This is a genomic window from Candidatus Cryosericum hinesii, assembly GCF_003570985.1.
Classification (GTDB): Bacteria; Caldisericota; Caldisericia; order Cryosericales; family Cryosericaceae; genus Cryosericum; species Cryosericum hinesii.
Map to the genome: position 1 here is coordinate 15,993 of NZ_QXIW01000036.1, position 44,678 is coordinate 60,670.

Here is a 44,678-nt window from a genome sequence, read left to right on the forward strand (position 1 = left end):
GTCACGGCAACGGACATGCGCTTGCGCGTGAAGTCAAACGGGATCTCGTCCACTTTGTGGTACTTTGCCTCCTCGACAAGTTCACGGGCCTTGTCAAGGTGAGCCAGAATGGCAACGTCCATGAGGTTCTTCAGGCCGGTCTGATAGTAGCTGTTGAGAAATCCCATGTCCAGGATATGACCATCCTCGTTTCCCAGGACATTCACATATTTTTCCAGCTCGACGCGACCTTGCGTAATGGTGCCCGTCTTGTCGGTACACAGGACATCCATGGCCCCGAAGTTCTGAATGGCGTTCAGGCGCTTGACGATGACCTTCTTGCGCGACATGTCGACGGCACCCTTGCTCATGTTGACCGTGACGATCATTGGGAGCATTTCGGGGGTCAGCCCCACGGCAACAGCCAGGCCAAACAGAAAGGCGTCCATCCAGTTGTGTCGCATCAAGCCGTTGATGAGAAACACGGTAGGTGCCATGACGAGCATCAGCTTGATCATCAGCCAGGTGAAGTTGTTGATACCCTTGTCAAAGCTGGTCATCTCACGATGACCGACGATGCTGCTGGCGAGGGACCCGAAGTAGGTCTCCTTGCCTGTCTGCACGACAACCGCCGTTGCAGAGCCCGTTTCGACGTTCGTGCCCAGGAAGCACAGATTCGGCATACTCAGCACGTCCGTCTGGGAGGGATCCACAACGTCGACGTTCTTCTCGGCAGGCATGGATTCTCCGGTGAGGGCTGCCTGGCTCACGAACAGGTCCTTGGCGGTGACGAGGCGCACGTCGGCGGGCACCATGTCCCCTGCCGACAGGGAGACCAGGTCGCCGGGGACGATGTCCTTGAGAGGAACTTCTTTCGTGTCGCCGTTCCGGATGACCGTCGCTGTCGTCGTGACCATCTTCTGAAGTTCCGCGGCGGCGTTGTCTGATCGCTGTTCCTGGAAGAAGCGCAGAGCGGCGCCAAGGATGACCATGAGAAGGATCAGATAGACGCCGGGACCGCCACCGGTGACGGCGGTGATGATTGCCAGGACGATCAGCAGGATGGACAGCGGGTTCGACAAAATGGTGATCAGTCGTTTGAGCGGCGAAACGCGCTTTTCGCGCGCGATCTCGTTGGGGCCATGCTGGACCAGACGATCTTCAACCACCCGGTCCGTGAGTCCAGTGGGGCTTGTGCCAAGCTGCTTCATCACGGCGTCTGCATCCATGGAGGCAAAAGACGCGAGAAGCTTCGACATCTGAGCCGGGACCTCGTCGCGCTTGCGTTTTGTGACTTCAGTTGGGGTAATGGGAGTGCTCACGGCACTGACCTCCAGCAAAGGAATGATAGAACAGGAAACATACTTGTTTGGCCGCCGGTCAGGCAAGCAGACCACTGGCAGGCGCGAGGGATGATTGTGTCACGCTATAAAGAAGACCAGCAGAATCAGCTGCTCGGACGTCGCAGGGTACTATGTCGCTCCGATCCACTGTCTGGGTCCACGATCACCTCTGTTGTTCGCTCCGAAGTTGTTGTTCTTTGCGCAGTGTACGCGGGCGCAGCATCTTGTCAAGCGGACGTGTTGCCTCATCTCTTTTCTACTCCAAATATCATCGTTGCCTCAGAAGTAAACCTGCTCTAACCAGATGACTGAGGAGGAACAATGGAAGAAAATGTACGTGTTGTAGCAGGACTGAGGTTCAGCCTGTGCTGGCATCTTAGAAAACAATTGTTACATTCTTGGTGTAGATTCTATTGCAATTTTGCATTTTCCCTGTATATGTACATTGTAAATAGAGTTCAATGCCAGTTGTTTGTTGTAAGAAACGTACGGATTGTTGGTGTTCCACAGCGCTCATGTTCACGGCTCGGCATGCTCCGCAGACTAAGCTGAATGCAAACACCTGTTGGGGTTACAGGGAAAGCAATGTAGTACAATAAGAACAATTATTACATTTTTGGCGCAAATACTATTGCAATTTTTTCCTGTATGGATATACAGTACGAAGAGACGTCAAAGTCAGTTGAGGAGGCATTGATGAGCAAACTCGTGGACAAGAAGCACAGAACTGCCAAGACCGTCTCGATGCAGGCTAGTGCAGGCGTGCCTTGTGATAGAGGCATTCTGAAGGCACTGGAGCCCGTCGTAGATGGTCTGGCACAGTACTTTGGAAAGCACTTCGAAGTTGTCCTTCATACGACCGAGGACTTGTTGCATTCAGTCATCAAGATCGAGAATGGGAGCGTGACCGGAAGAACAGTTGGTGCGCCTATGACGGACTATGGCATCGAGATCCTCAAGCGTGCAGAGACTAGCAATGATAGTGTGTTTGATAGCTATCTGACCACGACCAGCGACGGTCGAACGCTCAGGTCGTTCTCTGCCGTCATCAGAAACGATCTGGGAAAGCCAATCGGCCTTCTATGCTTCAACATGGATATGTCCGCACCACTCATAGATTACCTGGAGACTGCTTCTTCCAAGGATACTCAATCCCGGCCGCTTCCGGGTGAGACGTTTCCCTCCAGTGCCTCAGACCTTGTTCGCGCGAGTCTTAACAGGGCTCTTAGTAGAGTGGAGGGTCAGCACAGTATGTCCTCTACGAAGAGAAACAGGCTCATTGTGGCAGAACTCTATGGGATGGGGGTCTTTGACATTAAGGATGCCACTCATCTTGTTGCACACGAGATGGGAGTCTCTGTCTACACGGTTTACAACTACGTGCGGGAGGCTCGTTTTCTCAGAAACCAGGACGACATGTCACACGTCGGTGAACAGTAAGGACGGATAGACATTGACCCTGAGACGGGCACCACCCGGATTCAAACCTTGATGATGCCAGGATTGCTCTCAATTCTTTACAAGTGGTCCCTGTCGAAAATTTCCCAAGTAATTTGTCAGTGAATTGTACAAAGAGGGAGCAAGAATAATGAGTCACTTTGATTATCTCGGTCTATTGGAAAAAGAACTGGTCATTGCGGTTGGCTGCACAGAACCCATCGCTGTTGCCTATGCAGCAGCTGTGGCCAAAAGTCAGATTCCGGATGAACCCATTAAAGGAATAGTTGTCCGGGCCAGCCAGGGGATTATCAAAAATGCAATGGCAGTCAGTATTCCGGGCGCCGATGATCCCGGCTTGATTTTGGCTGCTACACTGGGTGCTTTGTGCGGGAATGCCGATCTGCATCTGGAGGTTCTGCGAGACGTCAGCCAGGCCTGCATCGACGAAGCAAAACTACATGCCCATGAGTGGACCAAGGTTTATGTCGCTGAAAACACAACGGATTTGTATATCGAAGTGCTGGTCACAACAACAACGCGTTCGGCAAAAGTCATTATCGCCGATCGGCACGATTTGATCATACGGATTGAAGTGGATGATCAGGTTGTTTTTGACCGCGAGCACATTTCTGAAGAAAAGATGCCGGATCTGACGGATGAATTTACCTTGAACGATCTGTTTGACTTTGTTGATCAGGTTCCGATAGACCGATTAGGTTTGATTGAACTCAGTATCAAACTGAACCGGGCTATTTCAATTGAGGGGTTGCAAAAAGGCTATGGGTTGCAGGTCGGCAAGATCATTTATAGTGGCGATATCGACAATCCTGGTAAAGCAATGAGCCAGATCACAAATTATGCTGTGGCGTTGGCTGCCTCGGGTTCAGATGCCCGTATGGCTGGCGTCATGCTTCCGGTCATGAGTAATTCGGGAAGCGGAAATCAGGGTATTTGTTGCACTGTTCCAGTCGTCGCGGTTGCAGAAAAACTGGATCTGCCATACGAACGTCTGGTCAGGGCAGTGTTGCTCAGCAATTTGGTTACCATTTTCATCAAACGCAGTTTCGGCAGGCTCTCGGCCATGTGCGGCGTCATTGCAGCATCAACCGGCGCAAGCTGTGGAGTCGCCTATTTAATGGACGGCAAACCCAGGCAGATTCGTGCCGCAATCCAGAACATGCTCGGCACCGTAACCGGCATGTTGTGCGACGGAGCAAAATCCGGCTGCGCCATGAAAGTTGCCACCGGCGTATTTGCAGCTATGCAGTCAGCCATCCTCGCCATTGAAGGCATGAGCATTTCCCCAATCGAGGGAATCGTGGAAGACGAAGCTGAAAATACCATTATGAATCTGGGGCGGCTTGCCAAAGAAGGCATGCCGAATATGAATGATGTTTTGTTAGATATCATGTTGAATAAACGTTGATCCATGAATCTGTCAAGATCTTGGATCAGGAGCATTTTGAATTCAGCCAGAAATTTATGGAGGAGAACACGATGAATCGAAAAGTAATTCAGACACTGACGGCGCCCGCAGCAATCGGCCCCTATTCACAGGCCATTCAGGCAGGTAACCTGTTGTTTCTATCCGGCCAGTTGCCGATGGATCCGGCAACCGGTGACCTGAATGTCAAATCCATTGGCGATGCAGTTGATCAGTGCTTGCGAAATATCCAGGCCATTCTGAAACAATCTGGCTGTACGCTGGCGAATATTGTCAAGACGACTGTTTTTCTGACTGATATGGCCGATTTTAATGCTTTCAACGAACAATACAGCCGATATTTTCCCGATTCAGCACCAGCACGGTCTTGCATCCAGGTTGCCGCCTTGCCGCGCGAAAGCCCGCTTGAGATTGAGGTGATCGCCATGATATGAATACCAGCCCAGGCACCAGGTTCAGGAGACGAGATATTCTCTCCCGTCTCAAGCAGAAATGGAGGCGTCAACATGGCAAAGACGACATACAAGTCTATTTCGCGTAAGCTCCCCGGGGGTCTTGCTGTCGAAAGCGAGTCCCGCGGTTTCAAGGTGATCATGGATGAGCCCAACTCTCTCGGCGGAACCGACACAGGCATGAACCCGGTCGAGGCTCTGTTGGCCGCTCTCGGTTCGTGTCAGTGTATCGCCGCGGCAGAGTCTGCCAAATCTCAGGGCATCGATCTCAAGGAATTCTGGGTCGAGCTCGAAGGAGATCTGGGCATCGACGGGTTATCCAGGAGTGATCCACGTGTGCGTTCCGGCTACCAGGAAATCCGGTTTACCATGCACATCAAGACGGATGCGTCCCAGGATAAGGTCGAAGCATTTCAAAAGTTGATCGAAAGCTGCTGCCCAGTCGGCGACTCACTTGGAAAAGGCGTTACCATCAAGCCCGCAACCATCGTTATCGAAAGGTAGTCGCCTGTCCTATCACAGATAGCATGTTTGCAGGATATCGTGATCGTTGCACTGACAAGATTTTACTGCGTTTTCCTAGTGTATTGTGTTATTACTTCGGTAGCCACAAGGTGCGACAAATCGTATTTGGAACAGGGAGGTTGGTGTATGAAGAAAGCACTGTCACTTGTCTTGGTAGCTGTATTTCTGATCTCGTTGTTTGGTGGACTGTCTGTTATACCGTCAGCAAAGGCAGTTGCCCAGGAGGTAACGTACAACCTGGGGGCTGAGCCCGCTACGATCGATCCGGCTCTTACGATCGATCTGGTGTCACGCAACATCGCGCTGCAGGTCTTTGAGGGGTTGACGCGTATCGACAACAAGAATACGCCGCAGCCTGCAATCGCGAAGAGCTGGACAATCTCCAAGGATCGGAAGACGTATCTGTTTACGCTTCGCGATGCGTACTGGACAAACGGGACGCCCGTCACGGCGTATGATTTTGAGTATGCTTGGAAACGCTCTCTCAGTCCCGAACTGGCTGCTTCCTACGCCTACCACCTGTATTATGTCTATGGCGGTGAAGCGTTCAATACGTCCATCAAGGTCGGCACCAAGTACTATGCTCAGGCTGTCGACGCCAAAGGCAATCCTCTTACGAAGAAAGTAGGGGACAAGGACGTCCCCGTTCCGAACATGGCGAAAGAGATCAATCCAAGCAAGAACGTCGGCGTCAAAGCACTGAATGCCAAAACGCTCAAGGTCTATCTCCAGTCGCCCACCGCATACTTCCTCGCGTTGACGGCTCTCCCTGAGATGATGCCAGTCTGCAAGGCTGTTGTCAGCACGAATGACAAGTGGGCCGCCGATCTGACGAACAACTACGTCACCGATGGACCGTTCAAGCTCACACAGTGGTCGCACAACGACAAGATGGTCTTCGTCAAGAACCCGACATACTGGGACAAGAACACTGTCAAGCTCACCAAGATCACCTACCTCATGGTCGAGGATGAATCCACTGCTCTGTCCATGTACCAGAGCGGTCAGCTGGACGCCGCTGTCAGCGTACCCATCTCAGAGCTGCCCAAGCTGGTTGCCTCAGGCGATGCGCAAATCCTTCCGGAACTTGCGTCATACTACTATCAGTTCAATGTCACCAAGAAGCCGTTCAACGACGTCCGTGTTCGCAAAGCCTTGACGCTCGCGATCAATCGCACGGCCATCACTGCCTCCCTCACCAAGGGCGAACAGCCTCCCGCGATGGCCCTTGTTCCCTATGGCATGCCAGACGTGCTCCCTGGCAGTGATTTCCGCAAAGTGGGTGGTTCGTACTTCAAGGACAACGATATCGCGACTGCAAAGGCTCTGCTGGCTCAGGCCGGGTATCCGAATGGCAAGGGATTCCCTACCTTCACACTGGGCTTCATCACTTCCGACGCACGCAGAACCATCGCTGAAGCGATCCAGCAGATGTGGAAGAAGAACCTTGGCATCACCTGCACCCTCAAGAACGAGGAGAGGGGCGTCTATTTGAATGACTGGGCGAGCATCAACTATGACGTCATGTGGACGGGCAATAATGCCGACTACATGGATCCCAACACGTTCCTGGAGGTGTTTGTAACAGGTGGCGGACAGAACAACACTGGCTGGAGCAACAAGTCTTACGATGCTCTCATTGCAAAAGCCAAGGTGACCACCGACCCGAAGGCGCGCATGGCAACGTTGCATGCCGCAGAGAAGATCATCATGACCGATATGCCCATTCTTCCGATCTATTTCTACACAAACCCGGTGCTCCTGAGCAAGCACATCAAGAATTTCTACGAGTCGCCGCTGGGAACTATCGACTGGAAGAACGCTTACATGGGGTAGCTTTCAGAAACCTCGTGACGGCGGTACAGACGATCTAGGCAAGAAAAGAAACAGGGGTGATCCGAACGTACGCCCTGGCTTGCAGGAAGTTCGGATCACCATGCACATCAAGACGGATGCGTCCCAGGATAAGGTCGAAGCATTTCAATAGTTGATCGAAAGCTAAGACTTTACTGCGTTTCCGGGTGTATTGTCACCATTTTGTAGCCACAAGATGCGACAAATCGTATTTGGAAAAGGGAGGTTGGTGTATGAAGAAAGCACTGTCACTTGTCTTGGTACTTGTTTTTGTGGTCTCACTGTTTGGTGGAGTGTTTGTTATACCGTCAGCAAAGGCAGTTGCCCAGGAGGTAACATACAACCTGGGGACTGAGCCCGCTACAATCGATCCAGCCGTCTCGGTTGATGTGTCGTCAGCCAACATCGAGTTGCAGGTCTTTGAGGGGTTGACGCGTATCGACAACAAGAATATGCCACAGCCCGCAATCGCAAAGAGCTGGACGATTTCCAAGGACCACAAGACCTACATCTTTACGCTTCGTGATGCATACTGGACGAATGGAACGCCTGTCACCGCGTACGATTTTGAGTATGCATGGAAGCGTGCACTGAGCCCGGATCTGGCGTCAGAGTACGCCTATCAACTGTATTATGTCTCTGGTGGTGAAGCGTTCAATACGTCCATCAAGGTCGGCACCAAGTACTATGCTCAGACTGTCGACGCCAAAGGCAATCCTCTCACAAAGAAAGTGGGAGGCAAGGACGTCCCCGTTCCGAACATGAAGAAGGAGATCGATCCCAGCAAGAACGTCGGCGTCAAGGCATTGACTGCCAAGACGCTCAAGGTCTACCTTCAGTCTCCGACCCCGTATTTCCTCGGCCTGACAGCGTTTCCGACTCTGATGCCGGTCTGCAAGGCTGTTGTCAGCAAGAATGACAAGTGGGCTGTCGATCTGACAAACTATGTCACCGATGGACCGTTCAAGCTCACGCAGTGGTCACACAACGACAAGATGGTCTTTGTCAAGAACCCGACCTATTGGGACAGGGACAAGGTCAAGCTCACCAAGATCACCTACCTTATGGTCGAGGATGAGTCGACTGCGCTCTCGATGTATCAGAGTGGTCAGCTGGACGCCGCGGTCAACGTACCTCTCCCAGACTTGCCCAAGCAGGTTGCCTCAGGCGATGCAAAGATCCTCCCATCCCTGGGGACATACTACTATCAGTTCAATGTCACGAAGAGACCGTTCAACGATGCCCGCGTTCGTAAGGCGTTGGCGTTGGCCATCGACCGCAAGGGCATTACGCAGTCCATCCTTAAGGGCGGACAGACTCCTGCGCTGGCCCTTGTCCCCTACGGCATTGCAGACGCCCTGCCTGGGACCGATTTCCGCACTGTGGGTGGTTCATACTATAAGGACAACGACATTGCAACGGCGAAGTCGTTGCTTGCTCAGGCCGGCTATCCGAATGGTAAGGGGTTTCCTGCCTTCACACTGCTTTTCATTGCCTCCAATGCACGAAAGTCCATTTGTGAGGCGATCCAGCAGATGTGGAAGAAGAATCTTGGTATTACGTGCGCCGTCAGGAGCGAGGAGAGAGGCGTTTACCTGGATGACCGGACAAACCTTAATTACGACATTATGTGGACGGGATGGACCGGTGACTACATGGATCCCAACACGTTCCTGGACGTGTGGGTCACGGGTGGCGGACAGAACTGTACCGGTTACAGCAACAAGTCCTATGATGCTCTCATCGCAAAGGCCAAGGCCACTGTCAATCCGACAGCGCGCATGGCGACACTGCATGCCGCAGAGAAGATTCTCATGACGGACATGCCCATTCTTCCAATCTACTTCTACACAAACCCGGTGCTCCTGAGCAAGCACGTCAAGAACTTCTACCAGTCGACGCTGGGATTTGTCGACTGGAAGAACGCTTACATGGGGTAGCTGTCAGAAACCTCGTGACGGCTGTACAGACGATCTAGGCAAGAAAAGAAGCAGGGGCGGCTCTCTACGGGGGGCCGCCTTGTGCGTACGAAGTTTCGCCTCGGTTTTGCGACCGGGACCGCTGTCAGCGCTACTTACCTCCAGCGTGGGGTGCCAGGACAGATAGAAGCACGATGAGTTTTGCTTCGACGATGGCCGTCAAGATGAGTGCGACGAGAGCCACGTTAAGGGAACGCCACCGATCACGTCGGTAGGTGATGAGGACGAGGGTAGCGAACAGTACAGTCTGAGCGATGAGGAACATCTCGACGAGCCACAGTGGACCGCGCCATGGCAGTGCGCCCGTATCGCGCACCCATACAAACAGCGCATACAGTCCTATGCCAAGAACGCCATTTATGCTCGAGACGAGGAGGGCCTTGCCAAAGGTCCGCTGGTTGCTATGGCACCACAGTGACGCCAGCCATAGCGTAGTCGCCATCAGCAAGACGTCCGTCACGCGCGCGGGAACGGACATCAACCAGGTATCGGAGAGCAGCCAGGAGAGCAGCATGGAGACGTTCCCGGGACTGCCCGCTACTTCCTGAAGAGGCTCATCAGCATTGAGACGATGATGAACAGAAACCAGATGACGACGCCGACCAGCGCTGCCCTGTTCTGTGCTGGGGTCCGCCTGGCACCTTGGCGCTGCCCTGGCCAGTATGAAGCCTGGTTCGCCTTGTTCTGACCATCAACAGATTGCCCGGCAGTCCGCTGAGCCATCGAGGCGTTCAACGCCTGCAGGAACGTCGGAGGCGTCGTCGCGCCCTCCTGGTACGTCTGGCTGGCGCTGGGGCGCATGTCGTTAGGATCGGCCTGGTTCGGCGTGATCTTGTGCGCCAGCATGAACTGGATCTCCTCATTGGTCCGCGGTGGCGCGGCATAGTCGACAACCGCGCTATAGTTGTCCGCTCGGTCACGGTCATATCTCGAATAGATCGGCCCTTTCTCTTTGTTGAGTTCCACAGCTGTCATCTCCTTTATCACGCCGCTTCGTTGACGCCAAAACAAATCCGCTCTCTTATTCTAGCACGTTGTGGACTCCTCGTCACGTCCGTATCGACCCATCCAGAATGTACATCACATCTCCCACGAGCTTCCTGGATGGGTCGAGTGCTTCCACGTATTCTTGGGATTTGCGATATATTCTATAGTAAATTCGCAACATGTGTCGAGGTTTGCAGCGGGGAAGTCAGAATGGCAAAAGAAAGAACCTGTTGAGAAGGTTGGACGAAATTGCAGAACGAAGGCGCAGTACATGTTTACATCACGTATAGCGCCAAGAAGACTGTGCAATGCGAGGTGAAATGGAGAATACCGTACTCCTGTATCTTCTTCCCATAGCAATAGGATATCTTCTCGGATCCGTTCTGCCGGGCTATCTCCTGCCGCTCTGGATGAAGAACGTTGATATACGAACGCTTGGAGATGGCAATCCTGGCACGATAAACGTCAAGAGATCAATCGGGCTTTCTCTTGCGCTTGTGATCGCAGCCTATGACCTTACCAAGGGACTTATATCGATGCTTATCGCATATAGATTATTCAACGCACCTGCATATATTGTCGCTCTTTCCGGTTTTGCGGCCATCCTGGGGCACAAATTCCCCTTCTATCTCAAGTTCAGGGGTGGAAGAGGGATCGCTACCACGGTGGGCATTTTCATCTTTCTTCTAGCCGAAGTAACGGCAGAATCTATGCCCGTCCATGACGTCATTGCCGCTCTCTGCTACATGGGGGTATATGCGATCCTGATGATGGCCGCTACTCACGATGACGATTTCCTGGCAGTCACGCTGCTGCCGATAGCCGGAGGAATCCTGGCGTTCTATGTCCGTTCGTTCAGTGAGCTGGCACTTGTTATTGCTTTGATAGGGATGATCTCATACGAGGGTTCAAAGAATCTGAGACACAAGATGTTTGTCCTGGCAAAGGATAGACGTACTCTCTGGAGGATCTTTGCTCGCTCCCTCGCCATGCTCGTGATCTTCCTCGGTCTCTTCATCAGCAAGGAGGCCGTGTTGCTGGTCGTTGGGAGTCTCCTGTTCCTCTTCTTCGCGATCGATGTTCTCAGAATGACAATTCCCAGATTGGAAACGGTGCTTCACGGAGAGGTCCTGAAGGATGTGAAGTTGCTGCAGGAACAGGAAAAAGGGACAATCTCGTCCTATACCATATTCTTGCTTGGCGTCTTTCTTTCTCTCCTGTTGTTCCGCCCACCTGTCACCTATGCAACGCTCGGTTTCTTGTCCATAGGCGGCATGACTGCAAGAATTGTCGATATAAACTACGGGAAGACACGCCTTTTCAAGAAGAGCAAGACCACACTTCAGGCATCGCTGGCCTTTCTTGGTGTATGTCTCAGTGTTGCGTATTTCCTGTGGATAGCGAAGATCTTGTCTCTGTGGATCGGACTCATTGGGGCTTGCGTTGCCACGCTGGCCGAGATATTCCCTTCGCAGCTCGATGATGACCTGAGTGTTCCGGTCGTTTCGGGCGCCATCATGGAATTTGTTCTCAGGCTTATCACCTAACGAATAGCCGTGTATCTGGCTGATTGCTTCTTGCTGTACGGAAGACTTGCCAGATAGATCCAGTTGAAGAGCTGTCCGATCCATCCGTTCTTTTGGAATCTTCTTGTCGAGGAAAAGACGCTTCTGGTTCTCAAGTAGAAATGCCTGGAGGTGTGGCTGCACGCTTGAAGCATCTTCGTGTCTTCTCCAAATGTCAGCGTCTCGTCATATCGCCGGTCCTTCAGCAGATCCCGGCGAATGCATTGGATGGATCGCGTCGTGTGCGTGAGATAGTTGGCCAGGTTGAAGAAACGATACCACCCCCTGGCGAGTCTCGAATCGGGCGTGGGAAGGAGTGAAACCATGCCGGTTCCCAGATTCTTGCCAGCATTGGCCTCAAGGAAACGATCCAGTTCCTGGAAAAAAGTTGTTCCAGGATAGGTATCAGCATCAAGCATGATTACCCAGTCACTCAGCTGGGAAATCAGATCAATCCCCTTGTTCTTTGCCCTGGAGACGCCGGGTTCCGCTATACGAACAGCCTTGAACGATGCCGGCGCGCATTCTCTTATGATGTCGTTTGTCCTGTCGGTGGAGCCGTTCTCTACGACAATGACTTCGAACTTGTCTGGTGGATAGTCAATGTTCTTGAGGGAGACGAGTGCTTTGCCGACGTAGGCCTTTTCATTGTGAGCAGGGATGATCACCGAAAAAAAGAGAAACCCTTCGTCCATTTTCATCTCCTTTCTTGAGGCGAAGCATAATCACAAGGGCCAAATAGGACAGCATATGGCCGGCAGGAACCAACCAGCGGAGAGCATCATCCAACCAGATCTCTGTCGGTCGGGGCGGGCCATGCTGTTATCTTAGGCTGTGGGCGTCCCTACCGCTTCGCAGCGCGCCAGAGCGTGGCGACCCGTTCCTCTTCTTCGGAAGTCAGCTTGTAGTTGGTGAGGTGCGGCGACTGGACGACATGCATGTTCCACAGCACCGCGTCCTCCAACAAGTCCGCCCGTGTCAGGCATCCTTCGTCGGGCGTCAGACGGACGTCGTCGAGGGTGATGTCGACCGAAGGAATTGTCGGGCCCGGCTGATGCCTCACCCACGATTTCTTGCCCTCGTCCGGAATGACGCGAGCTTCTGTCGTCAGAATCCCGTGCGCGACAATGCCACCGGTCCCCGGATGGTTGCCCTCCAGGCGCCAGATGTACACCTCATCGTCCGGGTAGATCTCTTCCGCGGCGCGCTTCTGCCGTACATGCCACGAGATCTCGGCATAGTTGCGAAGATAATTATCGAAGGCGGGAAAGTCCTTGGGACTTCCCTGAAACAGCCAAGTCGGCATATCGTACCTCCCATGTCTGTGTCTGGTAGTACTGTACGTCATCGCCCACATTCATCAAGAGAGGAGCCGGGACCCTGTCAGCATGGTTGACAGACTGACTCTCCAGGAGTCGCTACAGGTCGCGCACCCTCCGTGCCTCCCATACCTGGTCCAGGCGCGCGTCTTCGACCGCGGTCAACTTGTAGTTGACCACGCTGGGTATGCTGATGGCCTGCAGGTTCCGCAGGATAGCGTCCTGTATGATCTCCATCCTGAGCAGGCAACCGGCGCGGGGGGTAAGGCGGATGTCGTCCAGCCTGATGAGGACGGTAGGGATGGAGATGTCGGGCTTCTTGCGCAGCCAGGTGACGAAGTTGCTGTCGGCGCGTACGACAGCTGGGCCGGACAGGAACCCATGGGCCACGATTCCTCCCGTTCCAGGGGAACCGCCATCCGAGCGCCAGACGTAGACGGGGTCGCCCAGGTGCATCTCGGGAATCAGTAGTTGCTGGTGGACATACCACCGGATGTCACGGTGCGCCTGCAAGTACGTGTTGATGTCAAAGTCCCTCGGGTTGCCCCGAAACAACCATGTCGCCATAAGCTACCTCCTGACAGCTCCTTCTGTTGCACAGTCTATGCCGTGAAGTGTTCTGTGCAAGACAAGAAAGTCTGTCCTGCGACAGGTACTGGTCTGACTTGTTATGGGTTTATGCATCCGGCAGGCCGGTTCATAGCCAAAACCCCCGCACGAGGCGGGGGTTCTCTTCAGGAAGGTATACTGCAGATTCTAGAACAGGTAGATGACACTGACACTCATCTCGACGTCCAGGGTCCCGGCTTCGACAGGGGCTGGCGCGCTGGCCTGCGCAACCGCTGTGTCGGCAGCTTTGAACATTGGGTACGGAGTATAGGTATTCTCGTTCACGTTGACCGTCTGGACGGACAGGATGGTCTTGCCAGCTGCCTTGGCGACGACGTTCGCTGTCTTGCGGGCACTGGCCATGGCGAGGCTGAGGGCGGCGAGCTTGGTCTGTTCTAGGGTTGCATCGTCGACTTCAAAGGAGATGCCGCTGACCGTGTTGGCGCCATTGTCAGCGATGAGGCTAACGGTCTTGCCGGCGTCGTTGATGTTGCGGACGGTGACCGTCATGGTGTGGTTCATGTCGTAGCCGTCGAGGACGTTCTTCCCGGTCGTCTTGTTCCACACATACCTGGGCTGAAGGCTGTATCCGGTGGTCTGGATGTCTTCTTCCTTGATGCCAGAGGCCTTGACGGCAGCCGTGATCTTGCTCATGGTGGCATCGTTCTCAGTCTGCGCGGCACTCGCCGTAGCTGCGCTGGTAAGGACGCCGAAGTCAATGCGCGCGATGGTGGGTTTGACCGTGATCTTGCCAGTGCCAGTGACGCTGACTGTCGGAACGGTCGTCGTCGTGTCAGCCATGACGGGCTGTCTGGCGCCGAGGGCCGGCGAGAAGGCAATGATGGCAGCAATGGCTATGATGGCAATGGACTGCAGTGCAACAAATGCAAATCTCTTCTTCATGGCATACCTCCTGTGTTACGCTATCAGAATGTGCGCCTGCTCGTTCGGCAAGTCGCGTTTCATGTTCACTGCTAGGACGGTCGGTATGCCCGGAAAGTTCCCGGGATCCGTGACGCTTGAGACTCAGAAGTTCCCGGTCTCGCATGTTGAGCAAGCGCCGTCAGCAAAACTATTCATGCCGTACGTTCTTGGACGTAGTCGGTGTACCGAGTATACTGCATACAGATTCCTTGAGGACACGATTGATTCTTGCGTGGCACGAAGGTTCGTGGTTCAAAGGAGGTACCTCATGCTGCATAAACGAAGCATGTTCGCTCTCATCCCATTGGTTATACTCGTCGCGTTCTTTGCCGGCTGTGCCGCCAAGACGACACCGACCCCCACGCCTAGCCCCTCAACGGGCGGCAACGCCATCACCATCACCGTCACGGCAGCAGGAATGGCATTTGACACTAACTCTATTCTTGTGTCTGCGGGCGCACATGTCACGATCACCTTCCAGAACAACGACAACGGCATCCCACACAATATGGCATTCTACACGTCAGCGGCGGCGACAACCATCATCTACCAAGGAGCAAGGACGACGGGTGTGTCGACTGTCACCTACACGTTCGATGCGCCGACAACACCAGGAACTTGCTTCTTCCGATGTGATGTGCACCCGACAACGATGACGGGGAGTTTCATCGTCCAGTAGGAGGCGAGATTGCAGGCTGGCGCAACGCCTGCGCTGACTGAAAGTCCACGTCGGCTGCAGCCTGCAGCTGCACGATGCCGTGGCTCAACTTCTCATTCCATTCGTCGATGACGTCGCGAGCTTTGGCATCGTAGTTGCTGTGGGCGTCCTTCACCAGCACGACGTCATACCCCAGTTCGTGCGCACCGTTGCAGGTGGCCTGGACACAGCCGTGGGTCACGAGGCCTGCGACGACGACATGGTGCACGTGCAGGGCATCCAGCTCCGCCTTGAGCGTCGTGTCCTCGAACGCGTTACCGTGGTGCTTATGGATGAAGTGGTCGGTGGGGAGTGGCGTCAGGGCGGGATGCAATTTCCAGCCGTCTGTCTCCTCCACCAGCTCCTTGTCATTGGAATGCTGGACATAGAAAACCGGGATCTTCGCTGCACGAGCCTTGTCCACGAGGAGCCGGATATTTGCGAGCATCTTCTCGGCCTCGTAGATGGGAGTAGTCTTCTCGAACAGATCCCTCTGGACATCGATGATCAGCAGGGCAGTCCCGCCTGGGTTCTTCGGTGCCTTCGTTCTCACGCGTTTGCTCGTGCCCGCGGCCGCACGATGTACTGGTTTCGCTGCCGGCGTCTCACCGGACCAGACCTTCGTCCCCCTGCGGATGCCTGTCAGGGCCCATCGGTAGTGATCACCGGCACATGAGTCGACGTAAGAAGCCAGTGTGTTGATACCGATCCAGGCGTAGCGCCCGGGCGTGAACAGCTCCTCCTCAGACAGTGATGCGACCACCTCCAGCATGTGTTTGTGCGATGCGTCCAGCTGGCTCCTGACGTCGTCCAGCGCTGTGTCCCGGCACCGTTCATAGATGGCCTGGTTCAGCGCAGGCAACTGACTCCAGTTGTACCCCTCGGCTGGGACGGCTGGCGTCTCGCCGCGCAGTTCCGCCTCATACCAGTCCATCAACATCTTCTGCCATTCCAACAGGTGTGCCAGGATATCCTTGATGGACCAGGTGCCGATGACTTCCGGCCGGACCATCTCCTCCGGTGTGAGCGATGCAAACTGCCGCTCCAGTGCCTCGTACTTCTTCTGAGCCTCATCCAGCAGTTGCTGTTTGTTGATCGGTTTTGGCATCGCTGCCTCCTTGCACATTGCTTTGTGTATCTGTCATGGCTGTCTACTCTATGATACACCCTATCGCACGTTCCTCCTCATCACGCGGCGGCGTTGAGGATAGCCGAAACACGCTCAGAGCGGTCTCTCAGAGCCTCGCTGCCCCTGCCTTGATGGCCTGCTCACCCTTGGTCTTTACTTCCTCCATCTGTGTGGCCAGACCGCCCACGTAGTACTCGAGCCAGCCGGTCATATCCATGTCGTGACTGCGCACACGTTGCAGGGCTCCATAGTAGGCTGAGGGATCCCGGTCATAGAATTCGCTGAAGGTGAACAGGCGCTTGAAGTCGTAGTTTCCACGGTACATCACGAGCGTGGCCAGCAACCGAGCCGTGCGACCATTGCCATCGATGAAGGGGTGGATGTGCACCAGCTGAAATTGTGCGATGCCACTCACAAGGACCACGTTGAGACCCGTGTCTGCGTTGAGCCATTTCACGAGATCGGTCATCAACGGCTGGACTTCTTCAGCAGGTGGAGGAGTGTACACGGTTTCCTTGGTCACCGAATCGACGACCAGATTCTGCCCCAGCCGATACTGGCCAGGCGCCGCCGAGCCTCCACGCACGTCGGTGACCAGCCGTTTGTGGATCTCGCGGATCAACGCCTCAGTGATGGGCTCGCCACTGCCGACATATTCAGCAACCAGCTCAAAAGCTGTGCGGTAGTTGAGCAATTCACGCACGTCGTTCGGGTTGGCCTCTGGTATCGTCTGCCCAGCCAGCAGCTGTGTGGACTGTTCAAGTGTCAGCTGCGTGCCCTCGATATGCGTCGTATAGTGTGCTTCCAGAGTCAGGGCGTTTGCCTGCATATCGCGGATCCAGTCGTCCGACAGGTGCGCAGTCGACATAAAACCAATGGCACCCTCGATACGCGTCAGATCCACAAGAATTGCATTGCTGATTGCAAATTTAGGCTCAAACATAGGGGCCTCCTCTGTCCAGTATAGTCCAGCGACGTACTGGTGCCAGCTTGCCGCTTCGCCATGCCCACGGATGCGGGATTCATTCTATCCGCAGCACATCGTCATCCTTTGGCATTATTCTAGTAGAATAATTCTAATGGATAGTGACGTAGGTTAATGACGTGCAACCCTTTCACCGAGAAGGTTGCAGCCGGTGACCTGGCTGCATCGGGGTCAGAAGCCCGTCCATCTCCTCGGATGCCCTGTCACAGTAACGTGTCACAGTAACGTGTCACAGTAACGTGTCACAGTAACGTGTCACAGTAACGTGTCACAGTAACGTGTCACAGTAACGTGTCACAGTAACGTGTCACAGTAACTAAGTGTTGGCCTCGTAATGACTAGTAGGATCGTTGGTACTTGACTGGATCGCCCGAACGAGACCGACTTCGGCGAGCTTTCTCAAATGCCGCGCCAGCGTGCGGCGATTCATGTGAAGCTTGGCTTCAAGAGCCAATGGTGTGTTGACGCCGTCTTTGAGGATGGCCGAAAACACACTCAGAGCCGTCCCCGAGAGCCCCGCAGCGCCCGCCTTGATCAGGAGAATGCTGGTCTTGATGACCAGTTCTCCCTTACTCCGCACTTCCTGCATCTGCGTGGCCAGACCACCCACGTAGTACTCGAGCCAGCCGGTCATATCCATATCGTGACCACGCACACTCTGCAGGGCCGCATAGTATGCCGAGCGATCCCGGTCATAGAATTCGCTGATGGTAAACAGGCGCTTGAAGTCATAGTTGCCACGGTACATCACCAACGTGGCCAGCAACCGAGCTGTGCGGCCATTGCCATCAATGAAAGGATGGATGTGCACCAGCTGGAATTGTGCTATGCCGCTCACCAGGACCGTGTTGATTCTTGTGTCTGCATTGAGCCATTGCACAAGGTCGGTCATCAACGGTTCGACTTCATGAGCAGGTGGAGGAGTGTAGACGGTTTCTCTGGTCACCGAATTGACAATCAGGTTCTGTCCCAGCCGATACTGGCCGGGTGTTGCCGAGCCTCCACGCACATCCTTGACCAACCGTTTGTGGATCTCGCGGATCAACGCCTCGGTCATGGGCTCGCCACTGCCGACGTATTCAGCAACCAGGTCAAATGCGGTGCGGTAGTTGAGCAGCTCGCGGACATCGTCCGGGTCGGCCTCTGGTATCGTCTGTCCAGCCAGCAGCTGGGTGGCCTGTTCAAGCGTCAGCTGTGTGCCCTCGATATGCGTCGTGTGATGTGCTTCTAGAGTGAGAGCGTTCGCCTGCATGTCGCGGATCCAGTCGTCCGACAGCTGTGCAGCTGACATGAAGCCAACGGCACGTTCGATTGTCGTCAGATTAGCCGTAATCGCATTGGTGATCGTGAATCTTGGCTCAAACACAGTGACCTCCTCGATTAAGTGTAGTCAAGCGACGAACTGATGCCAACTGGCTATTCCGCCAGGAGAGCTCTGAGGTAGGGCTTGATGACTGAGGTCACCCTGCAGACGGTGGCCATCTCATCGAGTCTGGCAGAATCGAACCTGTGAGACTGAACATACGCTTTGAGCGCTTCGAGCGCAAGGTCTTCACCCAAGGACCCGCGGAGCCTGAAGCAGTCGCAGATCGTCTTCTCGGGTGAGTAAATCCGAAAATGCCCCGCGCCCTCCCTTATGTGCTCGATACCGGGTGAGTAGAACCGCTCCGAGAAGCGAAAGGCTTTGACTGGTGGGAACGACATGCGCGCCGGCGTCATGTTGCGAGGCAACGCAATCGCAACACGTGGCGGGTTGAATGTCGTGAGATCGTAGTAGCTGAGGGCAGAGTAGAGGCAGATGACGGCTGACGGCATGGCCGTGCACACATCGACGAAGTTCTCCCACGCTCCCGCGGTTGCGCCAGATGATGTCAGCTTGTAGAGACCGGGTTTCACCTTGTGCGCTGTGCCTTCGGCGACCAGACTTCTCAACGTGCGTGCCTGGATATGGTACTTGCCTAGCGTGGACCCGCGAACATATCCATGTCCAGCAAGACTTGCTTTCTTTATCTGCTTGTCTGAGTCTCTCTTGTTCATATATTACTCCAATAAGAGTCAAGTGAAGTGAAAACACATCAATCCACACCGAGTATGCAGCATTAAAACGGGATGTCAATGGCCAATTGAATACTCACAACCCATGTGTCACCTACGGCTGCCTGCTTCGCGATACACCAGATTGCAGGTTCCTCGTCAACGCCTCACTCAGTTGATCCGTCACTCCCGCGAAGGCGGGAGTCCATCCTGTCCACAGGAGATCGTCATTCTTTGGCATTACGGATTCTTGTATTACACCTCATGCTGTGTACAATGTCTGCAGGAGGTCCACAAGATGAGTATCGTCGTTCACACGATTCACGGAAGGCAGTATGCCTATGTCTCTCGACGCGAGGGTAAACGCATGGTTCAGACCTACCTTGGTGCCATGAGCAGGCCGGACGTTCAGGCTGTTGTCGAAGGCTTGTCCGAGGAGAAGGGTATCCCTGAGCGCCTGCGCCGCCTGTTTTGGGACACAGATCCTGAATCGCTGGATCCGTCCAGGTATGCAACGGCCATTATCGAACGCGTCCTCGAGATGGGGGATCTGCAGGACGTGCGATGGCTGCAGCATCGTTATACCGGCACCACGATCGCGCAGGTCCTGACGCTTTCGAGAGGGCTGTCGCCACGCTCGCGGGCATTTTGGAACCTGTGGTTTGGCAGGGAGGCGCCCTGTGCACCCTGAATGTCTGCGGCCCAAAGCCGCACGCCTCCTGCCCGTCGTCGTCAAGGCTCTCCAACCGTTTAGCCCAGTCCTGGCAGGGGGTACTGCTCTTGCATTACAGGTGGGTCACCGTGTGTCCGTCGACTTTGACTTCTTCGCCGGGAACGAGTTTGACCCTGTTGCCATCCTTCGGACTGTGCAGACAACCTCAGCCGAAGTCCAGTCGCTGAAGTTGGAGCCGGGGACGGCGGTGATGATCGTGGACGGGGTCAAGGTGTCGCTGTTTCAGTATCCGTACCCCTTTGCCGAGCCCATGGAGTTGTTCAACGGAACGAAGGTTGCAGGAGCCGTCGACATTGCCGGGATGAAGCTCATCGCCATCATGCAGGGTGGTGCGAGGCGCGACTTCGTGGACCTCTACACAGTGCTCAGGACGACACCATTTCGCGTCGTCGCGCACAACGCCATCCAGCGCTTTGGCCCGACCCTCATCGAACCGGTCATCATCGGCAAGGCGCTTGTCTGGTTTGCCGACGCAGACGAGCAACCCGATCCCGTGTACCTCGGAAAGCCCCTGCAGTGGTCGGCCATCAAGCGGTTCTTCCGCTCCAGTGTGTCGCAGTTTGTCCTTGACCTTGAGGCAGAACGGGCAGACTCGGCGAGCGGGCAACTGTAGACGATGTTGAAACGATATTTCAGAACGAAAGGGAGTGTACACCCATGAATGAGGTAAACGAGGTTATCAAGCAGCTGCAGGAGAGAAAATCGGTACGCATCTTTGAGGACAAAGTCGTGCCCGATGCTGTCAAGAACGAGGTGATCGCCGCGGCCTTCGAAGCGCCGACTGCCGGCAACATGATGTTCTACACGATCATCAACGTGACGGATCAGAAGGTCAAGGATCAGCTGTCGGTGCTGTGCGACCATCAGCCCTTCATCGCCAAGGCACCGCTCGTTCTCGTGTTCCTTGCCGATTATCAGCGGTGGTACGAGACGTACTGGGCGGCCGGACTGACGGTGCGCAAACCAGGCGTCGGCGACTTGATGCTCGCATGTGCGGACACGTTCATCGCCGCCCAGAACACCGTGGTGGCCGCCCAGTCACTGGGGCTTGGATCCTGCTACATCGGGGATATCCTCGAGAACTGCGAACAGGTAAGGGAACTCCTGTCGCTGCCCGAATTCGTGATGCCCGCAACGCTGGTTGTCTACGGGTATCCCACGAAACAGCAGCTTGACCGCAAGAAGCCCGTGCGCTTTGGCAGGAGCCATATCGTCCATGAGAACGGCTACCGGAAAATGGAACCTGATGAGCTCCTTGGGATGCACAGTGAGCGGGGCGACAAGGAGAGCATCGAAGCGCTCTGCAAACGGAAGTACATGTCCGATTTCAGCGCCGAGATGACCCGGTCAGTGGCGGAGTATCTGAAGAACTTCAGCGACCGGTAACCCTCAGGCGGTCGATCCGTCACTCCCCCCGAGCCTTTCTGTTCAAGGCGAGGGGTGCTTTCGGCGAAGGCGGGAGTCCATCCTGTTCGCCGGAGGTCCCTGTGGTCCCGTGTTTGAAAGGTCACGCCTCGTTATTATCAAAAAGTGCCCATTTCCGATAATAAGACGTCGATCTGCTCTCCATATTATCGCCAACAATAACAACACCCCTCCTCACTATTATTGGAAAGTGCCAGTATCCGATAATAAGGCACCAATTTGCGCTCGATATTGTCGCCGGCGATAATAGCGAGGGGCACAAGCGATATAGCAAGTATCTGTGAAAGCGATCACGTGGCGATTTCAACGCTCATGATGGGAGGAAAGAGATGGACGATGAAAAGACTCCGACATTCAGGAAGTTCCCGAACCCCAACTTCGACGTGCATTCCGAAGGTGACTACTGGGAGAAGATAAAGCCGCTGAAGGACAAGACTGCGCTGCTGATCATCGATGTTCAGAAGCACGATCAGGACTTGGCTGTCGAGCTCAGGGATGCAGGCAACAGCTACCTGTATGACCGACTGAAGGAGACGGTCATCCCCAACGCCAGGCGGCTCCTCGACTTCTTCCGTGACCAGCAGATGGTTGTCACGTTCGCAACGCTCGGCAATCAGCGCGCAGATGGCCGCGACCGTTCGCCCACGCAGGCCAGACCGGGCTGGAACTATACCCTGCTCAAGATCGGCAGCCGGGACCAGGAGGTTGTCGATGAGCTGAAGCCCCGCGACGGCGAGGTCGTCGTCTGCAAGACCACGGACAGCACCGTGATGGGCACCCAGTACGGCCACATCCTGAGATGGATGGGTATCGAGCACGTAGTGGTCGGTGGTCTGTTCACGGATCAGTGCGTTTCGAGCACCGTGCGCGACTTGTCAGACTGGGGCTATACCGTCTTCCTGGTGGAGGACGCCACGTCGGCCATCAACGCCGACCTTCAGATCTGGGAGACCAGGATGCTCAACCAGATCTACTGCAAGGTGGTCTCAACCGAGGAAGTTGTCCGGGACTTGGCGACCCAATAAGAGGTTGCCAATCCGTCACTCCCGCGAAGGCGGGAGCCCATCTTGTTTGTAGCACGTCGCCATCCTTTGGCATTATTCTAGTAGAATAATTCTAATGGATAGTGGCGGAGATCACTGTGGGCTCGTGTTTAAGAGGCCGTCCTTCGTTATTATCGAAGAGTGCCCTTTTCCAATAATAAGGCACCGATTCATGCTCCATATTATCGCTGGCGATAACAGCACTGTCTACTATTATTGAAAAGTCGTCCGATCCGATAATAATGACACGCGTCTCGGAGTTGAATGTGGGGTCAAGTCAGGTAGAATAGACAGGAGAAAAGCCAATTGCCAGAACGAGGATTCTCGTGAGGTTCAGGGAGGTCTTGTGGTCTTTCCGCTCGGCAAAACCAGAAGCGACTGTTCCGGATTCGACCAACTGACGCGGTTGGCCAAGAGCCTTGAACTGGTTTCTTTTGACAAGGTTGACATTGATATGTCCGGATGTACTTGGTTTGACGCCAACATGGCTGCGCCGTTAGGCGCTCTTCTGTATCGTGCCTCACACCAGCTCAATAATGTTCGAATTCTTGGTGCTTCCCATCGTCTCGAAAATATCCTTCGCAAGAATGAGTTTCTCCTCAATTATGGCAGACTGCCACTGACGGATTCTAACGTGACCACGATCCCGTACCGGCGGTTTGAGCCTACTGATGGTCGGTATTTTGTCTCCTACATCTCGAAGTATTTGCAGGGAAGAGGCATGCCCAAGATGTCGGCAGGGCTTCACAAGAAGTTTCTTGAGAGCGTCTATGAGATGTTTAACAATGCTGTCATCCATTCTGGGACGACGCTCGGTATCTATAGTTGTGGGCAGTACTACCCAAATGTGCATCGACTCGACTTCTCAATTGGTGATCTGGGCATGGGAATACGTGAGAGCCTGAGACGGAAGAAGCAACTTGAATTGGCTGCAGACGAGGCAATCCGATGGGCTTTTACTGGCACCAACACCACAAGAACGGGCCCCATTCCAGGTGGCCTGGGCCTGAAGCTACTCGCCGATTTCACTACGAAGAACGGAGGGCGTATCCAGATTGTCTCTGACCGAGGGTATTGGGAGCTAGAGGAAGGGTCTGTTCGCTCATCTCTGTTTGATTTGCCTTTTCCAGGGACTGTGGTGAACATCGAGTTGAATACCGCTGACACAAAGTCATATCGTCTGTCGTCTGAGTCTAACCTTGGCGACATCTTCTAGAAGGGAAATGGAGGGAGAAATGTCCGAAAAAGTCGTGATACGTCCTTATGAAGTGGTTGGAAGCCCGTTGTGTGTAGCTTCAGAGGATGGAGAAAGAGTCTATGCCCTGGTTCGGACTGCGTTGAAAGAAGGGCGAAAGGTCGATTTGTCGTTTGAGAACGTCTCCATTCTCACATCGGCATTTCTGAATTCGGCAGTGGGGCAACTCTATAGGGAGTTTTCGGAAAAGGCGATTCGAGACAGTCTGAGTGTGACGGATATGTCTCAGGAGGATGCAGATCTTCTCAAGCGCGTTGTCGAGACAGCCAAGTCCTACTTCAAGGATCCGGATTGGCTTCGTCGGGCCCATCAAGAAGTGTTGGGTGAAGACGATGAGCAATAACGTGCGCTCTGTTGAGGACTATGACTTCGCTGTGACGGACAGGATATTCGTTGACGCGAACGTATGGATGCACGTGTATGGTCAGTCAGCTCCCGACAGCCAAGTGGTCAAGCTGTACTCCGGTGCCATGCAGAAGATGCTCGCGGCCCATAGCTGCCTCTACACGGATGTCCTAGTCATATCTGAGGTCATCAATCGCTACATCCGTATTGACATGAAAGTACCACGTGTCGGCAAGACATACACGAACTTCAAGGACTTCAGGCGAAGCACGGACTTCCCGTTGGCAGCGAAGGGCGCAACGGACATTGTGCGGCGCATCCTGGGGGCGACGAAGACGATCGCGAATGGATTTGAGGAGATGCAGGTCCCCGACCTGCTTCGCGATTTTGAGTCTGGGCAGTATGATTTCAACGATCAGGTCATTGGCATACTGTGCGCACGTGAAGGGTTGACCATCCTAACCGACGACGCGGATTTTGCCCGTTGCCCAGCTCCCATTCTGACTGCAAACCCGAGGCTGCTGAGAAGTTAGGAACCCCAGTATCGCATCAAGTTCGCGTTTGGCGTTGGATTTGTCAGTGTGGTTCATGCCTCCGCAGGAACAACAAGACGTGGTCAACGTGTCGCTCCCATGCAGGCGACTAATCCGTCACTCCCCCCCGAGCCTTTCTGTTCAAGGTGAGGGGTGCTTTCGGCGCAGGCGGGAGTCCAGTTTGTCTCATTTTGCGCTACAATGCTTGACATAGAAACGTTCGGTGGACCCAGGGAGGGGACATGACGTTCAGGGCATCGGTGGAAAGGTATCTGGGGGCGGTCGCGCAGCAGTATCACCGCGGCGACGCGCGCGAGGAGTCGTACTATGATGTGCTCAAGCAACTCTGGGAGGAGCTGGGGTCGCAGCTCAGCAGCGCACACGCGACGCTGACTGTCCTCCCTCGTCAGACCGAGGCTGGCAACCCGGACATGCGTGTCTGGAGCGGCCAGCAGCATGTCACCGGCTACATCGAGGCCAAGGAGCCGGGCGTCACCAACCTGGACCACGTCGAAGTCAGCGAGCAGCTCAAGCGCTACCGCGCCGCCTTCCCCAACGTCATCCTCACCAACTTCCTGGAGTTCCGGCTCTACCGCTTCGGACAGCCAATGGGCCAGCCCGTGACGATCGGATCTCTGCAGGCGCTGCAAGCGGGCATCAAGGTGCCGTTTCAGCACGAGGATCAGTTCCGCGACTTAGTTGAACGCTTCTTCGACTTCCAGTTGCCCAAGGAGTATACAGCGCAGACGCTGGCCGTCGCGCTGGCTGACCGCACGCGTTTCCTGCAGCGTCAGGTGCTTGACCAGCTGGTTGAGGATGAGCAGCAGAATTCCAGCAGTGATCTGGTAAGCCTGATGCGCGAGTTTAAGCAAGTCCTGATGTCCGACCTGACCAGTGACACCTTTGCCGACCTCTACGCGCAGACCATCACCTATGGCCTGTTCGCGGCGCGCATGCGCGTGACCGGCACCTTTACCCGCGAGACTGCGCTCAATGGCATCCCGGCGACCATCGGCATCCTGCGCAAGTTGTTCAAGTACATCTCCATTGGCGACACTCCCGAACGCCTGCGTGTCATCATTGACGACATCGCGGATGTGCTGGCAGTTGCCGACACGGATACGGTGTTCAAGGGTTACGACAAGAACGGTCGCGACCCGGTGGCCGACTTCTACGAGACCTTCCTCGGCGAATACGACCCGGCCAAAAAGAAACAGCATGGCGTCTACTACACGCCTCAGCCCGTCGTCAGCTACATCGTCCGCAGTGTGGACCAGATCCTGCATGACTCCTTTGGCAAGCCCGACGGCCTGGCCGACCCCAGCGTTACTGTCCTCGACCCTGCGGCGGGCACCATGACCTTCCCTGCCACTGCCGTGCGCTTGGCTGCCGAGACCTACAAGGCCAAGTACGGTGACGGCAGTCTGGACAGCTGGATCAAGGGACATGTCCTGCGCGACTTCTACGCCTTTGAGCTGATGATGGCCCCGTATGCCATCGGGCATCTGCGCATGGGCACCCTGCTCACTGAGTTGGGCTACACCATGAGTTCCGACGACCGCTTCAAGCTGTACCTCACCAATACGCTGGACGTCAGCACGGCCGAGCAGAACCCTATCCCCGGCCTGTCGCCTCTGGCAGACGAATCCCACATGGCCGAGGCCGTGAAGACGACCCAGCCGGTCCTGGTGATCATGGGCAATCCGCCGTACTCGGGAGTCAGCACCAACAAAGGCGCGTGGATTATGAACCTCCTCAATGACTATAAGCAGGTGGATGGGAAACCGTTGGGCGAGAGGAAAACCTGGCTAGATGACGACTACGTCAAGTTCATCCGCTTTGCGCAGTGGAAGATCGACCAAGCGGGCGAAGGCGTCCTTGGCTTCATCACCAATCACAGCTACCTGGACAACCCGACGTTCCGTGGCATGCGCCAGTCGCTGATGGCGTCCTTTGACCAGTTGCACATCCTCAACTTGCATGGCAATTCGCTCAGGAAGGAGCAGTGTCCTGACGGCAGCAAGGACGAGAACGTGTTCGATATTCGGCAGGGCGTTGCGATCGTTGTCGCGGTCAAGTGCAACGGAGTTCCAAAGGGCATCTGGTACGGCGATCTATGGGGTAAGCGCGACGCCAAGTATCGTGTGCTGGGCAATGAACAGATGACGCAGACGGCATGGCAAGAGCTGAAACCACGTGGCGATATGTACCTCTTCGTTCCGCAGGATGCCACACTGGCGCCAGAATACGAACAGTGGCCCAAGGTGACCGAAATTTTCCCCGTATCAGTCGTTGGGATTGTTACCGCGCGCGACAAATTGACGATTCAGTTTACGCCCGAGCAGGTGTGGCAAACGGTCAACAGGTTTATCAGCATATCCCCTGAGGAAGCTCGTGAAGCATTTCACCTGGGAAAGGATACGGCGAGCTGGCAAGTGCAACTTGCGCAAGAAGACATCCGTCGCAGTGGACTATCACAGGACAGAGTCGTTCCGATCCTGTATCGACCTTTTGATGTGCGCTACACTTACTACACTGGCCACTCCCGTGGATTCCTCTGCAGGCCGCATCCGGAAGTGATGCAGAACATGCTGGCAGGCTCCAATTCAGCCATCATCACATCGCGCATGACCAAAGGCGAGACTTTTCACCACGTCCAAGTGACGAACCACATTGTCGAGGTCATCTGCATGTCGCCCAAGACCTCGAACAACGGGTTCGTGTTCCCGCTGTATCTCTACGACTCCGTGAAAGGCTCTACCGACATATTTGTGGAAACCAGAGACCGCGTGGCGCATCGCAAACCCAACATTGAGGCTCATTTCATGTCTCAGCTGACCGAATGCTTCGGAAGCATTGCTTCACCAGAGAACATCTTCGCCTATGTCTATGCGGTGCTTGAATCGGCGGCGTATGCTCGACGCTACGTCGAATTCCTCAAGACTGATTTCCCCCGCATTCCCCTCATCAGGGACCGTGACACCTTCCTCGCACTGGCCGACTTGGGTCAGCAGCTCATTGACCTGCACCTGATGCGTTCGTCCGAGCTCGACAACCCCATCAGCCGTTTCTGCGGCAAGGGTGATGGCGCGGTTAAGAAGGTCGAGTATGACGCCGACCGCGGGCGCGTCAGCATCAATCCTACCCAGTACTTCGATGGTGTCACCCCCGACCTCTGGACCTACCAGATCGGCGGCTACCAGGTCCTTGCCAAATGGCTCAAAGACCGCAAAGGCCGCTTCCTCACCGCTCCCGACACCCAGCACTATTCCCGCATCGTGACCGCACTGTCGAGGACAATTCTTGTACGAGGTCAGATCGACCAAGCATTCCAGTCACCAGACATAGGAGACGCACATGTCCAGCGATAGCATCGTCGAGCGGTTATATCGGGCGGAAGAGATTCGGGGAACGTGGCAACTGCCAGACGCTCACGATACGTCTCTTCCTGGAATGCTCTCTCTGGACAGAAACGGTCAGATGAAATTGACAGTCGATCGTCAGGTCAGTTTCATTGAGGGCATGCAGTCGGTACTTTCCTTCGAGCGTAAGTCGATACCTATCATTCTGGGCGTACTAGAAGGCAGTTTCTGCACACTGCAAGGTCTCACCCTAATAGAAACGACGTCGTTCGGAAGTCTGCTGACAGAAGTCTTCTTCGTCAGCGCAGCTATCTTCGGGGTGCACATAGACTCATTCACGGAATTCAAAGTCAGAAACATCACTGTCTCACTTCCTATTCTGATGGATTGGAGCAAGACTTCCTGGTGCTCTGACTTGAATTCACACCCGAAAGGGTTGACGCTTCAGCCTTTCGGTTCAAGGGAACTCCCGCTAGGAAAGGCTGGCAATATCACCGGGGAAATCTGCGTGCGGGGAGGTTTCTCGTTCGATGTGATCCCTTCGAGAAGCCTGTCGATGCAACAAGGCTCGTTCCTTACAATTTCGTTTTCGGAGCACGTGTCTCTTGAGGATGCCCGAAAGACTCTCCCATTGATAGGCGAGTTTCTCTCCCTCATGACACTGAGTGCCATTCAGATTCCGTTCTTCTCGTGTACCAGTGAGGAAGCGAAGGACATGCTCCCAACAGGAGACGGACAGGAGAAGCCATACTATCGTCCCATGATGGTATGGTACTACGGAATGACAGAGGGGGCGCCATATAGCGGATTGTCGTGCGACGACATGTTGCTCACATACGTCGACTTGAAAGAAGCCAATCTAGTAGATGCGCTCGTTCGGATTCTCGCACAGCCCGAAGAGTACGATCTTCTCCTTCCTCTCCTCGTTCCTGAAACAGGCAGCTTCCACTCCTACTCCAAATGGAGGTTCCTGGATGCCGCGCAGTCACTGGAGTATCTTCATCGAAGAACCAGCTCGAACGACGTGCTATCTCCAGAGGAGTTTTTGGTCAAGAGAAGTCGTATTCTAGCAGCTGTCGCAGAGGAAGACCGGTCATGGCTGACTGAAAGGCTGCAACGGAGCAATGAACCAAGCCTGCTATATAGGATTAGCAGCATCATCGACACCAATGCCGAGTTGCTGCAGACGACTGTAGATCAACAGAGTAGTTTTGTGAAGAGCGTCAGGGATACGCGCAACGTCCTCATTCACCTTGACAGCAGAAGAAGAAACGATGCGGTCAACGGGCTGGAACTGATCAATGCAACCGACAAACTGGAAGCCCTTGCCCGGATCTCGTTCCTGCGTGAGATTGGCTTTGATGAGCAGGGCCTGGAGAAGTTGTTCAGCACAACCGAGCGCCCCTACGTCAAGCATGTAAGAGAGCTGTTTCGGTCGCAGAACTAAAGCTGGATTCCCGCCTTGTCCGCTTTGACCACGAGGTAGTTGACAAAAGCTGAACAGGTCACAAGCATGTACCTGGCATCCTCCAATTCCAGATGGCCTTCATCCATCAACGCATGACGGACACCAGATTCGTCGCTCGTGTAGCCATACAGGTGTCCAAACGCTCTCTCCAGGGAAGGGTGGAGTTGCATCCCAGTGTCCTTGATCCGCTTGAGGGCCTGGCCCAGAGTGGCCTTATTCTCGCCGGTTATCTTGCGGCACAGTGTTTCGACTGCACCGATACTGTTCTTGATGGAGTCACCGTATTTGGGGTCATCGTGATCAGACATCAGATCCAACGAATTGTGCAACTGAGTTCGGACTCCCGCAAGAGGAGTCTGCATGGCGATTTCGATTGTCGCTCGCTGTTGTTCATCTGTGATAGGAGTCACTAGACCATCTATCAGCCGGACGGCGGCGAAATCTCGCTCGAAATCTTGGTTGGCCAGTGTATGGAGCTGCTGCAGCAGTGAGTGAGTGTGGGGGTCAGAACACACGAATTCAAGCAGATCGTAGACTCGGAGATCTGGGGCCGGTGGCTGAATGTCCCTGACGTACCTTACCACGTCTCCGAAGCTGATGACTCTGTAGGACTGCGAACGGGGAATTTGTTCCAGCGGCATATGGAGGAAGTGCATCCAAATATCCAGGGCGAGATTCTCCCCGTGTTTGTCGTCGCCCATCGAGCAGGTCAGTACTATCGTGTTGAAGAGGTCCGTCCAGAGGATCTCTGAGACAAGGTTCAGGGCAAGAGGCGTCGGTGGCGGGGCGAATCCAAATCGCTGTGAGAACGGGAGCTTCCGCAGGGGTTCTGATCGATCAACCACGTTTCACCTCTCCGAATGATAGTTTTGTCATCCTAGAACTTCTCCGCAAACTCTCGTGCTGCCCTGTCCAGGTCCTGGTCATCGACCTCTTCGCCACGGGTGGCCCAGGCGGGGAGGGGGAAGTTGATGAGGACGGGGGCGGGGATGTCGGGCTGGTGCACGATCATGGTGCCGGGCTTGATGATGGTGCTGCGCAGGCGGAAGGACTCGGGCAGGTAGTCGTACTCGGGGCTCTGGCTCTCGGCAAAGTCGAGGCGCCCGTTGACACGGATGCTGGCGTTGCCGGTGATGCGCTTCTCGACCCGGCTGGCGGACTGCTGGGCGCCGATGAGGATGACGCCCAGGGAGCGGCCACGCTCGGCGATGTCGAGCAGGATGTCCTGGATGGGGCTGTGTCCTTCGCGCGGGGCGTACTTGTTGAGCTCGTCGAGGACGACGAAGACGTAGGGCTTGCGGCCCTGGGCTTCCTTCTGCGTCATCAGCATCTTGAGGGTGCTGCCCACGATGAACTTCTGCGCCACGGGCTTGAGCTTGCTGATGTCCACCACGGTGACTCGGTGCTGGTTGAACTCGAAGCGGTACTTGTCGGGGTGGTCCACGTCGCTGCGTATCACGCCCTTCATGGCGTCGGCCGCCACGCGCAGGCGGCGCAGGAAGGCCAGCTGGGTGCCCTGGTTGTCGAAGGAGGTGAACCAACCGCCGGATGACGGGCGCTTGCCCTTCTTGCCCTCGTCCTCGGAATCGGCCGGTCCCATGATGTCGGTCTCCAGGATGGTGATGAGGTCGTGCAGGTCGCCGATGGTCTGGCCCTGGTACACGAGGGCTCCGCTGTGGGCGTCGTTCTCCATGTTGCGGTCGGAGGCCAGGTAGTCCAGCCGGTTGGTGAGGTGCTGTATGAGGCCGTAGAGGTTGGTCGTCTCCTGGTCGCCCTCGGCGAAGAGGAAGGGGAGCAGGCGGTCCTGCGCAAACTGCCGCATGGTCCAGACGTAGGGGGTGACGCCCTCCTGGCGCTGCTCGGTGCTGGGCGAGGGGACCTCGCTGTCCGCCTTGGGGGACGTGAAGAAGCGCAGGTCGGTGAAGGGCATGGTGGGCAGACCCATCTTCGCGTAGACGGCGCGGTGGTCGTCGGTCAGGCCCTTGTTGGGCTTGTCGAGGAACAGCATGTCCTCGCCCTTGACGTTGAAGACGATGCTGCGCGCGGCTGCCTTGTCGGCGGACGGCATGCCGTCTTGCATCTGCTGGTCGCCCTGCTTCGTGCCCTCGAAGTGGAGCATGGAGTACAGGAGGAAGAGGGCGAACGACGTCTTGGTAGCCACGCCGCTGACACCGCTGATGCTGACGTGCGCACCTTTGGCACCGTTGAGGAACTCGAAGTTGACGTAGAAGGGCTCCTTGTTGCGCATGATGCCGACGGGCACGCGCTGCTTCATGACGTCGAAGCTGAGCGCTTTGTCCAGGTCTGCGCCGGTGGCGCGGTAGACGAAGTCGGCCGGGTGCGGGGCGACAAAGACCTCGGGTTCCAGCTTGGTGACCTGCACTTTGCCAACATAGGCGACGCCCGCGGGCAGGATGCCCTGGCGTACGATGGTCGTGTCACTGTCGAAGGTGATGCCCTCATGGTACTGCTGGACCTCGATGACAGTGCCGTAGAAGGTGACGGCCTCGACGCCGGCATACCCTTCGACGGCCGATCGCACGAAGACGACATCATCCATCTCCAGGTAGTTGTGCTGGTCGACGAGGACATAGAACTCCAGCGACGATGCGGGCTTGGTGCCCAGGACGAACCCGATTGGTGCTGCTTCAGCCATGCCGTCTCCTTTTGCTGTGTCAATCAATATGAGGCAGTATAGCGCAAAAGGGCGCAGAGCGTCAGCGCGAGTTGCATCACGTTAAATAACGTGATGCAACTCGGCGTTTGACCAAGACAATCGGGCGAGCTATAATGCCAAGTGCCAATTCTGATTACCCAAAGAAGAGCTGCTTGGGCAAACGCTGGAGGGGGGCTGTCGTGGAAAGGACTTTGCGGAACATCCTTGAGAACGTCGAGGGCTGGCTGAAATTCGCTGAAGCCAAGAACACTTTGGTGCTCGTTTTTGGCGGTGGAACTCTTGTGGGCAGTATTTCGTTAGTCAAGGAATTTGTGACGTCTTTGCCGCTTGTGCGTCTCATGCTATGGGGTTTTCTCGTCTGTGTGACAGGAGCTCTTATTTTGGCCTCGTGCTCAATGATCCCCTCACTGTATCCAGCCTTCAAAGCAGACAAAGGACGATTGAAGCCAGACGACAATCTCCATTACTTTGAATTCATCCGGCTATATAGTGCAAAGGAATATGTCGAAACGTTGGCGAGGAGATACGGATACGATGAGTTTGACATTCGCGCAGTCGAGGTAGATCTTGCTCGTTCGATTGTGGGAGACGCAGTCATTATCAGCCGAAAACTCGCGTTCTTCCGAGTGTCCATAATCCTACTGACTGTTGCTCTTGTCGCCATTTCAGTGAGCATTGCACTGTCCGTTGTCTAGACGGGGGGGCCATGACAGACTCAGAACTTGTGAGCAACACTACGAGTGATGCTGCTGGTACAGCCCACAGTTACGTTTACTGTTTTCTCATCGACATGATACGATCAACGAGTCAGAGAGACAGGAGATCGAGCGTCGCCACTGACCGTTTTGATGACGCTCTGGACAAATACCTGGATCCACTGCTCGAGCCGCTCGGACTAAGCGCCGTACATCAACACTCCACAGGCGATGGTTTCCAACTCCTGACGGAGAACGAGAATGATCTGCAGGCGCTGTGTTGTTTGGGAGTAATAATGTCCAGACGTTTTCGTTCCCAGTTGGCGAAAATGGCAGCGGTGCCGGTCGATAACGTGCCCTCACTCAGGATCAGTATCTGTGGAGGAAAGGGCACGAAGAAGCGGTCGGGCTACGTCGGTACGAGCGGGATCCGGGCGACACGCGCGAACAAGTACTGCCTTCCAAACGAGGTGTTGGTTGACGAGGCTGTGAGAGTCTACGTATGCGATGACTTCGACCTCGAACTGGTTGATTTCGCCCGTCGGCCACCTGATCTCAAGCCGGAACACGTTGAGGATGACTATCGGCTTTACTCCCTGAAGGATCTGCGTCTGGAGAACCTTCTGGAGTCGGATCTTCTGCCGATCTACAGGTTCACTTTGTCTGAGACTGGTCGTGAGGCGAAGGCTCATGAGCTCTTGATGGAGCTGGAGAAGCGTCTGAACAGGGAGACACAACGACTATCAGACAGGCCATCCGAGACACAGCTGCATGTAGCCAAGCGTTGGAGTATTCTCCTCAACAGCCAACCCGACTATGAACAGGCGCGACGCGTATTTGAGCGGATGGTGTCAGAGGGGATCGAGCCGAATGTCTACGTGTATAGCATGCTCATGAACAAGAGTGCGACCTTTGGCGAGGCTCGAGCATGGTTGTCAGAGATGGAGCGTCGGGGCGTAGAGCCGAATGTCGTGAGTTACAGCACGCTCCTGGCCAAAGCACCGGACTACGGGGCAGCCGTTGACTGCTTTAGTGAGATGTGTGATGCGGGAGTTCGTCCCAATGACAAAACGTACGGGTGTCTCTTGGCTAAGTCGCCCGACTACGAGACCGCAAAAGCTTGGATGGACCAAATGAGCTTGAATGGGGTTGAGCCTACGTCGTTCATGTACGCGGGCATGGTGATTAAGTCGCCCGATTATGCTACTGCTATGCAATGGCTTGACGCAATGGAGAAGCGGGGCATCGTCATGCCAACGCCCGCCTATAGTATGATGATGAACAAGTCTACAGACTACGAAACAGCGCTGGCCTGGTACGAGTCCATGCGCCGTAGTCGAATTAGGCCTGATGTGTTCACCCTCAACATGTTGTTGGAAAAGGCTCCCGACTATCCGACAGCTGAGGCGTGGGTGACGGAGCTAACTGGAAGGCACGTTGTCCCAGACATCGTAACCTTCAATACCATGATCAAGCGGTCTCCGGACAATCGAAACGCATGCGACTGGTACGAGAAGGCGCGTGCGTTGGGTTTGCAACCTACTCTGCATACCTTAATTGCCTTGGTATACCACTCGCTCGGGCTGGATGAGGCTTTGGACTGGATGGATAGGCTTGTCGCTGAAGGCATTACCATTGATACCAGAGTAGTTCAGCCGCTTCTTCATCTCGCCTCAACCGATGAGTCGATCGAGCGTGTTCGCCGCAAAGCAAAGTCAGTTGGTTTTCATCTGGATGTGGCTTGTTTCAACGTCATCCTGCGGAAGACACCTAATCTTGATGAAGCTCACAAAGTCGTAGACGATATGAGACGTTCCGGCATTCGGCCCGATGAGAATACCTATCAGATTCTTCTGCGTCTCACCACGGACTGTGAGTCCGGTGTATGGATTCTTGATAGTATGGAGAGAGACGGTGTCGTGCTGACCCCCGAAATCGGCGGTCTTGTCATACGCAATGCGACGAACTATAGACAGGGTCTGGATCTTCTGAATCGTCTCAGACGCAGGGGCATGGCTATTACCGCAACCGTATGGGACTCTCTCTTTCACCTCGACTTGACCGGAGTATCGGCTCAGGAGCTTCTTGAAACGTTTGTGAAGGAGCCAATGCGTCCTCGTCAGGCCATGCAATCAGCCATATCCAAGTATCGGATACAAGAACGCTGGGATGACTGCTTGTTCCTGGTTATGAACTACCCATTTCTCGCGATCTCGTTGGCGATCATGAGGAAGCGCTTCGAGCCCTCATGTGCCTACTTCAGGACGTTCCTGGATGATCCCAAGCAGGGGCATAATGCTGCATACGCGTTGGGACTGGCCCTCCACGCGGCTGGTCAGGACAAGGAGGCAATCGAGTATCTGAGGGTGGCCCGGGACGGAGCCGGTCTCGGCGCTAGACAAGAGTCCTTGGACAAGCTCATCGATAGTATCTCTCCGGAGGGAACAACTGGAGGCAATGATCTATAGCCCTGAGTATCACGTCTGAAAACCCTCCGACTGCGATTGTCGGGGTTGCCTATCGTGGCTCCTGGAAGCCAGGAGGTCATTGACACATGGGTTCCGGCCTTCACGGAGGAGCACCCCTCAGAAGCACCCCTCGCATGGGAATAAAGTGCTCGGGGGCCTTGGACAAAAGGGCTCGGGGGAACAACGGAGACAAACCAGCCCGGACGTGACTGGACGAAGGCAGGCTCTGACTGCTATGAACTCAGCGGCGGTCTGGACGATTCGCGCAGGACGTGCTCCAGTTGCTCCATCGTGTAGGGTTTGGCGAGGGATGCGATGAAGCCGCACTGGGCGTACTCGGCGATCGAAGCGTCGTCGGAGTAGCCGCTGGAGACGATGACGCGGGCGTCGGGATAGAGTTCGTGCAGCTTCTGGACCGCTTCTCGACCTCCCATGCCACCCGGGACCGTCAGGTCCATGATAACCAGGTCGAAGGGGTGATGATCGGTCACTGCTTGCGTATAGGCAGTGAGCGCGGCTTCCCCATCTGGTACCGAGGTCGTCTCGTAACCAAGATGCCGGGCCATCGCGCATGTTACGTCAGCTACGGTCTGCTCGTCATCCATGACCAGGAGGCGGCCGGTAGTGGAGTCGGGTCCCTTCTCTGGCTTCGCGAGCTGGGCTTGGGTCACAGGCCCATTGGCGACAGGCAGGCACAGCCAGACTGTCGTTCCCGTGTCTGCAACCGACTCGATGAGCAGGTCCCCCCCGTGTCGCCTGGCGATGGACCGTGCCGTTGAGAGGCCGACTCCGTGTCCTGACGGCTTTGTCGTGAAGAAGGGATCGAACAGGAGCTTCATATCTTCCGGGGCGATGCCGGAACCGCTATCTGCTATGCGGATGACGACGTAGTCTCCGGGTGCGGCGATGCCGAAGGGATGTCCCTCCGACACCGTCTGACAGCGAAGAGCAATGTCCAGTGTGCCCCCCGACGGCATCGCGTCCCGCGCGTTCAGGATGATATTCTGCACGACCTGAAAGAGCTGGTTGCGATCAGCTTCCACGGCGGGCAGGATTCCATCAACATTCACTTGTAGTGCGATACCTGAGCCGCTGAGGACGAATCTCGCCACTTCCCGGACGATGGACTCGACGTCGACGTTCTCCTTGACTGGGGCGCCACCACGGGAGAAGGTCAACAGCTGGCCGGCGAGGGCCTGAGCGCGGTCCACTGCTACGCGCGCAACCTCCAGGTGGTGCTGCGACTCAGTGGGTTCCTCCAGAGACGAGTTTGCCAGGGAGATGCTTCCCTTGACCACTGTCAGAACGTTGTTGAAGTCGTGGGCGATACCAGCGGCCAGTGTGCCCAGCGATGCCAGGGCCTCATTGTGCAGCAACTCGTGTTCCATGCGAAGCCGATCGGTGATGTCCCGGGCGATGTAGAAGGTGCCTGTCGGCTGTCCGTTGTCCCAGAGGCGCTGGCCGCTCAGATCCAGGGTTCGGCGGTTCCCGTCACGTGTCAGAACGTCGATGGTCCTTGCCACACTGTCCCCGCTTCCGATTTCATCGTTGGCCCTGAGCATGAACTCGCGGCTGTCCGGGCTGACGATGTCAAGCATACTGCGACCAAGCAGGTCTTTCTCTTCGTACCCAAGAACCGAGCATGCGGACTGGTTGACCAGGGTCACCTTGCCACTTGAGTCCAGTGCGAAGATGAGGTCGTGTGCGTGGTCGAAGTAGTCATGCAGTCGTTTCCGATCCCGCTCCAATTCCTCCGCCATCGCGTCCTTGTCCCGCTGAGTCTGTTGCAGCGACTCCAGGGTTGCGTTGACATCTGTGGCCAGCTGCGCGAGTTCGTCCGATCCGGGCAGGCGCACGCGCAGTGTGAGGTCGCTGGTGTGTCCGACCTCTGTCACCTGACGACCCAGCGAAGCGATTCTCCTCATGAACGTATGGTTCAGGACGAGCAGGGCGAGGCCCAACAGCAGGAAAACTATCATGCTGGTAACTGCAACAATTATGCGTTTCAGCCGGGTGATCTCGGCAGACTGGGTACGCTTTGCAGTGGTCGAGAGGAGGAGAGTAGTACTTCCAGAGAGGTCAGAGAGCTTCATGAATCCGCGGACCTCGTCAGTTCCTGCTGGCAGACCGACGGTGGGCTGTCCCGTGGCGAGCAGGGTGAGCGCCCGCGACTCGACAGTTTCTGGCTGGACTTGATCGGCAGCCTGGAAGGTCACGTTGCCGCCGATCGTCTCAGCCATGCCGGCGAAGAAAGCTTCATTGGGATATTGCACGAAAACCAGCACTCCCCGTGCCGGACCGGTGCTTGCGCTTGTCAGGATAGGACGCGCAGCCACGAATGCCATATGTCCGCCGACAAACATGCAACCGGTAAGGCCAGGCTGACGCAGTGTCTGTGCCAAGAGCGCTGTTCCGGATCTGAACTGTACGATGAGGTCCGGTGGAGTGTTATCCGGGTCATGGTTTATGGGGGTTTGGAACCTGGCAGAGACGACCTTGCCACTCGTATCCAGAAACACCATGATATCCACATTTATCGTGGCTAGACTGTCGGGAGTAAGGTTCGAGTCTGCATACACGGTGTTGTGGTCGAGGACAAATTGATACGTATCGTCCCAGTAGGCCCAGTCGGAGCAGGTGCGTCCCAGCGTGTCAAGAGAGTAGCTCAAGTACGAATGAGCTCGCAGAACCTGGCGTTCGACGTTCTGACTGTCGAGGCGGGCATACGTTCTGTCGATGGTCACACTAGCCAGGACGTAGAACATCGCGACGAAGATGGTCAAACCAATGAGAGCAACTATAGACAGTCTGGTGCGCAGGTTCATGGAGTCAGTATAGAACGGAGGGTGCAGCGTACAAACGTTCGAGGTTTATCGTCTGTCCCCGCCGTGGCGAACTACTTCGTGGCATCCAGCTCAACTCTGTTGCTTGGTTGTACTGTACGAATATCTATCTCGCCAGCCCTTTGGGGTTTGTTGTCTCAAAGGGCTGGCGATTGTACGACAAAGGCACACGGGATAGGACCCTATGTCGCCTGCTGATGAGCTGCCTATGGAGTGTTTTCTCGAGGGATTTTGTCTACTCTATGCCAGCTTCTTGGACCAGAGCCCGTGGACGTTGCAGTATTCCCTTACCTCAAGCAAGTCCTCGACGCTGTGGCCGATATGCACTTCGGGCTTGTCTCCAGGATGCAGCGGTATTTTCATGACTTTGCCATCTTTCATGAATACTTCGATCCACTCGATGTAGTGTTTCTCTTCCATCGGGTGTGGAACAGATCCGATTTTGATTATAGTTCCACGCTCTGCCTTTTCGACAACCGGCAGGTGCTTCTCGTTCCCTTCCTCAGTGGATTTTGCGACCATCTTTGTCATTGGTTGCCCACAGCAGACAAGTTCGCCCACACCCTCATGGCTCACTTCAACGATGTTGCCGCAGACTTCGCACTTGTAGATTTCGTATTTCTGTGTCATTCCGCTACCTCCTTGTCTTTCCGCAAATTGCTGGATCGCTCAAGGCCATCTGCATTTATTGTATCACCGTTGTCCGTTATCCCATCTACCTTTGTGTGAAGTACGAATGTGTTACAGGGGAGGGGTATGCCGCCGTCATTCCTGTAGTAGCCGGAGCACCTTGTCCTGACGTTTGGCTACGTCGTTGCCGCCAGGCCGAATGCGGCGTGAATAGCACGCACGGCCCGCTGAACCTCTTTCTCGGCGATGAGCACCGAGATGTTGACTTCACTGGAGCCCTGGGCGATCATGAGCAGGTTGATATTTTCGGATGCCAGCGAGGTGAACAGGCGGGCAGCGACGCCGGGTGTTCCGCGCATGCCGTCACCTACGACGGCGACGACTGCGACATGCGGTGTGGCGGTGATGTCCCGGATGGCCGTGCTGCCGACGAATTCCTTGTGCAGCAGGCGCGTGGCGCGTTCGGCGTCGGTCTGGGTCATGACCAGTGAGACATTGGCCATCGATGAGCTCTGCGAGATCATCAGGACGGGGAGCTGAGCAGTTGCAAGGAGGTCAAAGACTCTGCTGACGACGTCCGACGTGCCGATCATCGCTGCCCCACCGATCGTCAGCGCTGTGAGTTTCCGGATAGAGGTCACTGCCTTGACGGGACCCGTTTCGGGCGCGTCAGCGCGCACGATGGTGCCGGGAGACGCCGGCAGGAAGGCGCTTCGGATGCGAATTGGGATGCCGGCCTCCTGGACGGGCGCGACTGTCATGGGATGGAGGACCTTGGCACCAAACCAGGCCAGTTCCATGACCTCACGATATGAAAGGGCCGGCACACGGACGGCGTCCGGGACGAGCTTCGGGTCGGCGGTCATAACGCCGTCGACTTCTTTCCAGATCCACACCTCGTCGGCCGGCAGGCATGCGCCCAGGATGGTGGCAGTGTAGTCCGACCCGCCTCTGCCGAGCGTCGTGATGACACCTTCCTCGTTGGCTCCGACAAACCCGGTGACAACAGGAGTGAGTCCACGGTCCAGCAGAGGCGTCAGGGCACGTGGCACAGTTCTCCGAGCGATTTCCAGGAGGGGTGCCGCGCTACCGAACGTGTCGTCGGTCACGATCCCCGCCTCACCGCCGGTCAGCGACCTGGACGTCAGGCCCGCCGCACGGAGGGCTGCGGACATGATAGGGGCCGAGCAGCGTTCGCCAAACGAGACGATGAGGTCGCGCGAACGGGGCGTGAGTTCGTGCAGCATGGCGACGCCCGCCAGTGCCTGCCTGAGCGACACAAACAGTGCATGTTCTTCGTCCACGACCGGCTGAACGGCCATCGCAGGGGACGAGCTGAAGACCGTCTGGACCGCGTCCTCGTGCCGTCTCTCGAGGAGGTCCACTGCCTGAGCGACCTCGTCGCCATGGCCCTGGCGTGCCCTGTCGGCCAGGTCGAGGAGTCCGTCGGTGACGCTGGCCATGGCGGAGACCACGACGACGGCGCGGGTGTTTTTGTGTGCCGTCTGCACGACCAGCTGGGCTGAGTGCATGATGGCCGCGGCGTCCTGCACGAGGACGCCGCCAAACTTCATCACGACGGTCTTCACAGAAGATCCTTCGCCGCCAGCAGTTCGGCGGTCAGGACGGCGTTGCCCGCAGCGCCGCGGATGGTGTTGTGGGACAGGACCGTGTACTTGATCCCCGTTGCGAATGCGGGATCGCTGCGGACGCGTCCGACGACGGCCGCCATACCGCGGGCTCGTGCCGGTTCGCCTGCCAGACGGTCAAGGCGCGGCTGGGGACGGTCAGACTCGGAGCGCACGAGGATGGGGTGGTCGGGAGCCGTGGGGAGGTGCAGGCGCTGGGGTTCTCCCTGGAAGCTGCGCATCACACTCTCGACCTCTTCGGGGGACGCCGGACGGTCGAGTTCTACGAGAACGGACTCGGTGTGTCCGTCCAGCACCGCGACGCGATTGCACGAGGCGCTGACGGGGATGTTCGCCGGCTGGAAGGCCCCATCCATCCAGGACCCGAGCATCTTCTGGGTCTCACACTCCATCTTCTCCTCTTCACCTTTGATGTATGGGATGAGGTTGTCGATGATGGCCATTGAGGGGACGCCGGCGTACCCGGCGCCCGACAGGGCCTGCATCGTCACGACGATGACCCGTCGAATCCCAAACGCCAGCTGGAGAGGCTTGAGCGAGAGGACCAGTCCTGCAGTACTGCAGTTGGGACCGGTGACGATGAATCCTCGCTTGCCCCCCTTTCGCTGGAGGGACAATGCTTCCAGGTGGTCGGCGTTGACTTCGGGGACGATCAGCGGAACGTCTGCGTCCATGCGGTGTGATGCCGTGTCGGCGACGACTGCCACCCCTGCATCCGCAAGCGACCGCTCGACGGGGCCGGCAACGTCGCTGGGCAGCGCGGAGAAGACCAGTGTGGCACCGGTTGCGGCGATGGCATCGGCCGTGCAGGGAAGGATGGTCATGTTGCGTGCGCGGGCCGGAATGTCTCCCTGGATGTACCAGCGTGCGACGTCCCCGTACTGCTTGCCGGCCGACCGTTCACTGGCGGCGACGCCGACCAGCTCGAACCAGGGGTGGTCCGACAGCATCGCGACGTAGATCTGACCGACCATCCCTGTTGCTCCGCACACAACTACTTTCGTTCGTTCCATGACTGCCCCCCGTTTACGGATCCCTCAGGGCTTGCGCTGCTGAGGAGTTGAGTTGAGAGGTAGCGTAGCGGAGTGGACGTTTCTGTCAAGGACAAATCGCGTCAGCAACTTCTCGTTCTCCCAGACTGTTACACTTCGGGACAGAGACTCCCTTGCCTTGAACAAAAGGGCTCGGGGGGTTCCAAAGTGTAACAGACTCGGACAGATGCGTTTAGGAGAAGCATGTCTGGATTTCGCGGCAGGTCAGGCATTCCCCCTGCTGCCGGGTTTCACCCAGGGGATCCCTTGCTTGCAGAGAGGGCAGTCATCTGCAGGCCAGGTCTCGATGGTGAGGCGGATGGCGCTCCAGACAGGATACTGGATGAGTTCGGCGCTGCGGTTGACGATGCACGCGATGCCCACGACCTCGCCGCCGCATTCACGGATGACCTTCGCGGTTTCCTCCGAAGACTTCCCAGTCGTGACGACATCTTCGCTGATGATGCAGCGTGTGCCTTCGGCGATAACAAAGCCACGGCGCAGCGACATGACACCGTTCTCACGTTCCACGAAGATGCTTTGTTTACCCAACTGGCGACCCAGCTCATACGAAACGATGATACCGCCCATAGCGGGCCCCACGATGAGGTCAAAGGGCACCGGGCGGAACTGTTCGGCCGCGACTGCCAGAACGCGGGCCGCGCGGTCGGGGTACTGCAGGAGCCTCGCACACTGGACGTAGCGATCGCTGTGTCTGCCGGACGAGAGCAGGAAGTGACCTTCGAGCAGAGCTCCAGTTTCCTTGAGTTCGTTCAGAACCAGTTCGTCAGTTGTCATATTCTCCTCCTGAGAATGTTACAGTTTTGGGACCTCCCGAGCCCTTTTTTCGCAGGCGAGGGGCGCTTTCCCCGAGCCCTTTTGTTTAAGGCAAGGGGGTCTCTGTCCCGAGAATGCTACAGACGGTCGCGATGCTGGTCAGATGCTCGTCTGCACAGTAGCGTTCCAGGCCGTCCACGATGTCGAGCATGACGGTGGGTTTGACAAAGGTTGCGGACCCGACCTGCACCGCGGTCGCGCCTGCCATGATGAATTCGAGGGCGTCTTGCCAGGTAGCGATGCCGCCGATCCCGACGACGGGGATGTGGACGGCACTGGCTACCTCCCAGACCATACGCAGCGCGATTGGCTTGATGCAGGGACCGGACAAGCCCGCCGTGACGTTGTCGAAGACGGGCTTGCGCGTGTGTATATCGATTGCCAGGGCTTTGAAGCTGTTGACCAGTGAAACGGCGTCGGCTCCCGCCCGTTCGCAGGCGATCGCCATTGCCACGATGTCTTCGGCATTGGGAGACAGTTTAACCATGAGCGGCTTGGCGCAGACAGGTCGGACAGCGGCCACGACACTGGCGGCTGCGTCACACTTGATGCCGAAGGCCATACCGCCTTCGCGTACATTGGGACAGCTGATGTTGAGTTCGATGATGTCGATCCCCTCGGCATTGGAGAGCAGCTGGACGCCTTCGACATAATCTTCCAGGTCATCGCCGCCGACGTTGGCAATGATGGCTGTGCCCAGCGTGCGCATGCGTGGCAGCTCGCGTTCCAGGAAGACGGGGATGCCAGGGTTCTGGAGTCCCACCGAGTTCATCATGCCTGCGGGCGTCTCCCACACACGCAGACCTGGATTGCCCTCACGTGGATGTAACGTGAGGCCTTTGGAGCAGATGCCGCCCAGACGGCCGACGTCGAAGAACTGGCTGTATTCGGCGCCAAAGCCAAAGGTACCTGACGCCGCGATGACCGGATTCTTGAGCGTGATGCCGCACAATGTCGTCTCAAGCATGCCAGACCACCTCCGCTGCGTCAAACACCGGACCGTCGGCACAGACGCGCTGGTTGCCGAGGACCGTCGCACACGAACAGACCAGGCAAGCGCCGACGCCGCACGCCATATGTGCTTCGAGAGAAGCCTGGCAGGGGACGCCGGCTTCAGCGCACAGGTGTGCCACGCGCGCCATCATGGACATGGGTCCGCATGTCACCACCATGTCATATATATGTGGGTCAAAGATCGCCGTACAGAATCCCCTGGTGCCGTCACACCCATCTTCCGTTGCGACCCGTACGTCCACGCCGAGGTCCACGAATTGGGCAACCGCGTAGGGGGTGCTCTTGAAGCCCGCGATGACGGTGACGTCACCAGCTGGCAGCGTGCGTGCGAGGCAAAACATGGGGGCAATGCCGATGCCGCCGGTCACGATGGCTATCCTGCCGCACAGCTCCTCGGTGTGGAAGCCGTGTCCCAACGGTCCGGTCAGGGCTACCTTGCCTCCTTCGTCGAGGCGCGCCAGCAATTCGGTTCCCCTGCCGCGTACCTGGTAGAGGAAGCTGACAGTGTCCTCGTCTACGCTGTGGACACTGAGAGGGCGCGCCAGCAGTGGTTCACGTTCCCAGGCGCGTACCATGTAGAATTGACCGGGAGCACCGCCAGTCGTGGTTGCGACGGTCAGACGGTAGACGTCTTCGGTCAGGCGTTCCTGCGAGAGGACCGTCGCCCCCTCAATGTACGCAGGCGACAGGTTGGTCATGTCTGCAGCGCGTTCACGGCCGCGTGGATATCATCCCGCATGCGTTTCGCCTCGGCCCCGGCACAGTCGTCGAAGTGCGCAGCACCGCCTTCCTGCTTCTTCCACGCCAGCAGGATGCCGCGACTGGAGTTGACGATGCCGCCATTGCCATTTGTGAGGTACAGCGCAACGTCTGCAGCCGTGCCGCCTTGAGCGCCATAGCCGGGGACGAGGAAGAAGACAGTGCTCAGCTGCTGACGCAGAACCTGTGCCTCCTCCACGTGGGTGCAGCCGACAACGCCTCCGACACTGCTGTAGCCGCAGGTGCCGATGGTGTGTGCCCCAAGCTCGGCGACACGCCGGCCGACTTCTGTATAGACACGGGCGCCGGACTTCTGCTCAAGGTACTGGATGTCGACAGCCCCCGGATTGCTGGTACGGATGAGGACGAAAACGCCCTTGTCATGATCCTGGACCCAGGGCAGCCATGGTTCGATGCTGTCCATGCCCATGTACGGCGAGAGTGTCACATAGTCGGCCTCGAACTCGCCCTCGAAGTGAGCCTTGGCATACATCTGGGCGGTGGCGGCGATGTCGCCGCGTTTGATGTCCGCGACAGCGATGCAGCCCTTGCCGCGAATGTATTGCAGTGTCCTGGCGTATGCGCGCAGCCCCTCCAGCCCCAGTGCCTCGTAGTAGGCGATCTGCAGCTTGAAGCATGCGCAGCT

40 protein-coding genes are annotated in these 44,678 nt (G+C 56.2%); 19 read left to right on the forward strand and 21 right to left on the reverse strand.

Translation table 11 applies throughout. The annotated features are described in order from the left end of the window. Positions 1–1,301: HAD-IC family P-type ATPase (locus SMC3_RS09650; RefSeq protein ID WP_207799737.1), on the reverse strand; the 1,301-nt coding region annotated here is incomplete at its 3' end. A gap of 717 nt (positions 1,302–2,018) precedes the next feature. Here SMC3_RS09650 and SMC3_RS08815 point away from each other — a divergent pair. The 6 genes from SMC3_RS08815 to SMC3_RS08840 all read left to right on the forward strand — a co-directional run bounded on the left by SMC3_RS08815 (position 2,019) and on the right by SMC3_RS08840 (position 8,977). Beyond that, positions 2,019–2,762, forward strand: a complete 744-nt coding sequence (locus SMC3_RS08815) for a transcriptional regulator (protein WP_165846708.1) — start codon at positions 2,019–2,021, stop codon at positions 2,760–2,762. Positions 2,763–2,910: 148 nt separating this feature from the next. After that, on the forward strand, positions 2,911–4,188 hold the full coding sequence (locus SMC3_RS08820; RefSeq protein ID WP_119088176.1) for a serine dehydratase subunit alpha family protein: 1,278 nt from the start codon (positions 2,911–2,913) through the stop codon (positions 4,186–4,188). Between the two features lie 71 nt (positions 4,189–4,259). Next, positions 4,260–4,640 carry a RidA family protein gene (locus tag SMC3_RS08825; protein WP_119088188.1) on the forward strand — a complete coding sequence of 127 codons (381 nt, stop codon included), beginning with the start codon at positions 4,260–4,262 and terminating at the stop codon, positions 4,638–4,640. Between the two features lie 72 nt (positions 4,641–4,712). Further along, positions 4,713–5,162 (forward strand): OsmC family protein, encoded by a 450-nt coding sequence (locus SMC3_RS08830; RefSeq protein WP_119088177.1) that lies wholly within the window; start codon positions 4,713–4,715, stop codon positions 5,160–5,162. 147 nt (positions 5,163–5,309) lie between these two features. Beyond that, positions 5,310–7,019, forward strand: coding sequence for a peptide ABC transporter substrate-binding protein (locus SMC3_RS08835; RefSeq protein WP_119090075.1), 1,710 nt, complete (start codon positions 5,310–5,312; stop codon positions 7,017–7,019). A 251-nt stretch (positions 7,020–7,270) separates the two neighbouring features. After that, on the forward strand, positions 7,271–8,977 hold the full coding sequence (locus tag SMC3_RS08840; protein ID WP_119090076.1) for a peptide ABC transporter substrate-binding protein: 1,707 nt from the start codon (positions 7,271–7,273) through the stop codon (positions 8,975–8,977). Between the two features lie 130 nt (positions 8,978–9,107). On the opposite strand, the gene SMC3_RS08845 is transcribed toward SMC3_RS08840, so the two are convergent. Together SMC3_RS08845 and SMC3_RS08850 are read right to left on the reverse strand one after the other, a co-directional pair. Continuing rightward, positions 9,108–9,530 (reverse strand): hypothetical protein, encoded by a 423-nt coding sequence (locus SMC3_RS08845; RefSeq protein ID WP_119088179.1) that lies wholly within the window; start codon positions 9,528–9,530, stop codon positions 9,108–9,110. A 23-nt stretch (positions 9,531–9,553) separates the two neighbouring features. After that, the gene (locus SMC3_RS08850; protein ID WP_119088180.1) at positions 9,554–9,982 is read right to left on the reverse strand and encodes a hypothetical protein; all 429 of its coding nucleotides are present in this window, start codon (positions 9,980–9,982) and stop codon (positions 9,554–9,556) included. 341 nt (positions 9,983–10,323) lie between these two features. Between SMC3_RS08850 and SMC3_RS08855 the strand changes: the two genes are divergently transcribed. Next, entirely contained in the window at positions 10,324–11,550 is a 1,227-nt protein-coding gene (locus SMC3_RS08855) for a glycerol-3-phosphate acyltransferase (protein ID WP_165846709.1), read from the forward strand. On the opposite strand, the gene SMC3_RS08860 is transcribed toward SMC3_RS08855, so the two are convergent. The 4 genes from SMC3_RS08860 to SMC3_RS08875 form a co-directional block, all read right to left on the reverse strand. Next, a complete protein-coding gene (locus SMC3_RS08860; RefSeq protein ID WP_119088182.1) occupies positions 11,547–12,263 on the reverse strand; it encodes a glycosyltransferase family 2 protein in 717 nt (238 codons plus the stop codon). The genes SMC3_RS08855 and SMC3_RS08860 overlap by 4 nt on opposite strands. Before the next feature lie 149 nt (positions 12,264–12,412). Beyond that, positions 12,413–12,874, reverse strand: a complete 462-nt coding sequence (locus SMC3_RS08865; RefSeq protein ID WP_165846710.1) for an EVE domain-containing protein — start codon at positions 12,872–12,874, stop codon at positions 12,413–12,415. Between the two features lie 112 nt (positions 12,875–12,986). After that, entirely contained in the window at positions 12,987–13,454 is a 468-nt protein-coding gene (locus SMC3_RS08870; protein WP_119088184.1) for a hypothetical protein, read from the reverse strand. Positions 13,455–13,643: 189 nt separating this feature from the next. After that, complete coding sequence (locus SMC3_RS08875; protein WP_119088185.1) at positions 13,644–14,399, reverse strand: SIMPL domain-containing protein; 756 nt, start codon at positions 14,397–14,399, stop codon at positions 13,644–13,646. A 289-nt stretch (positions 14,400–14,688) separates the two neighbouring features. Here SMC3_RS08875 and SMC3_RS09475 point away from each other — a divergent pair, with 289 nt between their 5' ends. Beyond that, positions 14,689–15,099, forward strand: coding sequence for a plastocyanin/azurin family copper-binding protein (locus tag SMC3_RS09475; protein WP_165846711.1), 411 nt, complete (start codon positions 14,689–14,691; stop codon positions 15,097–15,099). Here the strand turns inward: SMC3_RS09475 and SMC3_RS08885 are convergent. From SMC3_RS08885 to SMC3_RS08900, 4 genes are all read right to left on the reverse strand, one after another. Next, positions 15,086–16,225, reverse strand: a complete 1,140-nt coding sequence (locus SMC3_RS08885) for an isochorismatase family protein (RefSeq protein ID WP_165846712.1) — start codon at positions 16,223–16,225, stop codon at positions 15,086–15,088. The two genes, SMC3_RS09475 and SMC3_RS08885, sit on opposite strands and share 14 nt — an antisense overlap. A 127-nt stretch (positions 16,226–16,352) precedes the next feature. Further along, entirely contained in the window at positions 16,353–17,189 is an 837-nt protein-coding gene (locus SMC3_RS08890; RefSeq protein ID WP_119088187.1) for a Fic family protein, read from the reverse strand. 358 nt (positions 17,190–17,547) lie between these two features. Further along, on the reverse strand, positions 17,548–18,597 hold the full coding sequence (locus tag SMC3_RS08895) for a Fic family protein (RefSeq protein WP_119088333.1): 1,050 nt from the start codon (positions 18,595–18,597) through the stop codon (positions 17,548–17,550). A gap of 50 nt (positions 18,598–18,647) precedes the next feature. Next, positions 18,648–19,268: a type IV toxin-antitoxin system AbiEi family antitoxin domain-containing protein gene (locus tag SMC3_RS08900; RefSeq protein WP_119088332.1), complete on the reverse strand. Its 621-nt coding sequence runs from the start codon at positions 19,266–19,268 to the stop codon at positions 18,648–18,650. Positions 19,269–19,563: 295 nt separating this feature from the next. Between SMC3_RS08900 and SMC3_RS08905 the strand changes: the two genes are divergently transcribed. The 9 genes from SMC3_RS08905 (at position 19,564) to SMC3_RS08945 (ending at position 29,408) form a co-directional block, all read left to right on the forward strand. Then, complete coding sequence (locus SMC3_RS08905) at positions 19,564–19,956, forward strand: DUF6922 domain-containing protein (RefSeq protein WP_119088331.1); 393 nt, start codon at positions 19,564–19,566, stop codon at positions 19,954–19,956. Further along, positions 19,946–20,611 (forward strand): nucleotidyl transferase AbiEii/AbiGii toxin family protein, encoded by a 666-nt coding sequence (locus SMC3_RS08910; RefSeq protein ID WP_165846713.1) that lies wholly within the window; start codon positions 19,946–19,948, stop codon positions 20,609–20,611. Before SMC3_RS08905 ends, SMC3_RS08910 begins: the two co-directional genes overlap by 11 nt. A 44-nt stretch (positions 20,612–20,655) precedes the next feature. After that, on the forward strand, positions 20,656–21,384 hold the full coding sequence (locus tag SMC3_RS08915; RefSeq protein ID WP_119088329.1) for a nitroreductase family protein: 729 nt from the start codon (positions 20,656–20,658) through the stop codon (positions 21,382–21,384). A gap of 368 nt (positions 21,385–21,752) precedes the next feature. Next, the gene (locus SMC3_RS08920; protein WP_119088328.1) at positions 21,753–22,448 is read left to right on the forward strand and encodes a cysteine hydrolase family protein; all 696 of its coding nucleotides are present in this window, start codon (positions 21,753–21,755) and stop codon (positions 22,446–22,448) included. 364 nt (positions 22,449–22,812) lie between these two features. After that, positions 22,813–23,682, forward strand: coding sequence for an ATP-binding protein (locus tag SMC3_RS08925; RefSeq protein WP_119088327.1), 870 nt, complete (start codon positions 22,813–22,815; stop codon positions 23,680–23,682). Positions 23,683–23,701: 19 nt separating this feature from the next. Then, the gene (locus tag SMC3_RS08930) at positions 23,702–24,064 is read left to right on the forward strand and encodes an STAS-like domain-containing protein (protein ID WP_119088326.1); all 363 of its coding nucleotides are present in this window, start codon (positions 23,702–23,704) and stop codon (positions 24,062–24,064) included. Continuing rightward, complete coding sequence (locus tag SMC3_RS08935; RefSeq protein ID WP_165846714.1) at positions 24,054–24,599, forward strand: PIN domain-containing protein; 546 nt, start codon at positions 24,054–24,056, stop codon at positions 24,597–24,599. The genes SMC3_RS08930 and SMC3_RS08935 overlap by 11 nt, the downstream gene beginning before the upstream one ends. A 242-nt stretch (positions 24,600–24,841) precedes the next feature. Next, positions 24,842–27,970 carry a type ISP restriction/modification enzyme gene (locus SMC3_RS08940; RefSeq protein WP_119090077.1) on the forward strand — a complete coding sequence of 1,043 codons (3,129 nt, stop codon included), beginning with the start codon at positions 24,842–24,844 and terminating at the stop codon, positions 27,968–27,970. Beyond that, positions 27,957–29,408, forward strand: coding sequence for a HEPN domain-containing protein (locus tag SMC3_RS08945; protein WP_119087641.1), 1,452 nt, complete (start codon positions 27,957–27,959; stop codon positions 29,406–29,408). Before SMC3_RS08940 ends, SMC3_RS08945 begins: the two co-directional genes overlap by 14 nt. Here SMC3_RS08945 and SMC3_RS08950 read toward each other — a convergent pair. After that, a complete protein-coding gene (locus tag SMC3_RS08950) occupies positions 29,405–30,274 on the reverse strand; it encodes an AbiJ-NTD4 domain-containing protein (RefSeq protein WP_119087642.1) in 870 nt (289 codons plus the stop codon). The two genes, SMC3_RS08945 and SMC3_RS08950, sit on opposite strands and share 4 nt — an antisense overlap. Positions 30,275–30,306: 32 nt before the next feature. Beyond that, positions 30,307–32,112: an ATP-binding protein gene (locus tag SMC3_RS08955; RefSeq protein WP_207799738.1), complete on the reverse strand. Its 1,806-nt coding sequence runs from the start codon at positions 32,110–32,112 to the stop codon at positions 30,307–30,309. A gap of 173 nt (positions 32,113–32,285) precedes the next feature. Between SMC3_RS08955 and SMC3_RS08960 the strand changes: the two genes are divergently transcribed. Together SMC3_RS08960 and SMC3_RS08965 are read left to right on the forward strand one after the other, a co-directional pair. Continuing rightward, the gene (locus SMC3_RS08960) at positions 32,286–32,801 is read left to right on the forward strand and encodes a Pycsar system effector family protein (protein ID WP_119087644.1); all 516 of its coding nucleotides are present in this window, start codon (positions 32,286–32,288) and stop codon (positions 32,799–32,801) included. A 296-nt stretch (positions 32,802–33,097) separates the two neighbouring features. Continuing rightward, positions 33,098–35,269, forward strand: coding sequence for a hypothetical protein (locus SMC3_RS08965; protein WP_165846715.1), 2,172 nt, complete (start codon positions 33,098–33,100; stop codon positions 35,267–35,269). Positions 35,270–35,502: 233 nt separating this feature from the next. Here the strand turns inward: SMC3_RS08965 and SMC3_RS08970 are convergent, their stop codons facing one another. From SMC3_RS08970 to pyrF, 8 genes are all read right to left on the reverse strand, one after another. Then, complete coding sequence (locus tag SMC3_RS08970) at positions 35,503–38,094, reverse strand: CHASE4 domain-containing protein (RefSeq protein ID WP_119090078.1); 2,592 nt, start codon at positions 38,092–38,094, stop codon at positions 35,503–35,505. A gap of 258 nt (positions 38,095–38,352) precedes the next feature. After that, positions 38,353–38,742, reverse strand: a complete 390-nt coding sequence (locus tag SMC3_RS08975; RefSeq protein WP_119087647.1) for a desulfoferrodoxin — start codon at positions 38,740–38,742, stop codon at positions 38,353–38,355. 176 nt (positions 38,743–38,918) lie between these two features. Then, positions 38,919–40,331, reverse strand: a complete 1,413-nt coding sequence (locus tag SMC3_RS08980; RefSeq protein ID WP_207799739.1) for an aspartate kinase — start codon at positions 40,329–40,331, stop codon at positions 38,919–38,921. Further along, complete coding sequence (gene asd, locus SMC3_RS08985) at positions 40,328–41,404, reverse strand: aspartate-semialdehyde dehydrogenase (protein WP_119087648.1); 1,077 nt, start codon at positions 41,402–41,404, stop codon at positions 40,328–40,330. Before asd ends, SMC3_RS08980 begins: the two co-directional genes overlap by 4 nt. 243 nt (positions 41,405–41,647) lie before the next feature. Next, entirely contained in the window at positions 41,648–42,220 is a 573-nt protein-coding gene (gene pyrE / locus SMC3_RS08990; protein WP_119087649.1) for an orotate phosphoribosyltransferase, read from the reverse strand. Between the two features lie 85 nt (positions 42,221–42,305). Next, complete coding sequence (locus tag SMC3_RS08995) at positions 42,306–43,226, reverse strand: dihydroorotate dehydrogenase (protein ID WP_119087650.1); 921 nt, start codon at positions 43,224–43,226, stop codon at positions 42,306–42,308. Continuing rightward, the gene (locus SMC3_RS09000) at positions 43,219–43,971 is read right to left on the reverse strand and encodes a dihydroorotate dehydrogenase electron transfer subunit (protein WP_119087651.1); all 753 of its coding nucleotides are present in this window, start codon (positions 43,969–43,971) and stop codon (positions 43,219–43,221) included. Before SMC3_RS09000 ends, SMC3_RS08995 begins: the two co-directional genes overlap by 8 nt. Next, positions 43,968–44,678, reverse strand: a 711-nt coding sequence (gene pyrF / locus SMC3_RS09005) for an orotidine-5'-phosphate decarboxylase (protein ID WP_119090079.1), incomplete at its 5' end; no start/stop codon positions are given. The genes SMC3_RS09000 and pyrF, both read right to left, overlap by 4 nt.

Excerpts from the sequence above, each read along its gene's own strand:
- SMC3_RS08815 (WP_165846708.1), top strand. The coding sequence starts at position 2,019 with ATGAGCAAACTCGTGGACAAGAAGCACAGAACTGCCAAGACCGTCTCG.
- SMC3_RS08820 (WP_119088176.1), top strand. The coding sequence starts at position 2,911 with ATGAGTCACTTTGATTATCTCGGTCTATTGGAAAAAGAACTGGTCATT.
- SMC3_RS08825 (WP_119088188.1), top strand. The coding sequence starts at position 4,260 with ATGAATCGAAAAGTAATTCAGACACTGACGGCGCCCGCAGCAATCGGC.
- SMC3_RS08830 (WP_119088177.1), top strand. The coding sequence starts at position 4,713 with ATGGCAAAGACGACATACAAGTCTATTTCGCGTAAGCTCCCCGGGGGT.
- SMC3_RS08835 (WP_119090075.1), top strand. The coding sequence starts at position 5,310 with ATGAAGAAAGCACTGTCACTTGTCTTGGTAGCTGTATTTCTGATCTCG.
- SMC3_RS08840 (WP_119090076.1), top strand. The coding sequence starts at position 7,271 with ATGAAGAAAGCACTGTCACTTGTCTTGGTACTTGTTTTTGTGGTCTCA.
- SMC3_RS08845 (WP_119088179.1), bottom strand. The coding sequence starts at position 9,530 with ATGCTGCTCTCCTGGCTGCTCTCCGATACCTGGTTGATGTCCGTTCCC.
- SMC3_RS08855 (WP_165846709.1), top strand. The coding sequence starts at position 10,324 with ATGGAGAATACCGTACTCCTGTATCTTCTTCCCATAGCAATAGGATAT.
- SMC3_RS08860 (WP_119088182.1), bottom strand. The coding sequence starts at position 12,263 with ATGGACGAAGGGTTTCTCTTTTTTTCGGTGATCATCCCTGCTCACAAT.
- SMC3_RS08865 (WP_165846710.1), bottom strand. The coding sequence starts at position 12,874 with ATGCCGACTTGGCTGTTTCAGGGAAGTCCCAAGGACTTTCCCGCCTTC.
- SMC3_RS08870 (WP_119088184.1), bottom strand. The coding sequence starts at position 13,454 with ATGGCGACATGGTTGTTTCGGGGCAACCCGAGGGACTTTGACATCAAC.
- SMC3_RS08875 (WP_119088185.1), bottom strand. The coding sequence starts at position 14,399 with ATGAAGAAGAGATTTGCATTTGTTGCACTGCAGTCCATTGCCATCATA.
- SMC3_RS09475 (WP_165846711.1), top strand. The coding sequence starts at position 14,689 with ATGCTGCATAAACGAAGCATGTTCGCTCTCATCCCATTGGTTATACTC.
- SMC3_RS08885 (WP_165846712.1), bottom strand. The coding sequence starts at position 16,225 with ATGCCAAAACCGATCAACAAACAGCAACTGCTGGATGAGGCTCAGAAG.
- SMC3_RS08890 (WP_119088187.1), bottom strand. The coding sequence starts at position 17,189 with ATGTTTGAGCCTAAATTTGCAATCAGCAATGCAATTCTTGTGGATCTG.
- SMC3_RS08900 (WP_119088332.1), bottom strand. The coding sequence starts at position 19,268 with ATGAACAAGAGAGACTCAGACAAGCAGATAAAGAAAGCAAGTCTTGCT.
- SMC3_RS08905 (WP_119088331.1), top strand. The coding sequence starts at position 19,564 with ATGAGTATCGTCGTTCACACGATTCACGGAAGGCAGTATGCCTATGTC.
- SMC3_RS08915 (WP_119088329.1), top strand. The coding sequence starts at position 20,656 with ATGAATGAGGTAAACGAGGTTATCAAGCAGCTGCAGGAGAGAAAATCG.
- SMC3_RS08920 (WP_119088328.1), top strand. The coding sequence starts at position 21,753 with ATGGACGATGAAAAGACTCCGACATTCAGGAAGTTCCCGAACCCCAAC.
- SMC3_RS08930 (WP_119088326.1), top strand. The coding sequence starts at position 23,702 with ATGTCCGAAAAAGTCGTGATACGTCCTTATGAAGTGGTTGGAAGCCCG.
- SMC3_RS08935 (WP_165846714.1), top strand. The coding sequence starts at position 24,054 with ATGAGCAATAACGTGCGCTCTGTTGAGGACTATGACTTCGCTGTGACG.
- SMC3_RS08940 (WP_119090077.1), top strand. The coding sequence starts at position 24,842 with ATGACGTTCAGGGCATCGGTGGAAAGGTATCTGGGGGCGGTCGCGCAG.
- SMC3_RS08945 (WP_119087641.1), top strand. The coding sequence starts at position 27,957 with ATGTCCAGCGATAGCATCGTCGAGCGGTTATATCGGGCGGAAGAGATT.
- SMC3_RS08965 (WP_165846715.1), top strand. The coding sequence starts at position 33,098 with ATGTCCAGACGTTTTCGTTCCCAGTTGGCGAAAATGGCAGCGGTGCCG.
- SMC3_RS08970 (WP_119090078.1), bottom strand. The coding sequence starts at position 38,094 with ATGAACCTGCGCACCAGACTGTCTATAGTTGCTCTCATTGGTTTGACC.
- SMC3_RS08975 (WP_119087647.1), bottom strand. The coding sequence starts at position 38,742 with ATGACACAGAAATACGAAATCTACAAGTGCGAAGTCTGCGGCAACATC.
- asd (WP_119087648.1), bottom strand. The coding sequence starts at position 41,404 with ATGGAACGAACGAAAGTAGTTGTGTGCGGAGCAACAGGGATGGTCGGT.
- pyrE (WP_119087649.1), bottom strand. The coding sequence starts at position 42,220 with ATGACAACTGACGAACTGGTTCTGAACGAACTCAAGGAAACTGGAGCT.
- SMC3_RS08995 (WP_119087650.1), bottom strand. The coding sequence starts at position 43,226 with ATGCTTGAGACGACATTGTGCGGCATCACGCTCAAGAATCCGGTCATC.
- SMC3_RS09000 (WP_119087651.1), bottom strand. The coding sequence starts at position 43,971 with ATGACCAACCTGTCGCCTGCGTACATTGAGGGGGCGACGGTCCTCTCG.